This is a genomic window from Paenibacillus sp. JJ1683, from assembly GCF_053006485.1.
In genome coordinates, this window is the sequence record NZ_CM129820.1 from 3,402,057 (window position 1) to 3,459,727 (window position 57,671).

The 57,671-nt window shown below is 46.1% G+C and carries 64 protein-coding genes (2 of these 64 cut by a window edge); 5 read left to right on the top strand and 59 right to left on the bottom strand.

Annotated elements, in window-relative coordinates; all coding sequences use genetic code 11:
• The 12 genes from ACUC6J_RS14580 to ACUC6J_RS14635 form a co-directional block, all read right to left on the bottom strand.
• Positions 1-49, bottom strand: the start of a protein-coding gene (locus tag ACUC6J_RS14580) for a thiamine pyrophosphate-dependent enzyme (RefSeq protein ID WP_123797345.1). The gene continues 2,240 nt to the left of window position 1, outside the view; the window shows 49 of its 2,289 coding nt (coding positions 1-49); it begins with the start codon at positions 47-49; the stop codon falls past the left edge of the window.
• The gene (locus ACUC6J_RS14585) at positions 49-1,062 is read right to left on the bottom strand and encodes a 2-oxoacid:acceptor oxidoreductase family protein (protein ID WP_016822248.1); all 1,014 of its coding nucleotides are present in this window, start codon (positions 1,060-1,062) and stop codon (positions 49-51) included. Before ACUC6J_RS14585 ends, ACUC6J_RS14580 begins: the two co-directional genes overlap by 1 nt.
• A 256-nt stretch (positions 1,063-1,318) precedes the next feature.
• The gene (locus tag ACUC6J_RS14590; protein ID WP_013310775.1) at positions 1,319-1,753 is read right to left on the bottom strand and encodes a peptidylprolyl isomerase; all 435 of its coding nucleotides are present in this window, start codon (positions 1,751-1,753) and stop codon (positions 1,319-1,321) included.
• Positions 1,754-1,915: 162 nt separating this feature from the next.
• Positions 1,916-3,283 (bottom strand): diaminopimelate decarboxylase, encoded by a 1,368-nt coding sequence (gene lysA / locus ACUC6J_RS14595; RefSeq protein WP_016822250.1) that lies wholly within the window; start codon positions 3,281-3,283, stop codon positions 1,916-1,918.
• Positions 3,284-3,393: 110 nt separating this feature from the next.
• Positions 3,394-5,088, bottom strand: a complete 1,695-nt coding sequence (locus tag ACUC6J_RS14600; protein WP_016822251.1) for a spore germination protein — start codon at positions 5,086-5,088, stop codon at positions 3,394-3,396.
• Between the two features lie 26 nt (positions 5,089-5,114).
• A complete protein-coding gene (locus ACUC6J_RS14605) occupies positions 5,115-5,537 on the bottom strand; it encodes a stage V sporulation protein AB (protein WP_016822252.1) in 423 nt (140 codons plus the stop codon).
• Positions 5,534-6,175, bottom strand: a complete 642-nt coding sequence (locus ACUC6J_RS14610; RefSeq protein WP_016822253.1) for a stage V sporulation protein AA — start codon at positions 6,173-6,175, stop codon at positions 5,534-5,536. Before ACUC6J_RS14610 ends, ACUC6J_RS14605 begins: the two co-directional genes overlap by 4 nt.
• Before the next feature lie 178 nt (positions 6,176-6,353).
• Positions 6,354-7,109, bottom strand: coding sequence for an RNA polymerase sporulation sigma factor SigF (gene sigF / locus ACUC6J_RS14615; protein WP_107733408.1), 756 nt, complete (start codon positions 7,107-7,109; stop codon positions 6,354-6,356).
• A gap of 11 nt (positions 7,110-7,120) precedes the next feature.
• Positions 7,121-7,576 (bottom strand): anti-sigma F factor, encoded by a 456-nt coding sequence (gene spoIIAB / locus ACUC6J_RS14620; RefSeq protein ID WP_013310781.1) that lies wholly within the window; start codon positions 7,574-7,576, stop codon positions 7,121-7,123.
• Entirely contained in the window at positions 7,573-7,926 is a 354-nt protein-coding gene (gene spoIIAA, locus ACUC6J_RS14625; protein ID WP_016822255.1) for an anti-sigma F factor antagonist, read from the bottom strand. The genes spoIIAB and spoIIAA overlap by 4 nt, the downstream gene beginning before the upstream one ends.
• A gap of 96 nt (positions 7,927-8,022) precedes the next feature.
• Positions 8,023-9,216 carry a D-alanyl-D-alanine carboxypeptidase family protein gene (locus tag ACUC6J_RS14630; protein WP_016822256.1) on the bottom strand — a complete coding sequence of 398 codons (1,194 nt, stop codon included), beginning with the start codon at positions 9,214-9,216 and terminating at the stop codon, positions 8,023-8,025.
• Between the two features lie 223 nt (positions 9,217-9,439).
• Complete coding sequence (locus ACUC6J_RS14635; RefSeq protein WP_447249038.1) at positions 9,440-11,080, bottom strand: glycosyl hydrolase family 28-related protein; 1,641 nt, start codon at positions 11,078-11,080, stop codon at positions 9,440-9,442.
• Positions 11,081-11,281: 201 nt separating this feature from the next.
• Here ACUC6J_RS14635 and ACUC6J_RS14640 point away from each other — a divergent pair, with 201 nt between their 5' ends.
• Complete coding sequence (locus tag ACUC6J_RS14640; RefSeq protein WP_447249039.1) at positions 11,282-12,493, top strand: O-antigen ligase family protein; 1,212 nt, start codon at positions 11,282-11,284, stop codon at positions 12,491-12,493.
• Positions 12,494-12,616: 123 nt separating this feature from the next.
• Here ACUC6J_RS14640 and ACUC6J_RS14645 read toward each other — a convergent pair whose 3' ends face one another.
• From ACUC6J_RS14645 to ACUC6J_RS14675, 7 genes are all read right to left on the bottom strand, one after another.
• A complete protein-coding gene (locus ACUC6J_RS14645) occupies positions 12,617-13,441 on the bottom strand; it encodes a purine-nucleoside phosphorylase (RefSeq protein WP_016822259.1) in 825 nt (274 codons plus the stop codon).
• 78 nt (positions 13,442-13,519) lie between these two features.
• Positions 13,520-14,458, bottom strand: a complete 939-nt coding sequence (xerD, locus tag ACUC6J_RS14650; RefSeq protein WP_447249040.1) for a site-specific tyrosine recombinase XerD — start codon at positions 14,456-14,458, stop codon at positions 13,520-13,522.
• A gap of 104 nt (positions 14,459-14,562) precedes the next feature.
• Positions 14,563-14,805, bottom strand: a complete 243-nt coding sequence (locus ACUC6J_RS14655) for a YqzK family protein (protein WP_017427515.1) — start codon at positions 14,803-14,805, stop codon at positions 14,563-14,565.
• Positions 14,806-14,972: 167 nt separating this feature from the next.
• A complete protein-coding gene (fur, locus tag ACUC6J_RS14660; RefSeq protein WP_016822262.1) occupies positions 14,973-15,470 on the bottom strand; it encodes a ferric iron uptake transcriptional regulator in 498 nt (165 codons plus the stop codon).
• Between the two features lie 101 nt (positions 15,471-15,571).
• Complete coding sequence (spoIIM, locus tag ACUC6J_RS14665; protein ID WP_016822263.1) at positions 15,572-16,225, bottom strand: stage II sporulation protein M; 654 nt, start codon at positions 16,223-16,225, stop codon at positions 15,572-15,574.
• A 200-nt stretch (positions 16,226-16,425) separates the two neighbouring features.
• Complete coding sequence (locus ACUC6J_RS14670; protein ID WP_031461684.1) at positions 16,426-17,622, bottom strand: endonuclease Q family protein; 1,197 nt, start codon at positions 17,620-17,622, stop codon at positions 16,426-16,428.
• Between the two features lie 4 nt (positions 17,623-17,626).
• Positions 17,627-18,238, bottom strand: coding sequence for an NUDIX domain-containing protein (locus ACUC6J_RS14675; protein WP_016822265.1), 612 nt, complete (start codon positions 18,236-18,238; stop codon positions 17,627-17,629).
• Between the two features lie 126 nt (positions 18,239-18,364).
• Here ACUC6J_RS14675 and mciZ point away from each other — a divergent pair, with 126 nt between their 5' ends.
• The gene (gene mciZ, locus ACUC6J_RS14680) at positions 18,365-18,508 is read left to right on the top strand and encodes a Z-ring formation inhibitor MciZ (protein WP_016822266.1); all 144 of its coding nucleotides are present in this window, start codon (positions 18,365-18,367) and stop codon (positions 18,506-18,508) included.
• Positions 18,509-18,576: 68 nt separating this feature from the next.
• On the opposite strand, the gene ACUC6J_RS14685 is transcribed toward mciZ, so the two are convergent.
• On the bottom strand, positions 18,577-19,710 hold the full coding sequence (locus ACUC6J_RS14685) for a tripeptidase T (RefSeq protein WP_016822267.1): 1,134 nt from the start codon (positions 19,708-19,710) through the stop codon (positions 18,577-18,579).
• 85 nt (positions 19,711-19,795) lie between these two features.
• On the opposite strand from ACUC6J_RS14685, the gene prli42 reads away from it, so the two are divergent.
• Complete coding sequence (gene prli42, locus ACUC6J_RS14690; RefSeq protein ID WP_016822268.1) at positions 19,796-19,900, top strand: stressosome-associated protein Prli42; 105 nt, start codon at positions 19,796-19,798, stop codon at positions 19,898-19,900.
• Between the two features lie 119 nt (positions 19,901-20,019).
• Here prli42 and lipB read toward each other — a convergent pair whose 3' ends face one another.
• The 6 genes from lipB to ACUC6J_RS14720 form a co-directional block, all read right to left on the bottom strand.
• A complete protein-coding gene (gene lipB, locus ACUC6J_RS14695) occupies positions 20,020-20,718 on the bottom strand; it encodes a lipoyl(octanoyl) transferase LipB (protein ID WP_016822269.1) in 699 nt (232 codons plus the stop codon).
• A 45-nt stretch (positions 20,719-20,763) separates the two neighbouring features.
• Positions 20,764-22,158: a dihydrolipoamide acetyltransferase family protein gene (locus tag ACUC6J_RS14700; protein WP_025365153.1), complete on the bottom strand. Its 1,395-nt coding sequence runs from the start codon at positions 22,156-22,158 to the stop codon at positions 20,764-20,766.
• Positions 22,159-22,247: 89 nt separating this feature from the next.
• On the bottom strand, positions 22,248-23,234 hold the full coding sequence (locus ACUC6J_RS14705) for an alpha-ketoacid dehydrogenase subunit beta (protein ID WP_016822271.1): 987 nt from the start codon (positions 23,232-23,234) through the stop codon (positions 22,248-22,250).
• 2 nt (positions 23,235-23,236) lie between these two features.
• Positions 23,237-24,265 (bottom strand): thiamine pyrophosphate-dependent dehydrogenase E1 component subunit alpha, encoded by a 1,029-nt coding sequence (locus ACUC6J_RS14710; RefSeq protein WP_013371751.1) that lies wholly within the window; start codon positions 24,263-24,265, stop codon positions 23,237-23,239.
• A gap of 140 nt (positions 24,266-24,405) precedes the next feature.
• On the bottom strand, positions 24,406-25,827 hold the full coding sequence (gene lpdA, locus ACUC6J_RS14715) for a dihydrolipoyl dehydrogenase (RefSeq protein ID WP_447249041.1): 1,422 nt from the start codon (positions 25,825-25,827) through the stop codon (positions 24,406-24,408).
• Positions 25,828-25,948: 121 nt separating this feature from the next.
• Positions 25,949-26,182, bottom strand: coding sequence for a hypothetical protein (locus tag ACUC6J_RS14720; protein WP_306459335.1), 234 nt, complete (start codon positions 26,180-26,182; stop codon positions 25,949-25,951).
• 207 nt (positions 26,183-26,389) lie between these two features.
• Here ACUC6J_RS14720 and ACUC6J_RS14725 point away from each other — a divergent pair, with 207 nt between their 5' ends.
• A complete protein-coding gene (locus tag ACUC6J_RS14725) occupies positions 26,390-26,986 on the top strand; it encodes a thymidine kinase (RefSeq protein ID WP_026065459.1) in 597 nt (198 codons plus the stop codon).
• Between the two features lie 168 nt (positions 26,987-27,154).
• Entirely contained in the window at positions 27,155-27,931 is a 777-nt protein-coding gene (locus tag ACUC6J_RS14730) for a sporulation protein (protein ID WP_031461691.1), read from the top strand.
• A gap of 121 nt (positions 27,932-28,052) precedes the next feature.
• Here ACUC6J_RS14730 and ACUC6J_RS14735 read toward each other — a convergent pair whose 3' ends face one another.
• From ACUC6J_RS14735 to ACUC6J_RS14895, 33 genes are all read right to left on the bottom strand, one after another.
• Positions 28,053-28,457, bottom strand: a complete 405-nt coding sequence (locus tag ACUC6J_RS14735) for a hypothetical protein (RefSeq protein WP_447249042.1) — start codon at positions 28,455-28,457, stop codon at positions 28,053-28,055.
• A 359-nt stretch (positions 28,458-28,816) separates the two neighbouring features.
• Positions 28,817-29,320 carry a hypothetical protein gene (locus tag ACUC6J_RS14740; RefSeq protein ID WP_447249043.1) on the bottom strand — a complete coding sequence of 168 codons (504 nt, stop codon included), beginning with the start codon at positions 29,318-29,320 and terminating at the stop codon, positions 28,817-28,819.
• 169 nt (positions 29,321-29,489) lie between these two features.
• The gene (locus ACUC6J_RS14745) at positions 29,490-31,190 is read right to left on the bottom strand and encodes a methyl-accepting chemotaxis protein (protein ID WP_016822278.1); all 1,701 of its coding nucleotides are present in this window, start codon (positions 31,188-31,190) and stop codon (positions 29,490-29,492) included.
• Between the two features lie 246 nt (positions 31,191-31,436).
• On the bottom strand, positions 31,437-32,186 hold the full coding sequence (locus ACUC6J_RS14750) for a class I SAM-dependent methyltransferase (RefSeq protein ID WP_447249044.1): 750 nt from the start codon (positions 32,184-32,186) through the stop codon (positions 31,437-31,439).
• A 458-nt stretch (positions 32,187-32,644) separates the two neighbouring features.
• A complete protein-coding gene (gene spo0A, locus ACUC6J_RS14755) occupies positions 32,645-33,448 on the bottom strand; it encodes a sporulation transcription factor Spo0A (RefSeq protein ID WP_013371763.1) in 804 nt (267 codons plus the stop codon).
• A 216-nt stretch (positions 33,449-33,664) separates the two neighbouring features.
• Entirely contained in the window at positions 33,665-34,825 is a 1,161-nt protein-coding gene (gene spoIVB / locus ACUC6J_RS14760; protein ID WP_102999134.1) for a SpoIVB peptidase, read from the bottom strand.
• Positions 34,826-34,948: 123 nt separating this feature from the next.
• Positions 34,949-36,667 (bottom strand): DNA repair protein RecN, encoded by a 1,719-nt coding sequence (gene recN, locus ACUC6J_RS14765; RefSeq protein WP_447249045.1) that lies wholly within the window; start codon positions 36,665-36,667, stop codon positions 34,949-34,951.
• Positions 36,668-36,725: 58 nt separating this feature from the next.
• Positions 36,726-37,175, bottom strand: a complete 450-nt coding sequence (gene ahrC, locus ACUC6J_RS14770; protein ID WP_013371768.1) for a transcriptional regulator AhrC/ArgR — start codon at positions 37,173-37,175, stop codon at positions 36,726-36,728.
• Between the two features lie 16 nt (positions 37,176-37,191).
• Complete coding sequence (locus tag ACUC6J_RS14775; RefSeq protein WP_016822282.1) at positions 37,192-37,668, bottom strand: hypothetical protein; 477 nt, start codon at positions 37,666-37,668, stop codon at positions 37,192-37,194.
• Positions 37,669-37,822: 154 nt separating this feature from the next.
• A complete protein-coding gene (locus ACUC6J_RS14780; protein ID WP_016822283.1) occupies positions 37,823-38,674 on the bottom strand; it encodes a TlyA family RNA methyltransferase in 852 nt (283 codons plus the stop codon).
• A gap of 75 nt (positions 38,675-38,749) precedes the next feature.
• Positions 38,750-40,648 carry a 1-deoxy-D-xylulose-5-phosphate synthase gene (gene dxs, locus ACUC6J_RS14785; RefSeq protein ID WP_016822284.1) on the bottom strand — a complete coding sequence of 633 codons (1,899 nt, stop codon included), beginning with the start codon at positions 40,646-40,648 and terminating at the stop codon, positions 38,750-38,752.
• Positions 40,649-40,755: 107 nt separating this feature from the next.
• Positions 40,756-41,679: a polyprenyl synthetase family protein gene (locus tag ACUC6J_RS14790; RefSeq protein WP_447249046.1), complete on the bottom strand. Its 924-nt coding sequence runs from the start codon at positions 41,677-41,679 to the stop codon at positions 40,756-40,758.
• A complete protein-coding gene (xseB, locus tag ACUC6J_RS14795) occupies positions 41,651-41,911 on the bottom strand; it encodes an exodeoxyribonuclease VII small subunit (RefSeq protein ID WP_013371773.1) in 261 nt (86 codons plus the stop codon). Before xseB ends, ACUC6J_RS14790 begins: the two co-directional genes overlap by 29 nt.
• Positions 41,901-43,214, bottom strand: a complete 1,314-nt coding sequence (xseA, locus tag ACUC6J_RS14800; protein WP_044785404.1) for an exodeoxyribonuclease VII large subunit — start codon at positions 43,212-43,214, stop codon at positions 41,901-41,903. Before xseA ends, xseB begins: the two co-directional genes overlap by 11 nt.
• A gap of 66 nt (positions 43,215-43,280) precedes the next feature.
• Positions 43,281-44,138: a bifunctional methylenetetrahydrofolate dehydrogenase/methenyltetrahydrofolate cyclohydrolase FolD gene (gene folD, locus ACUC6J_RS14805; protein ID WP_044785230.1), complete on the bottom strand. Its 858-nt coding sequence runs from the start codon at positions 44,136-44,138 to the stop codon at positions 43,281-43,283.
• 37 nt (positions 44,139-44,175) lie between these two features.
• Positions 44,176-44,625 carry a transcription antitermination factor NusB gene (gene nusB / locus ACUC6J_RS14810; RefSeq protein WP_019687905.1) on the bottom strand — a complete coding sequence of 150 codons (450 nt, stop codon included), beginning with the start codon at positions 44,623-44,625 and terminating at the stop codon, positions 44,176-44,178.
• 136 nt (positions 44,626-44,761) lie between these two features.
• Positions 44,762-44,995, bottom strand: a complete 234-nt coding sequence (locus ACUC6J_RS14815) for a DUF2273 domain-containing protein (protein WP_016822290.1) — start codon at positions 44,993-44,995, stop codon at positions 44,762-44,764.
• A gap of 15 nt (positions 44,996-45,010) precedes the next feature.
• Positions 45,011-45,550 (bottom strand): alkaline shock response membrane anchor protein AmaP, encoded by a 540-nt coding sequence (gene amaP / locus ACUC6J_RS14820; RefSeq protein WP_013371778.1) that lies wholly within the window; start codon positions 45,548-45,550, stop codon positions 45,011-45,013.
• Positions 45,551-45,623: 73 nt separating this feature from the next.
• A complete protein-coding gene (locus tag ACUC6J_RS14825; RefSeq protein ID WP_013310820.1) occupies positions 45,624-46,037 on the bottom strand; it encodes an Asp23/Gls24 family envelope stress response protein in 414 nt (137 codons plus the stop codon).
• 125 nt (positions 46,038-46,162) lie between these two features.
• Complete coding sequence (accC, locus tag ACUC6J_RS14830; RefSeq protein ID WP_013371779.1) at positions 46,163-47,506, bottom strand: acetyl-CoA carboxylase biotin carboxylase subunit; 1,344 nt, start codon at positions 47,504-47,506, stop codon at positions 46,163-46,165.
• A gap of 60 nt (positions 47,507-47,566) precedes the next feature.
• Entirely contained in the window at positions 47,567-48,058 is a 492-nt protein-coding gene (accB, locus tag ACUC6J_RS14835; protein ID WP_016822291.1) for an acetyl-CoA carboxylase biotin carboxyl carrier protein, read from the bottom strand.
• Between the two features lie 138 nt (positions 48,059-48,196).
• Complete coding sequence (locus ACUC6J_RS14840) at positions 48,197-49,018, bottom strand: SpoIIIAH-like family protein (protein WP_031461696.1); 822 nt, start codon at positions 49,016-49,018, stop codon at positions 48,197-48,199.
• Positions 49,019-49,080: 62 nt separating this feature from the next.
• On the bottom strand, positions 49,081-49,722 hold the full coding sequence (gene spoIIIAG, locus ACUC6J_RS14845; RefSeq protein WP_016822293.1) for a stage III sporulation protein AG: 642 nt from the start codon (positions 49,720-49,722) through the stop codon (positions 49,081-49,083).
• Positions 49,723-49,738: 16 nt separating this feature from the next.
• Positions 49,739-50,506, bottom strand: coding sequence for a stage III sporulation protein AF (gene spoIIIAF, locus ACUC6J_RS14850; RefSeq protein ID WP_447249047.1), 768 nt, complete (start codon positions 50,504-50,506; stop codon positions 49,739-49,741).
• A gap of 38 nt (positions 50,507-50,544) precedes the next feature.
• The gene (spoIIIAE, locus tag ACUC6J_RS14855; RefSeq protein ID WP_447249048.1) at positions 50,545-51,735 is read right to left on the bottom strand and encodes a stage III sporulation protein AE; all 1,191 of its coding nucleotides are present in this window, start codon (positions 51,733-51,735) and stop codon (positions 50,545-50,547) included.
• Between the two features lie 12 nt (positions 51,736-51,747).
• Positions 51,748-52,137 carry a stage III sporulation protein AD gene (gene spoIIIAD, locus ACUC6J_RS14860; RefSeq protein WP_013371785.1) on the bottom strand — a complete coding sequence of 130 codons (390 nt, stop codon included), beginning with the start codon at positions 52,135-52,137 and terminating at the stop codon, positions 51,748-51,750.
• Between the two features lie 8 nt (positions 52,138-52,145).
• On the bottom strand, positions 52,146-52,349 hold the full coding sequence (spoIIIAC, locus tag ACUC6J_RS14865; protein WP_010345636.1) for a stage III sporulation protein AC: 204 nt from the start codon (positions 52,347-52,349) through the stop codon (positions 52,146-52,148).
• A 12-nt stretch (positions 52,350-52,361) separates the two neighbouring features.
• Positions 52,362-52,880 (bottom strand): stage III sporulation protein SpoIIIAB, encoded by a 519-nt coding sequence (gene spoIIIAB, locus ACUC6J_RS14870; protein ID WP_013371786.1) that lies wholly within the window; start codon positions 52,878-52,880, stop codon positions 52,362-52,364.
• Complete coding sequence (spoIIIAA, locus tag ACUC6J_RS14875; protein ID WP_016822297.1) at positions 52,873-53,868, bottom strand: stage III sporulation protein AA; 996 nt, start codon at positions 53,866-53,868, stop codon at positions 52,873-52,875. Before spoIIIAA ends, spoIIIAB begins: the two co-directional genes overlap by 8 nt.
• A 390-nt stretch (positions 53,869-54,258) precedes the next feature.
• Positions 54,259-55,512: an aspartate kinase gene (locus tag ACUC6J_RS14880; RefSeq protein ID WP_013371788.1), complete on the bottom strand. Its 1,254-nt coding sequence runs from the start codon at positions 55,510-55,512 to the stop codon at positions 54,259-54,261.
• Between the two features lie 196 nt (positions 55,513-55,708).
• The gene (efp, locus tag ACUC6J_RS14885) at positions 55,709-56,266 is read right to left on the bottom strand and encodes an elongation factor P (RefSeq protein WP_013371789.1); all 558 of its coding nucleotides are present in this window, start codon (positions 56,264-56,266) and stop codon (positions 55,709-55,711) included.
• A 33-nt stretch (positions 56,267-56,299) separates the two neighbouring features.
• Complete coding sequence (locus ACUC6J_RS14890) at positions 56,300-57,373, bottom strand: M24 family metallopeptidase (RefSeq protein ID WP_447250298.1); 1,074 nt, start codon at positions 57,371-57,373, stop codon at positions 56,300-56,302.
• Positions 57,374-57,447: 74 nt separating this feature from the next.
• Positions 57,448-57,671, bottom strand: partial view of a YqhR family membrane protein gene (locus ACUC6J_RS14895; protein ID WP_045244446.1) — the final stretch only. 367 nt of this gene lie beyond the right edge of the window; only the last 224 of its 591 coding nucleotides appear in the window; its start codon lies off the right edge, out of view; it ends in the stop codon at positions 57,448-57,450.

Sequence of the window (57,671 nt, forward strand, 5' to 3'; positions counted from 1 at the left end):
TCACTTGTGCGGCGCCCGTCTGTTTGAGTTCTTCCTCCAGCTTTGCCATTACGCACGCCCTCCTTCATATACTGGAAATTGGTGGGCAACGCGATGCTGCTCCGCCCAGCCCCATTGTTCGCGACGCGAGCTTAATGCCCCTGACGGGCAAATATCTACACACTTCAGACACCCTTTGCAATACTGGTAATCAATCCCTTGCAAAAACGGCATCATTCTTCCGCGTTTGTCTGCTTGCTCTTCCCATACAAAGCAGTAATCCGGGCAAATCGAATCACACTTGGCACAATGAGTACATTTATCAGCTTCATACTCAGGTACATAACCCTGACGTGAACCACTAACATCTTTCGTCATGCTGTTGCCCTGAGTTGCAATAACGCCCCCCAGCAATTGAGTTTCGTACCCTAGCAAAGGCTGCGGACGTTCAAAAACCCGATCCTGCGCATCAGCAGTAACCGGATATACATGTAGTTGCATTTCTTCAAAACCACGATTAAACGTACGCAAATTAGGTTCCACTAATTGTGGATTTTTCTTTTCAAAAGTACTGCGAATAACCGATCTCATTGCTTCCGGGTCCAGGAAATCACAGACACGGAACAAGGCACCTAGCATGGACGTATTTAGTTTGGTCCGCTCTTCCAGTGCGATGCCCATCGCATCCACCACTGCTAATGTACCGGATACCAGTCCCAAATCAGCCCGTATTTCTTCTGCCGGACGTGTGGAATTTACCACTACAATCCCATCTGCTGGCAGGCCGCTGATTACATTTACCGTTTTGTATAACGTTTCATGGAAAATGCCTACCACATGCGGTTGCTCGATCGGACTGTGATCGCGAATATCCACCTCCGGCTCACAGAAGCGAACAAAGCTTTTAACTGGGGATCCCTTCTTTTCCGAACCGTAGGATGAGAAATTTGAAGCATTCAGTCCCAGACCAAGTACCCCGGTTTCGGCCAACATTTTGCCAGCCAGATTTGCGCCGAGTCCACCAATGGATTCCAGCCGGATTTCAAAAAATCCGAGTCGATTTGTGCGCGTTAAAATAGACAATGTGATAAGCCCCCTTCTTTTCCAACTCTTACTGAGCTTGAATACTCATATAAAATAAATGGAAAATGCATTCTTATGAAAAGGCTATCACAACACTTACTTTTCGAATGTGATCTTACGCACTGTAATACCTACGTGATTGTAAAAATCAGCAAACCGTCAAACAAAAGACAACAAAAGCCGCCCTGTCCAAAGACAGAACGGCTTAGGTGCAACGCTATTTAAAGGAATTCAAATCATGCATGTAATGTGTAAATTACACGTCAAATACTTTAACCTCTTTCATTTTGTCGCCTTGTTTTACAGCATCAATGAATTCCATACCTTTGGTTACTTTACCAAATACAGTATGTACTCCATCTAAATGCGGCTGTGGAGCGTAGCAAATAAAGAATTGGCTGCCACCTGTGTTGCGACCCGCATGAGCCATGGACAGAACGCCTTTGGCATGCTTGGTTGTATTCGTAGCTGTTTCACAGTCAATGGTGTAGCCAGGACCGCCTGTACCATTACCGATCGGACAACCACCTTGAGCAACAAAGCCCGGGATGACGCGGTGGAAGCTCAAGCCATTGTAGTAACCGCTGTTTGCCAGCTTTTCAAAGTTAGCAACGGTGTTTGGAGCTTCTTCTGGGAAAAAGTCAATTTCGACGATACCGCCGTTTTCAAGATCTATTCTACCTTTTTTCATTGTTTGTATCTCCTTTTCAACCTATTTTGAGAACTAAATAACATCAAGTTCCAGTTTACTATGAATTGGCGCGCTTAGCAAAGCCTTGTCCAAAAAAAGGGGCCATTGTCCCCGGTCTATTATTACCGACGCAATGGCCTGCTTGAATTTTAAATCCCACAATCAGGACGAAACCGTAATCTTGGCATTGGGCTGAACCACTGAACTGGCTTGATCACGAACCAAGCGCTGTGGCAAAACATCATTGCGAACGATATCCTCGTAGGTTTCCCGACGCACTACCAGCTCGGCCTCACCGTTGTTGACAAATACAACTGCTGGTCGGCGTATCCGGTTATAATTGCTCGCCATGGAGTAATTATAAGCTCCGGTTGAGGCTACAGCGAGCAAGTCTCCGCTATTCGGGCGAGGCAGTTCTACATCCCAAATAAGCATATCGCCGCTCTCACAGCATTTGCCTGCAATAGACACTGTTTCTTCGTTCGCATCTTGTGCTCGATTAGCCAGCATCGCTTCATACTTGGCCTGATACAGTGCAGGACGTGGATTATCTGTCATTCCGCCGTCTACGGAAACATATTTACGAACCTGCGGAATATCCTTGATGCTTCCTACCGTATACAAGGTTGTACCTGAATCACCTACAATACTTCGTCCCGGCTCAATCCAAATTTCTGGAAGCTCATCGTAAAGTCCTGAAAAATGAGTTTTCACCGCTTCGCCGATAGCCTGTACATAGGTGGATAGTTTCAGCGGTGTGTCCTCCTCTGTATAACGGATGCCAAATCCACCACCAAGATTAATCACCTTGAAGGAAAACTGAAGCTGCTCCTTAATCTCTCTGCAAAAAGCTGCGACCCGCTCGGCAGCCATTTGGAAGCCATTGACTTCGAAGATTTGCGAACCGATATGAGAATGTACTCCCAGCAGATTAAGATGATCCAGCTTGATAGCCTGTTCCACCGCTTGACGGGCTGTACCATTCGCAATGTCAAAGCCAAATTTTGAATCTTCTTGACCTGTGGCCATATATTCATGCGTATGCGCTTCAACCCCCGGCGTAACCCGCAGTAAAATATTGACCTGTTGTCCTTTTTCAGAGGCGAGAGCCTGTAACAAATGCAATTCCATCTTGCTATCAACGACGAAGCAGCCAATGTGCGCCTCTAACGCCATTTCAATTTCTTCCGGCGTCTTGTTATTGCCATGAAAATGGATTCGTTCTGCCGGGAATCCTGCTTGCAGCGCTGTGAACAGCTCTCCGCTGGAAACAACGTCAAGCGACATTCCTTCTTCAGCAGCTAAAGCGCACATGGCCATAACACAAAATGCTTTGCTTGCATAAGCCACTTGAAACTTTAAACCGGTCTCACGAAATGCTTCTATAAATTCCCGGCAACGCCGGCGGACTAACTGTTCGTCTACAATATATAGCGGCGTGCCAAAACGCTCTTTCAAAAGCGTGGTATCACATCCACCAATCTCCAAATGTCCATTGCTGTTAATTTTACTGCTTCCATGCAAATACATGTTCTGGCGCCTCTCTTTCTGGAACAAGCTAGTCATATTCCATCGAATGTTTACACCAGTATAGCAAAAAAAACATCAAGAACAATGGATTTTTATGCAGATCATTTATATTAATGCTCCTGTCCATTGCCTGAGTTCGAATCTGTGTTGGCATCCGTATGGGGCATACGCGTATTGTCCCTCGTTTTATTAAATGACGGGCGGTTAGGCGCATCAAGCACAGGCATACGGAACAAGATGGAAGCTAACGCTTTAGCATTAAAAGGAATGAACGGCCACAAATACGAAGAATTATATGACCGATGCAGCGTCAGCATCAAAATGATCAGCGTCGTGCCGACGACAAAGCCTGGTACGTGAAAAATAGCAACAGCAACCAGCAGGAATAGTCGAATCAGTCTATTCGCCAGTCCCAACTCATAGCTCGGTGTTGCGAACATCCCTATGGCAGCAACAGCCATGTACAAGACGACCTCATTTACGAATAGTCCCGTTTGAACTGCTATATCGCCAACCAGAATGGCTGCGATCAAACCCATAGCGGAAGCCAGTGGTGTCGGGGTATGCACAGCTGCCATTCGCATAAGATCGACCCCTAGTTCCACAATGATAAATTGGGCAATCAGCGGAAGATGAGCTTCCTTCTGAGGACCAATAAAATCGAGAAACGCCGGTTTTAACTCGGGATTGATGACCATTAGCAGCCACATCGGAAGCAGAAACATTGAGGCGAATATGCCTAAAAAACGCACCCAGCGTAAATAGCTACCCATAAAAGCGGTTTGCCGATTCTCTTCTGCATGCTGGCACAGGTCAAAAAAAGTGGTAGGCAAAATCATTACGCTGGGTGAGGTATCAACGAAAATAACGAGCCTTCCTTCCATAATATGCGAAGCCACAACATCTGGTCGCTCTGAATATCGTACTAATGGATATGGATTCCAACCTTTATTGATAATTGTCTCCTCTAATTGCTTATCGGCCAGAGGAATACCATCCAGATTAACATTTTTAATTTTGTCTCGTACCGTATCCACCATGACCTTATCCACAATATCATCAATGTAGCCCAAGCATACATCTGTTCGGGTTCGGCGTCCGACCTGCATAGCCTCAAATTTAAGTCCGGGGTCTCGCAAACGCCGACGCACTAAACCTACATTCGTAAGCATCGTTTCCGTAAAACCATCGCGTGCACCGCGCACGACTCTCTCCAAGGAAGGTTCTTCTGGACTCCGTACCGGGTAATTACGAGTATCCAGAATAACAGAAAAACGCTCGCCTTCCATGAAGAGAGCACTCATTCCCGTCAGCACCTTGTTTATGACGACAGACATCTTATCCGTCTTCTCCACCTGTATATGTGGAATAAAATTTTCAAAATACGCTTGGAGTCCAGCTGAAGTCATGTCATCCGGCGTCAGATAGGTAAGCCGCTTTAGCACCTCAAGCATGATCTGATCCTTGGCAAAGGTATTCAGGAACAGATACCCGATATGGCGGCCACCTGTTGTCATTTCCCTGAACACAACATCAAAGGTCTCTCCCAAACCCAATACCATTTTAAGAGTTTCACGATTTTCCTTCATCTTTGGCGAAATATCATCCTCAACCTGCCAATAACGAATGGATTCCTCTACATTATCAGAACGCTCGCTTTCTTTTTTGTGCTTAAGACGAGCGGCTTCCTGCTCCTGCTTTTGCTTCCAGGAGCCCGAACTTTCCCCATCAGTCTTATTTTCCCTTCCTATTGCTCCGTCTCCATGATAATGCTCCTGCTGATCCTGATCCGTTCTGTGATCCATATCTCTTGCCCCCTTCTTCTTCGCTATTAACGGTTGTATACAAACCAATCAAATAAGGAACCCGTTACCTTGCCAAGCACCATTGCCATTAACAGACCGAACATGTATACAGTCATATGGAGTCGCTTGGCTAGTATGGGCAGGAGATTCAGCACCTCTGTCAGAGCCGCGGCGAGCAAGCCAATAAACACTCCGCAAAATAGCCCGGGTATCCATGTAAACATGCCCGGTAATGGCAAGCAAATGTTCCAAAAATCGGCCACGGTTCCCACCACTGAACCTAAAATCATCGCCTTTTCGTATGCACGTGATTTTTTATACGTCCGGGTGAGTTGTGCTAATCGCGGCATGATATCCAGCACAATAAAAAAAGCAATCACACCGCTACCTACCGCCAGCCCCCCAGCGATACCCAAAATAATCTGAAGTGCAGCCTGTACAAATATCATGGTTTCTTATCCTTTGTCTGCAAACGAGCCATCTTTTCATACTCCTCTGCCACAACATACTGATCCACATTTTCCTGATACAGATACATTTCCACCTCCAGGGGGGTCGGCTCCTCATTCCATTTTTTCTTGAACAAGTGATTAAAAAATACGATCATGCCAAAGCCGATGCCGATCGAGTAAGCAATTTGGAACAAGTACGGATGCTCATCCTTTTGTCCCGTAATCATCTCCACAATCCGAACCTGTACCTCCATCATGCTAACGTCAGCATGAAAGTTCATAATCGTCAGCGCAGAGCCAAAAAACAGCAGTAACCATACTAACACGAACAGTATTTTGGATGGCTTACGGGGTCTTTCCACGAGTTCCACAAGTACATGCGGTTTCCCGAGAGATTCAACTACGACTCCCGGAATATGATCTCTAATTTTTGATATGATTTGTAGCATGTCCACCAGTATCAGGTTACCGTCCTGCTTCTGCGGCCGCTTGAGAACAAGCTCAAGCAGATCCTTTTCCCATTCGGGCTCCGTCAGCAGGTGGGCTACATCGCCCAAATGTAAATCCTGCCCTTGGATCATACGCACACGGCTGCGGAGCCGCAAGTAGACAATAGGAGCCGGACTATGATTCATCCGATTCCCTCCTTATCCTCGTAATTACCGATTAGTATGGGGCGAAGCAAGCAAACCTATTCTGTGTATTGTCTTTTGTCACACGCAAAAAAGAGTACTCCTGGCCATTAAAATGGCTTTGGAATACTCTTTAGAATGCGTTAGTATAAGGATTTCACTCACTAAAATCCTGTCTTCATTATTGGGCAATCTGATCGCGGATCAGTTGTAAAATCTTTTTTTCCAATCGTGATACCTGCACCTGAGAAATGCCAAGACGACTTGCAACCTCTGACTGAGTCTGATCCCGGTAATAACGCAGGTACACAATCAATCGCTCCCGTTCAGATAATCCGTCAATGGCCTCATTCAGCGCCAGCTTGTCGAACCATCTTTCCTGCGATTCGTCGGCAATCTGATCCATAAGTGTAATCGGGTCTCCGTCATTTTCAAACACTGTTTCGTGAATGGAGGTAGGTGGCTTATTGGCCTCCTGCGCAAAAACAACATCCTCCGGTGTCACTCCCAGCTCATCAGCAACCTCCTTGACTGTAGGCAGGCGATTGAGCCGTTTGGACAGCTCGTCCTTCATTTTGCGGACCTTATTGGCTGTTTCCTTCAAGGAACGGCTAACCTTGAGTGTACCATCGTCTCGAAGGAAGCGTTGAATCTCACCAATAATCATTGGTACTGCATATGTTGAAAATTTGACTTCGTAGCTGAGATCGAATTTATCCACCGATTTTAACAATCCGATGCAACCAATTTGAAAAAGATCGTCAGGTTCATACCCCCGGTTCATAAAGCGCTGCACGACAGACCAGACGAGCCGGATATTACTATTGACCAGTGTCTCACGAGCCTCATTATCACCAGATTGACTCAGTGCGATAAGCCGCTTGACTTCTGTATCCTCCAAATAGCTGTGCGAAGTTTTTTTTCCTCCTGCTTCCATAGGATCAACTCCTAATTATATAAAGCTTTCTTGGATTCAATCCTTTTCTTCATCCGGACCGACGTGCCTCCGCCCGGCTCACTGACTGCTTCGAACTCATCCATGAAATTTTCCATAATCGTAAAGCCCATGCCGGAACGTTCCAATTCAGGCTTGGACGTATAGAGAGGCTGCTTGGCCAGCTCCAGATCCTCAATTCCCCGTCCTGCGTCCTCAACGACCAACGTGATCACGTCCGCTTCAATTCCGACTTTAATCGTTACGACACCTGACGGATCACTGTCATAGCCGTGAATAATACTGTTTGTCACCGCTTCAGACACAACGGTCTTCAAATCGCTAAGCTCATCCATTGTGGGATCAAGCCTGGAAATGAAGGCTGCCACAGCCACGCGGGCAAATGCTTCATTTTCCGATTTTGCGGCAAACTGCAAGCTCATGAAATTGTTCCCCGTGCCTTCTCTCATGACACAACCTCCAGTTCCGTGAGCGCATTTACCTCGTTGTCATAAATGGGCATGATTTTAAACAAGCCTGACATATCCAGCAGTCGATGTACCGGCGGATTGACATCACAGACTGCCATTTTCCCGCCCTTTTGCTTGATCAGTTTGTATCGTCCCAAGATAACGCCAAGGCCGGAACTATCCATAAACTGAAGATTCTTCAGACTGAGCACGATATGCTCGCATTGCCGGCGCTGAATCGCCTCATCCATTTGCATACGGACCATATCCGACGTATGGTGATCAAGTTCACCAGACAGCCTTACAATAAGTACTCCCCGGTGATGCTCCATTTCAATTTGCAGGTTCATGCTTACTCACTCTCCTCCCGGTCTTGGACAAGGATTTCTACGTAGTCGCAGACGATTCCTGCCCTCCGACAAAACTAGAAGAAAACCCCGTTAAATCTACAAAGAAAATAGGTTCGACATGGTACGTTTAAACAATTTCCACCAGCCGGCCTTCTCGATAGCCACAGGCGAAGTGATATTAAACTCCTTAAGACGTTGTCCATTCTGATAGACGACCAGCTTACCAACGGGGTCACCCACCCGGACAGGAGCTTTAAGGCTTGGGGTCAACTGTAGCTCGTGACGCAGCGTTTGTTTGTTGCCGCCTTTTTTCACCAGCACACTGTAAGAACGGTCAGCCTGAATTTCCAGCTCTGGCAATACACCTTTTTCAACTTTTACACTGCCCAGCTTTTCGCCTGGCTTATATATGGATTTCATTGTATATTGAGAAAATGCATAGTCGAACATGGAAGAAACCTCATTATTGCGTATCTTCGTGTTCGGCTCACCGAGTACGACAGCTACGACACGTAAGCCATCACGCTTCGCCGTAGCGGAAAGACAGAACTTTGCTTCTGACGTATAGCCCGTTTTCAGACCATCTGCTCCGGTATAGAAGCGAACAAGCTTATTCGTATTCACCAGCCAAAAGGGCTTGACCGAGGATTTGCGCAAATAGTCCTGATAGGCTCCCGTATATTTCGTAATGTGCGGATATTTCAACAGTTCCCGGCTCATAACCGCAATATCATGCGCAGAGGAATAGTGATTTTCTACGGGTAAACCGTTACAATTGGCAAAATGCGTATCTTTGAGTCCAAGCTGCTGCACCTTGGCGTTCATCATCTCGACAAAAGCCTGTTCAGAACCTGCAATTTTCTCAGCCATCGCTACAGAGGCGTCGTTGCCCGAAGCCATCGCAATTCCCTTCAGCATCTCATCAACCGTCATTTCTTCTCCCGGCTCTAAGAAAATTTGCGAGCCTCCCATTGAAGACGCATACTCACTGGCCCGCACTTTATCGGTCAGCTTGAGCTTGCCATCATGAATGGCCTCCATTGTTAGCAGCATCGTCATGATCTTAGTGATGCTTGCTGGAGGAAGCTTTTCACGACTGTTTTTTTCATAGATGACTGTGCCTGTATCTGCATCCATCAAGATCGCTGAAAGGGCCTCGGGAGCCAGCTCAGCTGCTGAACCTACTTTGGTTTTGCTTTCAGGTCTGCTTTCTTCGGCCCAACCGCCGACAGGGACGGCAGTCAAGGCTACCAGACAAGCCAGGATGAACGCCACCACTTTTTTCTTCACAATCGGTCCCCTCCTCAACATATTGGCGTAAAGAGCCGGAGCCCATTTACTGATCTCTCCGGTCTATTCGCGTGCTGCTAACCATTGTCGTCAGAATGAAAGAAAAATATTCCATATGAATAAAAACATCAAATAGCACCAAGCTGAGCCAGCATGGTGCGTATTTCCCGATATATATACGACATAACATCTATCGTCTGTAAAAATGACCTATAAAAATCGTCTAAATCCGGCTAACGGTAAGATATGTAATACCCCCACCCGGTAAAATATCCACTGCATTTTGACTAAACACCCGTATATCAATAAAAGAATTCGCTTCGAGTCTAAGTTCCATTGCTCCACTCAATGCACCATAGTTCAGTCCGCCAATCACCCTGTCATCGAGATAAGCATAGGCAGAACTTCCGGTAAGCTGCTCATCATTCAAGTGAAGTGCCAGCCGTGTCCGGTTACCATCTACTTGGGGATCGGTCGAAATGTAGACTTGTATTCTGTATTTCCCAGCTCGCTTGGCTCGCCATCGGCTATTCGAACCATCGAATTCGGTCAACTCATCATGATTGATTTGATTAAACCTTACTTTCTGCCAGCTACCTGCAGGGATATTTTGCCTTGAACCAAGATAGGCTTTGACAAAGGTTTCATTCAAATGTTCTATACCGTTATTCGAATATTTTTCTACGAGCAACAAAGCTTGCCCTGTCCCATGATTCTCGTCATAACGATGATTGCTATAGCTAAAATCCAAATGTGAGCGAAGTGTCACCTGTTGTGTGGAGGAGCTGCCAGAGAAACAAATAAGCTGTTTGAGATTACGGGGATATCCGCCCACCTCGTCCACCAAAACTTTTTTGCCAATGACCACATCCACAAAATAATTGCACACCGATTGGGTGTCATCGTATTTGTCTGCTATCGCCAAAATAGAGTCGCGCAGGGCAACATTTTTGGTTTCTTTCGTAGCACCAATTTGAATAAAAGAAGGTACTGTCATCTTGTGTTCTCTGCTTAGTCCTTCGAACCAGCAGCCTAAAAATTCTGCATTCATAAAATCATTTATTAAAATGGGAATATCACTGGAGCTCCCATCCTTAATGTGCTGACTAGCCATGAATCTCGCCCCGTTAGAACTATTCAGATCCAGCGCCGTATCGTTCCCGAGCGTAAAAAGCGCAATGCTTGTAAACTGTGAACTTCTGTTCTGCAAGTGAATCCCTATTTTATTGTAATTTATCTCCGTGCATTTAAATAAGTTCACATCACTTTCATAGCCCCAAAAAGCCGTTTCAAAATGCTCAATCAACACGTTATCCAGGACAACGCCGCCGCCCTTCCAGTCCTGAATGCCCATAGTCCCTTTGCCATAATACCCGCGCTTCACTGACTGCGAAAACGGATTATTTAAGGTGGCTCTGCCGGTCCCTTCGTACCGGATCGATAAGTCATGGAACTGCACATTTTGAAAGCCACTAAACGATGGCAGACTTTCGTCTCCAATTTGGAAACAAGGACCCGTACCATAATATTCAATCGAAGTAACTCCCTTACCCTGTCGGTATCTGCCCTTATGAATCCCAAAAATGCGCACACCCTGCTTGCGAATCTGAAGGGTAGATGTTATTTTGTATCGACCACTGGGGATGTGAAGAATGGAGTAATCGGGAGTCTTGTTAATCAATTCTTGCAAAGCTGCCGTGTCGTCCTGAATACCATCACCAGCAGCTCCAAACCAGCTTACGTTTACACTGCGTTCCATGAATTCTTTTTCAATGGCTTTAAAATTGTCATTTAATTGCTGAGGCGTTAACTCTTTGCCCGTTCCACTCAAATTCAACTTCAAACGGTCTGTAAAATCCGCCACCCAAACACCCCCATTGTTAAAAACGTGAAAATACTTTCAGACTATACCGAAGAATTCTTCATTTTCTTAGCATGGACTGAGTATATGCACAATAAGGCTTGCTCTAGGTCGCGAAAAATGAAAATAAATATTTTATTATGATTGTACAAGAAGATACATTTTGTATATTATAGATACATAACGTATCTAGGCGGTGAAACCGTGAAACACATACTCACAGTAGCCGGTTTACTGGCTTTCTCGATTCCCTTTGCCTGTCAGGGTTTGTCTCCCAGAGTGATCACGATTTCCCTGCTTATCTTGTTGTTCAGCTACACCATGCTTCTGCCTTCACTCAAGTCATTAATCGCAATCCTAGTTGATAATCCGTTGCTGACCTTACTTATGATGTACATCGCCGCTTCCTGTTTATGGGCTGAACAAGAGCAAACTTCTTCTGTACTAATGGTTGTTAAATTTCTTGCCTTCTCTACCTTTGGATTCTATCTGGTCACCCATTATACAGCACAGGGCTGCATACGCCTCTTAGTCGTTACATTAAGTATCCTGAGCGTACTCAATCTACTTGCCGTCGTACTCATTCCTTCCTTTGCCATTCATGGCGGTGTAGAGCATACTGGACTGTGGAAGGGAATCTCCGGTCATAAAAATACACTTGGAACCCTCTCGCTGTTAAGTTTTGTTTCACATGTCATATATTTTTTCAGGGGCACACGCAAAGCCTTACATATTGGCTTCATCTTACTCAATGCCTTATTGCTCATCGAATGCCAGTCTACCACCTCATTGGTGCTGACATCTTCACTCTTCGTATTTATTTTATTTATATTGTTATTCAAAAGAATTCGAAGCATCGCGTTGCGGGGGTTCTTTGTTAGCTGTTCCTGCTTACTTGTTCTGTTGGGTTTGGCACTTACCTTTACCTATGGAGATGCGATTGCCTCGGAATTCGGAAAAACAACAACCTTAACCGGAAGAACGGAAATCTGGCAGGGAATTGATGGTGCTATTCAGAGCCACTACTGGTTCGGACATGGTTACGGCTCCTTCTGGGCAGCCCGGCCCAGCATTTATGCGAACGGCATCCGCTTTGATCTGACAAGCAGCCATAGCGGCTTTCGAGATCTATGGATCGACGTGGGTCTTATAGGACTACTTGCAACGGTTATACTCGTCGTAACTACCTTATTTAAAATCAGAATCGGCAAAACAGATATGTATACATGGCTGACGGCAGCCGTTTTTTTCCTGTTCATCATATTGAACAATATAACAGATAGCCGTTTTCTAAACTCATTAGCCATTTACTGGATTATTTTCATGGTCATTGTGATCAAGGTGCAAGAGCGACATAGACTAACTGTAGCAGAAAAAGCGAATACAGCCACTTGGAGCACACGCCCTCTTCACTAGGCGATCATACTCAGTTCAACCGCAGAATGTAAAAAGAACCCCGTATCCCACGCCATTAAAAGGCGCTCGGATATGGGGTTCTTTGGAGATGCCCACCGTTTCGGATGGAAAATTATACTCCATCTACATTTGTGGAATAATCGCCAGTACCAATTTCAAAAATTGTTCACGTACCTTCTCTGCCGTCTCCATCACTTCACCATGAGACAAAGGCTGGTCGAGAATGCCTGCAGCCATATTGGTGATACAGGAGAAGCCCAGTACCTCAATCCCCGCATGACGAGCTACAATAACTTCAGACACGGTCGACATCCCTACTGCGTCTGCTCCCAGTGTACGCAGCATAACGATTTCAGCAGGCGTCTCATAGTTGGGTCCCAGCAATCCGGCATATACACCTTCCTGCAGGCTGAAGCCTTGTTGGGTAGCCGTTTGTTTGGCAATTTCACGTAAGCGGCGGCTGTACGCCTCCGACATATCTGGGAAACGAACACCCAGAGCAGCATCGTTCGGGCCAATCAACGGGTTTTGTCCGGTCAAATTCAGATGATCCGAGATGACCATCAGATCGCCTGCTTTGTAGGAAGTATTTACACCACCTGCGGCATTCGTCACCAGCAGGCTTTGAATCCCCAGTTGCTTCATTACCCGAACAGGGAAAGCTGTCAGCTGTGGACCGTAGCCCTCATACATATGAAAGCGCCCCTTCATCATGACAACAGCGCGACCTTCAATTGTGCCTAACAGTAACTCCCCCTCGTGGCCTTCTACCGTTGATACGGGAAAATGGGGAATATCCTGATAAGGAATACTAACTCCATCTTGAATCAAATCGGCCAATATACCGAGGCCCGATCCCAGAATAAGACCAATCTCTGGGCTTATTCCGCTCTTAGCACGGATATAGTCTGCTGCTTCCTGAATTGTAGCTTGGTTGGCTGTTGACATAAATATCTCTCCTGACTTGTACAATCGTAAAGTTATAGTCATTATCACATTTTCTATGACAGCAAAGCGACGTTACGTTTAATCATTGCTTTCATGAGAAGTGCGGTTACCACCGTGCGGGTGATGCATTTCATATACTTCCTTCATGTTCCGTCTAGCTGTCTGCGCATATACCTGCGTCGTTGACAGATCAGCATGACCCAGCATTTCCTGTACAGAGCGTAAGTCCGCTCCGCCCTCCAGCATATGTACCGCAAAGGAGTGTCGCAGCGTATGGGGCGTGATATCCTTGCTTATGCCTGCTTCCTGAGCGTACTTCTTAATTATTTTCCAAAAGCCCTGTCTACTGAGCCGCTGACCTGATACATTCAAGAACAAGGCTTCCTGCTCTGCTTGAGCCTCTTCACCCTGCCCGGGTCGTAGCAACGCTGGACGCTGCTCGTCCAAGTAGGTTTGTGCCCACTGTGATGCCTCACGACTGATCGGTACAACACGCTCCTTGCCCGCCTCGCCGCCACAGTGCACAAAGCGCAAATCGATGCGCACATCACAGACGTTCAGGGCAATCAGCTCTGATACGCGGATGCCCGTCGCGTACAGCAACTCTAGCATCGCCTTATCTCGTCCCCCTTGCGGGGCACTCACATCCGGTGCTGCCAGTAAACGATCTATTTCATCCTGCGATAACACCGAGGGCTTCTTTTTAGCGGCTTTGGGCAGTTCCACCAGAACGGAAGGATCATGGATCGCGATTCCCTCCCGAATGAGAAAATGAAAAAAGGAGCGTATAGAGGCGACGCTACGTGAAATTGTCGCCGCAGCTTTTCCCTGTTCCTTCAGACGCCCCAAATACAGCACTAGATGTGACCGCTGTACATTATCCGGCTGCTCAAGACCACAGCTTTCTGCAAACTCAGTAAACTGCTGTACGTCCCGTTGATACGCTTCCAATGTGCTGCGCGACAAACCCTTTTCCTCTTCCATATATTGAACGAAAGGTTGAATATACATTTTCATGAGTTCCAAAACTCTCCTTGTCCTGCATACAGCGATTCCGTTGTTGCGCCTGCTTCTTCGTGTGCGACCTTCATATCATCATCTCATTAAGATGATTACATAAACTACTCACCATACCAATAAAAGAAACGTAAACGTTCCAACACCGCTACTCGTTGCTCGGACCCATCATTCACTGTTTGTCCGCCAAATACCTTAACTGCATGTCCTTCCGGTATTCGGTAATGATCTACAGGTGATATCCAATCTGTAAACAGCCTGAGGCTATAAAAGAACATACATGCCAACACCCCAAACAAGATCAGCAAGCGCAGCCATTGTAGTCCTCTCCGCAATGATAGTACCATGTGGATCAGCCGCCTTTTCCCAAAATGTAGTCCCTATTTAGGGCTCTCTATGGAAGGGTATGACAAGCTATTCTGTTTTATACCACATGATCCCATACAGCAAATTCCGAACCAAAAAAGCTCTCCCGAACGCGTCTTCGTCGGTGAGAGCTTGGGTAGTCAGCTTATTAATCCTGTGATTTGTTTTTCTTGGTTTTACCCAAGGATTTTTGGGCGGTCGTATCGTTCTTCGCCTTACAACGATAACAAATACCGTGGAAGTCCAAACGATGGTCCACTACAGTAAAATTATATTCCCGTTCCAAACGCTCCTCTAACGGTCCAAGCCAATCTTCCAGTATTTCATCTACACTGCCGCACTGCACACATATCAAATGGTGGTGGTGATGTTTGGTTGTATCGCCGCGCAAATCATACCGCGCAACGCCATCGCCAAAATTAATTTTCTCCACGACATGCAGTTCACTTAGCAGTTCTAGGGTACGGTATACGGTTGCCAGACCGATTTCGGGAGCTTTCTCTTTGACGAGCATAAATACATCTTCCGCACTCAGATGATCATCTTCGTTCTCAAGTAAAACTCTGACGGTGGCTTCCCGCTGAGGCGTTAGTTTGTAGCCCTGGGATTGCAGCTGCTGCTTAATTTTTTCGATCCGTGCTTCCATGTGTCTCCCTCCCCCTGCAAAGCTACTGCCTACTGCACTTTTTTTCACTCCTATTATTATAGGGGGTCTATACAAATAAAGTCAAACATTTTGAAATGAGATCAAGATGTCACGGAAGCCGTCAGCATAGGAGTGACCCATTGCATCATAACCGGGGTGACCCAAGTTTCAAAGGACGCGCTGCCGATAAGCAGCACCATCATCACAGCAGTCAATCCTGCGTAAGAAAGCAACGGACGCAACATCCCGTCTGATGGACGAGTAGCAAGTATTTTGGTTTTGATCATATGGATGGAAAAAGTCATCGCAGCCACACTACAGACGAGCAGTATCGGAATCACGAGCAGGTTATGTGGGGCAACGGAAACCAATGAAAATAATAGTCCTTTCCACGAATATTGCCCTACCATATAACCTACAGAAAATCCGATCAGCACACCCTTGAGAAAATTCAGCACAAGAATACCTGGGAGTCCAATGACCGAAAGCCCGCATACCCAAATGAGGCCCACCCATTTAAGATGTAGAGATACGCTGTCCCAAAAGGTTGAGGCCGCCTGCGAATCAGCAAAGCCCTGCTTGTTTTGGTTGACCGTCACAAAAAAATCCTTCAGGTAACGGGACAAATCCTGTAACTGTTCTAGGGAGAGTGCATTTACCATGAGTGCGCCAAAAACAACTCCTACAAGAAACAGCACAGCCAAGAAAACGTAATATGACGTCTGGTCCTTTAACGTATGACGAAACCATTGCATCGAGTCCTGCCCCTTTCATCTGCTTGTTTGTCCAAAAAACAACCGTAATCCGACGGCTGATGGCTAGAATGGGGCAGCTTCCGCTGCAAATCTAACATCACGAATGATGCGCCAAGCCAACGGCAGAGATATTTTATGGTTATGAACAAGCAGACGCTGATATGCCTTTTACGGAGACAAGACTTGACTAGGACACTTTACTAGGATTTTGCTATTTTTCCGTATGTTCCACCACCACCGGATACAAGCGCCAGGCGTCCTTCGCGTGAAAGCACAATCTGCTCTGCCAACACTTTACCGACGACCCCTGACAGTTCCTCCTGCGTAACCTCATGTAAAATATTCATTTCTGTTCCGAAGGCTGCTAACAGCTGGTTCAGCTTGGCTTTACCCAAGCCTGGAATAAATTCCAGAGGAATCTGGTAAATGTACGGAGGACGGTGGGAGGGAATTACGGGCTGTTCACGGTCGGCGATGCTCCAGATTCGATCAAGCACACCCCGCACCAGCTTGGTATGGCCACAGTTAGGGCAGCGTTCGTCCGCCATCTGTTGCTCATCAATAATCGTACCGCAGCTCTGACAGTAAGAGCGATGGTATTTTCCAAGTTTTGGATTCAAACCGTAGTTGGCACACACCCGTCGTCCTTCACGTCGCTCCAAAGCCATCCTGAATTCATCAAAACTCGGCTTCGCCAGTGATAATTTGTTGTATTCTCGTCCAATTTTCCCAAGTGAATGGGCATCTGAATTCGTGAGGAAGCTGAAGCGATCCAGTTCCGAAATCAAGCCTGCCATAGATGAATCTGCGCTCAGCCCCAGTTCCACCCCACTAATGAACTCCATATCCAGCAGTTCCTCCATACGGGCTGCAGAACTGCCATAAATGCCCTTATGCGGAGTGAACACGTGCGCAGGCACCATAATGCCTCCACGTCCGTAAATTTGCTGCTGCAACTCACGTGGCGGTGCGTAGATCCGTTGTGAGCTGAGATTGACATTTTTCATATGCTTCGTCAGCCATTGGGTAAAATCCTCCATCGCCGCCAGATCAGGAAAATAGGCCAGTACGTGTGCTTCGGGACGACCTTCAGCCCGTATTTCCAGCTCCGTGCCAAGTAGAATCACTGTATCCCTGTATGCGATACCACCACCGCTGATTTCTTCCATTTCACCTGTATGCAAATATCGACGAATATCCTCCTGTACATTAGGCGCGTGGCAGTCAATAATCCCAATGAGCCCAATCCCTTTGCGACCGGAGGCTTCCTTGGCTATATTGGCAAACGTTAGATCACGGCTACCACTAATTTTGACTGGAGCTCCTTTCTCCGTTCTGCCAATATGAATATGCAGGTCTGCAAAGTAGTTGTTAAGTTCTATTATATTGGTGTCCATCCGCTTAGAAGCTCCCTGTTTGTTGGCGAAGTTGCCACGCATAGACGGCCAGAATCGTTTTGGCATCACTAATGCGCCCTTCACGAATAAGTGTGTGTGCTTCTTCCAGCGTCACCTCAAATAGCTCCAGAAATTCATCCTCATCTGGTTCCATCTCACCTCGCTCCAGTTCTTCGGCCACATACAAATGTATGATTTCATCCGCAAAGCCAGGAGAAGTATAAAAAGAGTGAAGCAGCTTCAACGATTTGGCTGTATAGCCTGTTTCTTCTCTCAATTCACGTCCCGCTGCTTCCATCGGGTCTTCACCTCGCTCCAGCTTGCCTGCGGGGATTTCAACCTCACAGCGCCCCATAGCTTGTCTGTACTGGTCCACCACCAGCATTTTCCCCTCGTGCAGAGCCAAAATTGCCACTGCACCTGGATGCTTGACGATTTCACGCTTTCCAGTTGAGCCGTCGGGAAGCTCTACCGTGTCTACCTGTACCGTAATGACCTTTCCTTCAAAGATAGGCTGTGTGGATACGGTCTTTTCCTCCAGCGCAGGATTGGAATAAGGCTTGCGAAGTGCATGGCTTGTTGGATTGTTCACTTGTTCGTTCGTTTGGTCGTTCATCAGGCATGTTTCCTCCTTCGTCTTTCTTTCATTATTAATTATCTCCAACATTAGTCTAACTTGTCCACTTGGAACATATGCTGGGGGTAGTATATCAAAACTTCTGTTATAAGGAGATTTCAGAACATGAAAAGCTACCGGACTGAAACCACTCTCCATATCGTCGGCAAAGCCTGGCAGATTCAAGCCCTCCTGCGTCAATGGCAAAAGGAATATGGACCTACAGCTACTATTGCTTCGCTAATTGTTCCAAAAAAGGTTCAGATCTAAAGGAGGAACACCGTTCCTTTCTTTAGCCTGAACCCTTTTTCGTATATTGTAGATGTAAAAAGTAAGTCTTACTTTGTAGTTTCTTGGATCAGAGCTACGACTACTTCAGCAACCTTCACTAGATCATCGGCCTTGATCTTTTCCTCTGTTGTGTGGATGTTCTGGTAGCCCACCGCCAAATTCACCGTTGGAATTCCAAGCCCGTTGAATACATTAGCATCTGAGCCGCCACCCGAATGGAAGGTTGATGTTGCCAGTCCCAGCCCTTGAATAGCACGCTGAGCAACCTGTACAACTTCATCATGCTCTGTAAAGCTGAATGCTGGATAGATGACTTCACTACGGAACTCTCCCTGGGCACCAAATTCACGCGTAGTGGTTTCGAGCGCTTCACGCATATGCTGAATTTGATGATTAACCTTTTCCTGTACAATACTGCGAGCCTCCGCACGGATCAATACAAAATCGCAGACCACATTCGTCGCGCCGCCGCCTTCGAAACTGCCGATGTTAGCGGTCGTCTCCTTGTCAATGCGTCCCAATTTCATTTTAGAAATTGCTTTAGAAGCGACTTGAATGGCACTGATGCCGTCTTCAGGATTGACTCCCGCATGTGCAGACTTCCCAGTAATTCTCATCTCAATACGTGCCTGTGTGGGAGCAGCTATACAAATAGAACCCACCTCACCGTTCGAATCCAAAGCGTATCCGAAGTCAGAATCCAGCACTTCCGGCTTCATCGCCCGTGCACCCATCAAACCAGATTCCTCTCCAGCCGTAATCACGAACTGAATTTGACCATGGGGAATGTTCTGCTCGCGCACGACACGAATCGCCTCGAACAAAGCAGCAATCCCAGCCTTGTCGTCCGAACCCAAAATTGTTGAACCATCACTGCGAATCCAGCCATCCTCACCCAACTGCGGCTTGATACCCTTACCTGGAGTTACGGTATCCATGTGACAGGTAAAAAATATTTTGGGTGCTTGCTCCACACCTTCCGCTTTCCAGGTAACAATCAAATTACCCGAACCATGTCCCGTTCTTTCGCGGGAATCGTCTTCTACGACTTCCAGTCCAAGTGCATTAAACTTTTCTTTCAGAACACGTGATATTTCCTGTTCATGCTTTGTTTCACTGTCCACCTGTACGAGTTCCATAAATTCCTGTACGATTCGATCTTTTACTATCTCTACTGTCATTAAACTTTCCTCTCTTTCCCGATTACGTTACAATACGGATAGATGTTCTTATCTATGACTTAAACCTATCCTAAAGGAGTTACACATGTCTAACAAAAAATGGGTTCGTTTTTTCGTCTACGTTATGCTCGCAGCTATGATTGGTTCTACGCTGTTCATGGTGATTGAGCCGTTTATTATGCCACTATAACAACTACACCGCTCAAGTTTGGGCTACCCAAGATCCGTTACAAGCTATGTGCGGACGAGCTGCTGCACAAACAAACAGGCGGGCTCCCGTGTCAATCACACAATTGCCCGCCTGACCTTTTATTGGAAGGAATGCGTCTGCCATTGCGCAGCAAATGAAAATTGCTGTTCAAAGTACGGCACAATTTCCCTCGCAATCTGCTCTACCGAAAAAGACTGCTGTGTACAGTCCTCTAATGATGTCACACCGTATTCCTGAATTCCGCATGGAACAATGCCTTCAAAACCTTCATGCTGTATTCCTGACTTGATGTTAAAGGCAAAGCCATGGCTGGTTACGAAGCCCCGACGGTGCTTACACTTGTTAAATTTGACACCAATGGCCGCAATTTTAAGATTCCCGATCCATACCCCCGTATATTCAGGCTTACGACTCCCTTCAATCCCATAAGATGCCAGCAACTGAATGATCACTTCTTCCAAACTTCGAAGGTATCCGTGCAGATTTAACGCCTCTCGGTTGCCAAGCACAAGTAAGGGATATCCGACAAGTTGCCCTGGTCCATGATATGTAATGTCTCCCCCACGATCAATCTGAAAGACGCTGATGCCCTGCTCTTTCAGCTGCTCTGGTGTGAGGAGCAGATGCTCAGGATGCCTCTGGGAACCAATGGTGTAGGTTGGCGGATGCTGGAGAAGCATAAGCGTTTCTCTCGCCTCCCCCGCATCCAGCTTTCCCACAATCTCCTTCTGGACATCCCAAGCATGGGCATATTCCATCCTATTCGTATAGGTTACATCAAGCGGTCGTCTGTTCACGGCCTGTCACTTCCTCTCCGTCCATTTACCTAACTGTTCGGATGATTAGTACAGCTTCGTATCTAAGGTGTAGCCTTCTAGATTTTCTTTAACCCGTTGCAGGAATCGTCCGCAAATCACTCCGTCTAAAATACGATGATCCAGCGACAGACACAGATTAGCCATCGAGCGCACCGCAATCATATCATCAATAACCACTGGTCTTTTGACAATGGATTCAAAGGTAAGAATTGCAGCCTGCGGATAGTTAATCACCGGATAAGATAAAATGGAACCAAAGGAACCGGTGTTGTTGACGGTGAACGTTCCACCCTGCATGTCGTCCAGTTTGAGTGTACCTTCGCGAGTTTTACGTGCCAAATCGTCAATTTCACGAGCTAAACCAGCAATATTTTTTTGGTCGGCTTTTTTAATAACAGGAGTAAGAACGGAGTCTTCCGTGCCTACGGCCAACGAAATATTGATGTCTCTTTTGATGATAATTTTATCGACTGCCCACACCGAATTCATGATCGGATATTCTTTGATTGCATTCACGACTGCTTTCATGAGAAAAGCCAGATACGTAATATTGATGCCTTCTTTTTGCTTGAACTCGTTTTTGATCTTGTTGCGGAGCATCACCAGATTGGTCACATCCACTTCAATCGTCGTCCAGGCATGAGGAATCTCCGAAACACTTTGCCGCATATTACGGGCAATTGCACTACGAATAGGTGTAACATCAATAAAATACTCGGATCTGTTATTGTTCCCACCCTCAACTTCAATCATAGGAACTTTCGGTGCTTCCGTTAAATGAATGCCGCTGTTGCGCACCGGAATTGTAGGGTCCATATTTTGAACTGGTGCACTATGCTGAGCGGCGGACTGCTGTATTCCTGCAAAAGGAGATCCTTGACCTTGGGTCGTCCCAGTCGTTTGGTCAGTCACTCCAGTTGGAGCTGAGCCGCCCTGCTGAACAAAATTCAGCACGTCTTTGCGAGTAATTCTTCCCCCCATGCCTGTGCCTGGCACCCTGCTTAGGTCCACATTGTGCTCAGCAGCCAGAGTTTGAACTGCTGGAGAAAAACGTCCGCGCATGGACTGATCCGATCCAGCACTCTGCTGGGATTGTGCTTGTACGTTGCCTTGAGATGCTGATGCCGCTGGTGCCGCTCCTCCTGTTGATGCTGTAGGTGCAGCCGACTTCGTCTGGATACGGCAAATCAACTCGCCTACCGCTACCGTCTGACCTTCCTCCGCCAACAGGTCACCCATAATGCCATCCAATGTGGATGGGATTTCAGCGTTCACTTTATCTGTAATGACCTCGCAAATTGGCTCAAATTGCTCTACTGTGTCACCAGGTTGTTTCAGCCATTTGGCAATTGTTGCCGATACGAGTGATTCAGCCAATTGCGGCATGGTCACGTCGTTCCATTGTGTTTGGTCTGACATTTTTTTCAACTCCTTAACATCATAGAAGGGCGCGTTTTATCGCTGCCCCACTACTCTTTTGGAATACTTTCGCCCGAATCTGCTCTATATTAATACATGGCGAGACGGCGCATGGCTTCCTTCACTTTATCCTTGTTTAACATATAAAACTTCTCCATTGGTGGACTGATCGGCATGGCTGGCACATCAGGAGCGCACAGACGCTCAATCGGTGCATCCAGTTCGAACAGACACTCTTCATTAATAATAGCTGATACCTCGGCACCGATACCGCCCGTTTTGTTGTCCTCATGAACGATTAAGACCTTACCTGTATGTCGTGCAGCCTCGATAATGGCTTCGCGATCCAATGGCTGGAGTGTGCGCAAATCCACAACATGTGCGGTAATGCCCTCTTCCTTCTCCAATTCCTCAGCTGCCTGCATAACAAAATGCAATGGCTGGCTATAACCGATGACCGTAATATCGTCACCCTCACGCAGTAGATTAGCCTTGCCGATTGGAACGATATAATCATCCTCAGGCACTTCACCCTTAATCAGCTTGTAGGATTTTTTATTTTCAAAAAACAGCACTGGGTCAGGGTCACGAATGGCTGCTTTCAGCAATCCTTTGGCGTCATAAGGTGTAAATGGAGCAACAATTTTTAGACCCGGTGTACCAAAAAAGATAGATTCCGGACACTGAGAGTGATACAAACCACCAAAAATACCGCCACCGATAGGTGCGCGGATCACCACAGGGCAATTCCAATCGTTGTTGGAGCGGTAGCGGATTTTAGCCGCTTCACTAATAATCTGATTCGTCGCTGGCAGCATGAAGTCCGAATATTGCATTTCGGCAATCGGCTTCATTCCGTACATTGCCGCACCAATTGCAACCCCTGCAATCGCCGACTCTGCCAATGGTGTATCCATGACACGTTGCTCACCGAATTGGTCCATGAGCCCCTTAGTCGTTGTAAAAACACCGCCTTTTACGCCGACGTCCTCACCTAATACAAAAACCGTTTCATCCTGCTCCATTTCTTCCTTCATAGCAAGACGTATCGCATCAATATATTCCATCATCGCCATAATTACCGACCCTCCCCATCGCTATCAGCATACACATGCAGTAGCGTATCTTCGGGCTTAGGAAAAGGCGCATTATCTGCATATTCAATGGCTTCCTTGACTTCGAGCAGCAGTTCGGCCGACAGATCTGCATCTTTGGCCTCATCCCAAATGCCGCATTCAATCAAGTAACTCTTCATGCGGGCTACGCCGTCCTTGGCCCAGTTCTCATCCACTTCCTCCTTGGTCCGGTAAGCCAGATCATTATCCGAAGTGGAGTGAGGGGACAGACGGTACATCATCGCTTCAATTAGCGTAGGACCTTCACCGCGGACAGCACGTTCACGTGCTTCCTTCACCGCGGCATATACGGCTAGCGCATCATTACCATCGACACGAATACCAGGGAATCCGTAACCCAATGCTCGGTCACTTACCTTGCCTGCCAACTGCTTATGAATCGGAACCGATATCGCATATTGATTGTTCTCGCACATAATGATGACTGGCAGCTTCTGTACACCCGCAAAGTTACAGCCTTCGTGAAAATCCCCCTGATTGCTGGAGCCTTCCCCAAACGTAACAAACGATACAAAATCCTTTTTCTGCATCTTGGCGGCCAGCGCTACACCGACTGCATGTGGAACCTGTGTCGTCACTGGGCTGGAGCCTGTCACAATACGCAGTCGTTTACTACCAAAATGCCCCGGCATCTGGCGACCGCCGCTATTAGGGTCATCTGCCTTGGCAAATGCCGACAACATCAATTCGCGCGGTGTCATGCCGACTGCAAGCACGAATCCGTAATCCCGGTAATAGGGAAGGAAATAGTCCTTTTCCCGATCTAAAGCAAAAGCTGCACCTACTTGTGCCGCCTCCTGCCCAATACCGGAAACGTGGAAGTTAATTTTTCCTGCCCGTTGCAGGAGCATGTTGCGCTCGTCAAATCTTCTTGCGAGCAACATATATCTGTACATATCAATTACTTGTCCGTGAGTAAGTCCTAGCTGTTCATGTCTGAAGCCAGCGTCTACAGCGCCTTTAGAACTCATTGAGGCACCTCCTTAAATGTCAAACATCCTACTTTCAGCACCTAGTACCATCTTGTCTTAAAACCTGGTACTAAACTCTGACTAACCCCATTATAATCCTTTTCGCCCCAAAAAGAAAAGTACCGATTTATTTGAAACGTTTATATGCCTATCGCTTGTCCATCAACGGCCAGCATCGCTTCTCCCAAAATCTCCGACAACGTTGGATGCGGATGAATAAGCTGTCCGACTTCCCACGGCGTAGCATCCAGCAATTGCGCAAGAGCGGCCTCACTGATCAGATCCGTTACATGCGTACCGATCATATGTACACCGAGAATATCATTAGTTGTCTGGTCCGCCACCACTTTAACGAAGCCGTCCCGACTACCGTATACTAGCGATTTCCCGATCGCTTGGAAAGGGAACTTCCCTGTTTTCACCTGGTGTCCACGTTCACGGGCTTCTTGCTCCGTCAAGCCGACGCTTGCGGCTTCAGGACGTGTGTAAATACACCGCGGAATCATATAGTTGGGTACGCTGTGAAACTCTTCGCCCGCCAAATGATGAACTGCCTGCAAACCTTCATGACTTGCTGCATGGGCCAGTTGTAAGCCGCCGATGCAATCCCCGATGGCGTAGATATGTGGCTCATTTGTCTGCAAATGCTCATTAACCGAGATAAAGCCACGCTCCACGCGGATATCTGTATTTTCCAGCCCGATATTTTCCACATTCGCCTGACGACCTACAGAAATGAGCAGTGTTGAAGCACTGAGAGTTTCGGTTTCTTCTCCTTTTTGCACGTCAATCTGTACGCCTTCCTCATCCTTGCCGTAGGTTTCGGCCAACACTTGTGCCCCCGTCAGCACCTTGACACCACGCTTGGTTAACAAGCGCTGCATTTCACGCGAAACGTCCTCGTCCTCCGTAGGAATAAGTCGATTTGCGGCCTCAACCACTGTAACCTCCACGCCAAAATCATTCAGCATGGAAGCCCATTCCACGCCAATGACACCACCACCTACGATAATCAGAGATGCTGGCAGCTTCTCCATAGTCAATGCTTCGTCACTGCTCAGAATAAATTCGCCATCTGGCTCCAATCCAGGCAGCACACGCGGACGTGATCCTGTTGCAATAATGAGATGTGTAGGAACAATCGTCTCCATCTCACCATCTTCTAGCTCCACAGCCACTGCTCCGCTTTTAGGAGAAAATATAGACGGTCCAATCACGCGTCCCTTACCGCTCAGCACCGTAATTTTATTTTTACGCATCAAAAATTGAACGCCCTGGTGTAGCTGCTCCACAACGGCTTCCTTACGTTCCTGAACCTTGGGAAATACAAGCTGTGCTCCCGATGTCTCGATACCATATTGCGCACTTTCTTTAATCGTTGCATATACTTCCGCACTGCGCAGCAAAGCCTTGCTTGGTATACAACCTCGGTGCAGACAGGTTCCGCCAAGCTTGTCCTTTTCGATGATAACCACTTCCTTGCCGAGCTGAGCTGCGCGAATTGCTGCTACATACCCTCCGGTTCCTCCACCCAAAATAGCGACATCACAATGTATAGTCATGTTTCTCCTCCATTAACATTGATTATATATAGCTTATTGTACTCTCTTTATTTCACTGTACAAAATATAGCGTTTAGGCATAGGCTGCAAATCATCTACCTAATCTAGATATCTCTCCATATCATTCATACAGCGCATCTCGTAATTTGGTAGACATTCTTGGACTTTGTGCTGATTTGGCTCGTAACGCCTTGCGGAACGATTCATTTTGCTTGTTCAGAAGATCTAGCTCTGTCTCCAGCTCAATGATTAGCTCCAGAGCTTGCGGGCTAATCAGTCCTTGTTCCAGTAATGCTCTTCTTTTGGCACTATAATCCATGTTTTTTTCGTCCATGCCTTCCACTCTTCCCTTCATTCCACTACGCTTCACCATATCATGCCCGCGGCGGCAGAGCAATGACGACCACATTTACGTTTTAAGAATAGACATACAAAAACATGTCGAAAAACAATATATTTTCTCTAGTCTGTATGTGGCTCGTTATGGTAATCTATAATGGCGTTTTCTTTCGGAGATGAAGATTTACAGCATAATGTACATGTTAAGAGAGGGGAATTCGCTTTGCCTACAGGACGAATTACGATAATTACAGGCCCCATGTTCAGTGAAAAATCCGGCGAATTAATTCGCCGTTGTCAGAAACTAATCCAATACGGGCATCGCAAGGTGGTCGCTTACAAACCAGCTGAAGATAACCGTTATGCCGAGGACGAAATTGTAAGCCGGATCGGATATCGGCTGCCCGCTATCTCGATTCCAAGAAAACTTACGGATGAGCTCGTTCAGCATATTTTGCAAGAAACGAAAGATGCCGATGTGGTTGCCTTTGACGAAGTCCAGTTTTTCAGTCGACATATTATGTCGCTCATACAAGAGTTAGCTTATTGCGGAAAGCATGTCATTGCCGATGGGCTGAATCTGGATTACCGAGGCAAGGAGTTTGGCTATGTCGGTGGTCTGCTCGCTATGGCGGATGACATCGAAAAGCTGACTTCCTTCTGCGCTGTATGCGGCAGTTCGGAAGCAGTATTTACACAGCGTATGGTCAATGGGAAACCTTCCACTGTAGGACCTATCGTGATGATCGGTGACTCTGAGGCTTATGAGCCTCGTTGTCGTAAATGTTTTATACCTCCCCATAAAGTGAACTGCGATTAGTAAGCTACATGGGTCGCAAATTCCATGCGCCTACTTGTTTTCCATTACTTTTTTCTTGCATTTTTTTGGAACGGTTTAAGCTATTTCCCCGTATATCCGGTTAAGCTGTACAGGTTTTTAGTTTTCGTGTGTTTACCATAACCATAAGATTATCGGGGGGACGGAATGATGAGTTTCTTTAACAAGATCTTAGCAAGTGCAGGAATCGGTTCAGCCAAAGTCGATACGTTAGTGGATCAAACTGTATATGTGCCTGGAGAAGAACTTAGCGGCATCATACGTATCAAGGGCGGTAAAATTGATCAGGAAATCGGCAAAATTGATATTGAGCTCAAGACTGAATATATCGTAGAGCACGATGATAAAAAAACCGTCACCACCTGCTGCATTGCGCGGATCAAGGTATCTGATGGCTTTCATCTAAAGCAAGGACAGGAGCTTGAAATCCCCTTTTCCTTCAGATTGCCTTTGGAAACCCCTGTTACTCATGCCAAACAGCCTGTCTGGCTGGAAACAGCATTGGATATTGGCATGGCTTTGGACCCGACCGATCGTGATTCACTTAAAATCGAGCCGCATCCTTATATGAGTACGGTGTTTGAGGCGGTTCACCTGTTAGGCTTCCGATTCCGTTCCTCCACCTGCGAACGTCACCCCAAGCTTGGACGCGGTGTTCCATTTGTGCAGGAGTTTGAGTTTACGCCTGGCTCGGAGTATGCACGGGATATCGAGGAGCTAGAGCTGATTATGCAGTTGGAACCCGAGGGAGTACATGTGCTTGTAGAAGTAGACCGTAGAGGCAGGGGCTTGTCCGGTTGGCTTGAGACTGCCTTTGATATGGATGAGCGTCATGCCTGGTTGAGCTTAAGCAGGGAAGAACTATCCTATGGACCAGATCATATAGCTGATGCGCTAGAGGAATTGATTGACAGGCAACTTCGCTAACAATGTAGTAAATATAGCAAAATACTAACAAAAAACTCCCAACCAATTTATTTACATATGGTTGGGAGTTTTTATGAATTATAAGAATTCTTTAATGATGGTCCTCAATAGTTTGTATAGACTAAAGTGGCAGCATATCCTGTCTTTCCGCCTTATGCTTACACTCTTTACATACTCCATATAGCGAACCATTATCATCAGCATAAAAGGTTAATTTTTCTTCTTTTTTACAAAAGGAGCATTTTTGTTTGCCTGTGCTCTGGATTGAGTCAGACAGTCCAAACCCAGCTTGAGTCTTAATATCTGCCACTTTTGTATTTGTGCGTGTCCCAGAAGACATTTTAGACTTCATTTCATTTGTGGTGCGGGATTGTCGGGCAGGCTTACGAAGACGAAATTCAATGACATTATTGCCCCGATGTTCATTCGCTTGTTTATTGCTGCTACGTCCACGCCATGCCATAACAATCCAACCCAACGCCACTAACAACACGCCGACGATCACCCAAGTCAGACTATTCCACATGCTCTCATCCCCGCCTTTGCTTTAGAATCTTTTGCATCCATACCACTAGCCCGTTCAATACGATGACTTAGCCTATAACATATGATTGTATATATCCGTGTATACAGCCTCTATGTTGGTCATTCGATTGCTACCCATGTAAAAATCTACCCTCCAGTGAAACATCCGACTCGCCTCTTAACGAGACATTGATCATGTTAGGTAAAACATGTTATGCCGAGGAGTATATTGAGCCTTTTTACAAATTGTACATCATCCTTTTGAAAAACGATAATATCCACTCTATGGACATCGTGCTCCTTATCATAATGCTTATCTACTTCCCGATGATGAGCACAAAAATGTCTCAGATGGCTAAATTACTCCCCTTGATAATAAAAATCAATGAATCTTTTCGTCAACGGATTAAATTTATCAAAACGTTTGCGATGTGGTAAAAAGCCTGACTTATGTACTTGTTCTGCTAGTGTTTCTACATGTTCAAATCGCTTGAAAAAGGGCAGCGCAAAAGTGAAGATATCTTCAGTAATCTCTTGGATCACTCGTTCTCTTTCTGCTTCTGTGGACACAAGATAATCCCTGTTGCCTGTATATTTCTTGGTTAAAGCGATCAACTCACTGTGAAAACAAGCCCCTGTACTATACTTCTTTTTTATACTTTTAGATTCCACGTTAATGTAAACTTTTAATGCACTATATCTGGTCGCGCCAAAACAAATTTCAAATATAAATTCCTTGTTTTCTTTTTTCAAAACTTTTCTGCTTTTCAGATATTTAAAATCATTCAAAAATGGTACAGCTATGATTTTGTCTATCGCTAACTGACGCAGGTCACTTGCTTTAAGTTCAGTCTTATTGTCCATGATATCACTCCAACTCAAAGAATTTCCCACCATTATATCATATCTTTCCAATTACAGACCCCGCATATCTCCACGGTAAAATCGCAATATATTAATTAAAAATGAATAGAAAAAAAGCCCCTCACAATAGAGCGGCTTTTTCCCCTGAAATATAGAAACGGTATACGATTTATACCTTGAATTTACCAATTTGTCCTTGTAGGTCTTCTGCCATTTTGGACAGATTTCTTGCAGAGGAAGCAATTTCCTCCATCGATGCCAGTTGTTCTTGAGTCGCGGCAGATACGTGCTGTGTCCCGGCTGCAGCCTCTTCAGCAATCGCTGAAATTTGTTTAACAAAGCCAACAATCTCATCGGTACTTGCAGACATTTGCTCCGATCCAGCAGAGACCTCTTCAATTTCACTGGCCACTTTATTAACAGTTTCCTGAATAAGCTCAAAGGATGCACCTGCATTTTGCACGACTTCCCGACCTGTCATGACATCTCGCCCATTGGATGCTACCGCCTCAATAGCATGCGAGGTGTCCTTCTGTATCAATCCCACCAGCTCCGTAATTTGTTGAGCAGAATGAGCCGATTGTTCAGCCAGCTTACGCACTTCACCTGCAACTACAGCAAAGCCGCTACCGTGGTCTCCTGCGCGGGCTGCTTCAATGGCAGCGTTCAGGGCAAGAAGATTGGTCTGACTTGAAATATTTGTGATGACATCAATAATCTTCCCAATTTCATCTGAACGCTCTCCCAATCCAGCCATAAGATCAGCCAAGCTATTCATAGAGTCATTCACACTATTCATCTGGACAACAGCCTGCTGGATCAACTGATTGCCTTCAGCTGATTTGTGAGCTGCATCCTGAGCTGATGCAAAAACATTTTGCGCACGGATTGCAATTTGTTCCACACCAATGGACATTTCCTCAATAGCCTGGGATGACTTGGTCACCATATCTACTTGATCGCCCGTCCCTGTAGCTACTTCTTGCACTGTTTCGGTGATTTGTGCAGTTGCTTGGCTATTTTGCTCTGCGCTGGCCGTCAATTCTTCCGAGGAAGTGGTAACCAACTCAGTGGTATTACTTACAGACTGAATCAGTTGACGAAGGTTTTCAACCATAGTATTAAAGGAATGCGTCAGCGTGCTAATCTCATCCTTGCCCTTCACGACAATAGCTTCCCCAGTAAGGTCACCGGACGCAATGCTTTCAGCAGCACGACTGATGCGCAAAATAGGCTTAGAAATAATTTGGGCTATAATGATCGCCATGATCAATGCTAGGATAACGGCTGCAATGCTCAAAACAATTACTAATTGTCTACCTAAAATAAAGTTATCAACAGCTTCTTTTGTAGTCAGTTTTGATCCATCTGCATTCAACTTAATAAGCTGAGCGATCATATCGTTTGAACTATACCATAACTTATAGGATTCCTGGTGAAGGATGCTTGACTGAGTGTAATCATTAGCTCTCCCGGCTGCAATCACTTCTGGCAACTTATCCAAATACTCTGTATACGCTTTGGAGAATTTTTCATACATTTCACGTTCCTTAGGGGTAGCAATTAATTTTTCGTAAGTTTTTCGGCCTTCTTCAACTTTTTTTAAAACCTTATCATATTCGGCCTGAACCTTCTCCATTTCCTCCGGGTCACGTTCTACAATAATATTTAATGAAAGCCGCTCTACATCAGATACATCACCATTTAGTGTTCCGAGGATGGTCACACTTGGCATCCAATGGCTATCAATTTCCATTGAAGTATCGCCTAATTTTTTCATTCTCGAAATCGATACTGTACTAATCACAACCAACAGGATTATTACCGCAAGGAAACCCAATAACAATTTTGTTCGAATGTTAAATTTCATATATTCGCTCCTTAGTTCTCTATATAATAGATATTATATCGACAAGAATCGACACATTGTTTATATCAAAATTAAAGAGAATTTCAGAACTGTTTACAAAAGGAAAATTTTTCTTCGTGATTGTTATATAACTGATTGAGGCATATTATAAGCCGCGTGAGAGTATTATTTTTCAACCATCTAATTCATCTGTTGAAGCATTGCAAGCAAAAAAGAGACACCCCAAAGCGGGTATCCCTTTATGTTTTACTTCCTAGCCACAATCATAAATCGCTCTGCATTTGTCCTAATTCCTTTTGGAGTTTGGTTGTCCAGAATGAATTGTTGGAGTATTTCAAAATCATTTTGTTTTTGTCCAAAGTCAGGAATAATGGGAGTGTATTTTAAAAGGAAAACTAAGTCTGCAGGAGTCTGATAATATTCGGTTGCATTAAATTCGAATGACTGAATGTCGTTAAAGCCCGCTTCATTTAGTTCTGTAATACATTGAGTTTTCAACGAATCTTTCTTATTACCCAATGCCTGCCCTCTTCCAAACGCTTCTTTAATGTTTAATTTGTCATTTTCGCTTACTTGCTGTGTTAAAAATATACCACCCTTAACTAACACCTTAACTATTTCTTTTGCACAGAAGCACGAATGTCGAGAAGAGACTACATTAAAGAATTCCCTGGGAAAATTCAGATTTTCAGCATCCATCTGTAGAAAACGAACATTCGCTATATCAGATTTGATAGAATTCTTTGTTGCCGTTTCAATCATTCCAGTAGATTGGTCAATCCCGACTAAAAGTAATGCAGAATTCGCCATTGCTAAAATAGCTTCCCCACCACCAGTGCCGATATCAAGCAATATGTCCGACTTCTCACACGTCTTTGATACTTCATTGTAGAAGTCCCATTTTACTCCTTCAGAGATACATTTCACATTACTGAAATCCCATCCGTTGGTTTTTCCAACCTTATCATAAAACTCTTTATATTCAATTGATTTCATTTTTATCCACCTTCAAATAAGATAATAAACTACAGAATGGCAAACCGAATTTATTCAAAATTTTAGTTTTGTTAGTCAACAGGGTAGACTTCCCCCTTAACAGCTGGCACGCGTTTTTTTCCAGCCCGGAAACTAAATACTTCGAACAATACGGAAAGACATCCGATTCACCTCATTTGAAAGTTTGCTTTAATTATATTTCTAATCAAGCATGCCAATCAAGAATGATTCGTCGCTAAACTTCTTTGCCCCCTTCTCCTATACGGAGTAGCGTATATCCACTAGAATTAAAGCCCTCCTTAGTGTTAGAGATTTAGTTTAAGGGTAGCAGACAGCAGCACATGTAGAGGCAAAAGATTGTTAGGTTAAAATTCAAAATTGTTCGTAAAAAATACCGCTTATTTATCGGTCTGGATGAACCAATAAATAAGCGGTATCCATTAATCATCCTGATCCTTTCAGGACACCTTATTCTCAATCCGCAATTTGTCTGCGACCATCGCTATAAATTCTGAGTTCGTTGGTTTGGACTTGCTGATATTAATAGTGTAGCCGAACAGGTGAGAGATGCTGTCGATATTTCCACGGGTCCATGCTACCTCAATAGCATGACGAATGGCGCGTTCTACGCGGGATGCCGTCGTTTTGAACTTTTCGGCAATTGCCGGATATAGGGTTTTGGTGATGGCTCCCAAAATTTCGATATTATTGTACACCATCGTAATGGCTTCGCGTAGATATTGATAACCCTTGATGTGAGCTGGTACACCAATCTCATGGATGATAGCCGTGATGCTGGCATCCAGGTTTTTCGTCTTACCCATAGGCACAACGTTGGACCGCATAGATGAAACGGTTACCGGGCTGTTGCTGACTAATTGCGGTCCTACCAATTGGCGTATACGGTTAGCAAGCACTTCCATATCAAACGGCTTCAAAATATAATAAGATGCCCCGAGTTGAACGGCCCTTTGTGTAATATTTTCTTGACCGAATGCAGTCAGCATAATGATTTTCGGTTGTGGAGTCAGGTTCATTTCTCTCAAACGCTCCAATACACCGAGACCATCCAGATGAGGCATAATAATATCTAAAATAAGTACATCAGGTATGTTGCGGGATTCTGCGATGCGTTGGAGTACTTCTTCACCATTGAAGGCGATTCCTGTAACTTCCATATCCTCCTGATCGGAAATATATTCAGCAAGCAAATTCGTAAATTCCCGGTTGTCATCAGCCAACAATACCTCAATTTTTTGCAATGTACTTCCTCCTTAGTGAGTGTTATTCCATTGGGACTTCTGTTTGCATTAAATAAATATTTCTTGTCGGAGTATATGATTTCGACATCGAATTATGAATTCCTTCTGTCGAAAATTATTTTTATTTATTTTTTTTATAAATTCAATTATAATTTAATTTTTATCTTGCAAATCTGAGTTAATCCTCTCCTTTTCGACAAAAAAATCTTAAGGCCACTAGCTCGCCTTAAGATTAGAGGATGACTTCAAGCTCAGTTTATTATGCATGATTCCTGCGTCACGCAACATCCATTCGATAAAACATCCGTAACCTGATTTAGGATCATTAACAAATACATGCGTTACAGCTCCGATCAGCTTACCATTTTGGATAATCGGACTCCCACTCATTCCTTGCACGATTCCGCCGGTCTTATCTAATAGCTTTGGATCTACAACCCGAATCACAAGCCCTTTGGTTGCTGGTTTATCCTGCTGAGAAATGTGTACAATTTCTGCCTGAAAACGCTGAATTTGTTGACCTTCCAGTACAGTCAAAATTTCTGCTGGTCCTTCTTTTACTTCATTCGCAAGTCCCACCGGAATGGGCGTCGAATACAATCCATTTTGCGGCTCATCTGACATTTTCCCAAATATTCCAAAGCTCGTATTTCGTTCAATATTTCCTAAGATCCGATGATCCTTGAGAAAATGAGCACGTTTCTCTCCGGGTTCCCCACTCTGGCTTTTCGCAATTGACGTCACATTGGATTGCACAATCTCTCCGCTGCCCACGACAATGGGAGTTTGAGTATTCATATCAGTAATTACATGACCCAAGGCCCCGTAAACCCCCTGATCCGGTGCATAAAACGTTAATGTACCTACGCCTGCAGCCGAGTCTCTAATATATAACCCGAGCCGCCACGCTTTATCCTCTTGATCATATGCTGGGGTTAACTTGGTGGAGATCGTCTGTTCGCCTCGACAAAGCGTGATGTCAAGCGGCTTTTTGTTTTTACCTGCCTCGTCCACGGCTTCCGCTACCCTGGCGAGACTATTGAGGGGTTTGCCGTTCATGTGTGTAATACGGTCCCCTAGGCGAATACCAGCTGTCTCACCAGGTGACACCTTACGATCATTGCTTTCCTGAATGATATGGTGACCAACGACAAGCACTCCTGAAGATTTTACTTTGACCCCGATCGTCTGGCCCCCTGGGTATACTTTCAAATCGGGAACCACGCTTTCCTGGGTTGTTTTCATGCTTTTAGAGCCGAACAAATCCAAAGAAGCTTGTAGAGGCAGCGCTGCTTGCACATGCTGAGCGTTACCGAGAGAACACATAAAAAAAACAAGCAAAAGACCGAGCAATTTGATCCTGGAGAAAAAATTCAATGGCTGTCACGCTCCCTTTGCTTCTTTCGCTTGACGAGTAAAGGTGGTCGCCAATTGCGTACCTATAAGGTAACCTTGCCCCCAGGCTTTTATAACTGTTAATCATTACGCCAGCCGCTCTTTTCAGGCTTTCTTTCCTTCCGCCAAATTCAGCATTTCCTGTGCGTGATGCAATGTTTTTTCGGTAATTTCTACGCCGCCCAGCATCCGTGCCAATTCCTTGACCCGACCTTCCTCCGTTAGTCCCTCAATTTGAGTCATGGTTCGTCCATCATGAACGTTTTTTTCAATCAGGTACTGATGATCTGCCATACATGCCACCTGCGGCAAATGAGTAATGGAAAACACCTGACAAACGGAAGACAAACGATACAGCTTCTCGGCTATAGACTGAGCTGCACGACCACTTACCCCGGTATCCACCTCGTCAAAAATGAGCACCGGTATTTGATCATGACGCGCAAAAATACTTTTCATTGCCAACATAATACGTGATAACTCACCACCAGAAGCGATTTTACCGAGTGGGCGAAGTGGCTCACCTGGATTGGGCGAAATCAGAAATTCCGCATTATCTATCCCTTGCTTGGTAGGTCGTACCTTTAGACCCTTATATTCATATCCCCGTGGATCTTCAATTGGATCAATGCGTACCTTGAGTGACGTTCTTTCCATTTGAAGATCTTTTAATTCCTGCTCTACTTGCTCTGCAAGCTCTTCGGCACAAATTTCACGCGCTTCTGTAAGCTCTTCAGCAATCTCCAGCAAATCCGAAAGCAACTCATCCCGCTTTGCAATGAGCTGCTCCAGCCGCTCATCTTTATTTTCCAACAGATCGGTTTCCTGCTCAATACGGCTATAGTATTCCAAAATCTGTTCTATACTATCACCATATTTTCGCTGTAGTCCGGTAATTTGATTCAAACGTTGCTCCACCTCATGCAGCTTGCCCGGATTAAATTCAATATCCTCACGATAAGAACGTAATTGAAACGCTGCATCCTCCAACTGATAGAAAGCAGACTGAATCTGCTCCACAATGGGCTGAAGACTTTTACTATCATAGCTCTGAACATCATTTAATCTGGACAACACGTTATTGACCGTATCCAACCCGCCTCTGCCACTTAACAGCTCATATGCTCCTGATATTCCATCCATCATTTTCTCACTATGGGATAGCTTGACCCGTTCCTCTGCCAATAATTCATCTTCACCCAATTTTAATTCTGCCGCAGCGATCTCTTCCAATTGGAAACGATACATGTCCAACAGCTGATAAGCCTTTTGACTGGAGCTTTGCAATTCCCTTACTTCTTTTTCCGCTTTGACAAAAGCATTGTAGCGCTCCCTGTAAAGCGCTTTGACTGGACCGATGACTGAATCACCGAACGTATCCAGCAGCGCCAGATGGCGATCTGCACGCAGCAAGCTTTGATGCTCATGCTGCCCATGAATATTAACGAGTTGCTCACCTACCTCACGCAACATCGTTAAATTAACCATCTGACCGTTAATTCGAGATGAACTTTTCCCTTGAACCGTAAGTTCTCGACGAATCAGTAAATGCTCTTCTGGGTTAGCCTTAATCCCTTGTTCCTCCAACGTACTCCAAACGGGATGTTTGACCGGCAGTTCAAACAAGGCCTCCATTTCTGCTTTATCACAACCGTAACGCACAAGATCAGCAGAGCCCCTGCCGCCCGCAATCAGCCCAAGTGCGTCAATAATAATGGATTTACCAGCACCAGTTTCCCCGCTCAATACATGAAATCCTTTATAAAAATGAACATCGACAGCCTCTACGACTGCCAAATTCCGTATAGACAAAGTGACCAGCATCGTTCTTTCACCTCTATGATGTACAAATTAAAACGCCTAATATGCGTAGCCTTTATAATTAGGAAATGTAGCCCATAAGACGATTCACGATAGTTTCACTGTTTTCTTCCGATCGGCAAATAATCAAAATGGTGTCATCCCCGCTAATCGTACCCATGACCTCAGACCATTCAATATTATCTAATAAAGCAGCAATCGAGTTAGCTGTTCCTGGCAGGCACTTCATCACAATCAGATTGGTTGTGTAGTCAATATGCAAAAAGTTGTCAACCAATGTACGTTTCAGTTTCTGCGTCGGATTGTAACGCTGATCTGAAGGCATCGAATATTTATATCTGCCGTCGTCCATTGGGACCTTTATGAGCAGCAGTTCTTTGATATCCCGGGATACAGTGGCCTGGGTGACCTGAAAACCAGCCTCACGCAATGCTTCAACTAGATCATCCTGCGTTTCAATCTCATGTTGTGAAATAATTTCCCTGATTTTAATATGTCGTTGACCCTTCATATAATCCTCCTATGGATTAACCTTCATATTCCTCTTCTTCGAGGTCTTCCACTAATGTAATAAGGCGAATACTTTTCTCGTCCGTATCAACGTACAATACCCCCGCACAGCCCGGATAAAGCAGCAAATAAGGCATAAGCCTGTCCCGTAAATCAGGACCGTTCCACTCCATAGGTTTCTTGCGGCGTGACGTTTTGACCATATATGTCGAACCGTTACGTACAGCTACGTAGTCAATAAACAAACGGCTATACACGGTATGTCCATTCACTTTAAAAGCAAGCGGTATTTTCATTTTCCCGCCCACCACCTCATATCCTGCTTCCTCCAGTTGGTCCACAGCAGGTCCTTCGTTCAAATCCTCATTAATCGGTATCGTTTTTAGCACAAGCGGTCCCGGCTCCTTTAACCAGGCACGCAGGCTATAAAAAGCCCATATCCCTAATATCACCCCGATCACAGTGATGATAACCGTATCGTATCGCGTGTCCATGAACCGATCACCTCATGGACATATTCTAGGACATGACGCAAAATCCCTTTTCATCTGTACATCCATTATAGGCGAACGTGAGTTCCACAAGCAATCTCTCACACCAAAAAGAGGTTCTCTTAAGTTCACAGAACTCATGGAGAACCCCTGAATGTCACTTACGCGATGGGCCATTATTAAAAGTCTGACCTGCTTCCTGAACAGTTCGTTCAATCAGTGGACTGTAATCCATCTTCTCCAGCTGCGATTCTGCGGCCGGGAGCCCATCCAAACGCCAATGCGCTAAAAATTCAATATTTCCTTCGCCGCCTGTAATCGGGGAAAAGGCCAAGCCTTGCAACGTAAGTCCAAGCTCATGTGCAAACATCAAGATAGTCTGCAACACTTCTTTATGCGTAGCAGGTTCTCGAACCACGCCAGATTTCCCAACCTTTTCGCGACCAGCTTCGAATTGAGGCTTGATTAGAGCTACAATATCAGCAGGTTGATGCAGCAATGCAAGCAATGGCGGCAAAATAATTCGTAACGAAATAAAAGAAACATCAATACTTGCGAAATTAGGCACAGGACCGCTCAAATCCGCAGGTGTCATATATCTGAAATTCGTTTTCTCCATAACGCATACACGCTCATCATTACGAAGTGACCAATCCAGCTGATTATACCCCACGTCAATGGCATACACGTACTGAGCTCCATGTTGAAGCGCACAATCCGTAAAGCCTCCGGTTGATGAACCGATATCTAGCATCGTCCTGCCCTTCATGTCCAGCTCGAATTGACGGATGGCCTTTTCGAGCTTCAACCCTCCACGGCTTACATACGGATGCACCGAACCTTTAACTTTAAGCTCACTGGAACGGGGTACCTTCATTCCCGCTTTCTCGATCCGTTCACTGTCCGCCAACACTAAACCTGCCATGATCGCGGCTTTAGCTTTTTCGCGGCTTTCAAAAAAACCTTGTTCTACAAGCAATACATCAATGCGTTCCTTCGGAACAGACATGTTAATCTCCCTTTAGGCAGCCAGGCTGCTCTTGTCATACTTTTTATAAAATCATGTTGTTTACTTTAAGTTATCCTATACAGATTGCCCCATGCCATATGCTGGCTCAGCGGACCACTTACGCAGCTTTAAGCACACAGCTTCAACGGTAAGTCCCACTTCAGCGCGTTGCTCTTTGATGGAGCCGTGCTCCACAAACAGATCGGGAATCCCCATTAACCGCACCTGTGCATCTTGTATTTCTTCTTTGGCATAAAATTCCAGTACAGCACTACCCAAACTTCCTGCTTCAGAAGCTTCTTCCAATACGATCAGCTTCGTATGCTGGCGGGCCAACTCACGCAACATCTCCTCATCCAAAGGCTTGAGGAAGCGAGCATTCACAACGCCCACTTGCATACCCTCACGTTTCATCGCCTCCGCAGCCTCTGTCGCCACTTGGAGCATCGGTCCTGAAGCGATTACAGCGAAGCCCTCACCTTTACGCAGAAGCTCCCAACTGCCGATAGGAATAACCCGCAATTCTTTATCCAACGGCACGCCAACCACATTAACACGTGGGTAACGATAAGCAATTGGACCGTCTTCGTAGTCAAGTGCTGTTTTCATCATATGACGCAGCTCATTTTCATCCTTTGGCATCATAAGCACAAGATTCGGGATATGACGCAAAAATGCTACATCAAACACGCCATGATGAGTTTCACCGTCTGCACCAACAAAACCAGCACGATCAATCGCGAACATCACATTGGCATTATGACGACAAATATCGTGCACAATTTGGTCATATGCACGCTGCATAAAAGTGGAATACACCGCAAATACCGGCTTCATCCCTTCCATTGCTAACGCTGCACACATGGTTGCAGCATGCTGCTCAGCAATGCCGACGTCGATCATACGTGTAGGAAACTCTTTACTAAAAGGTACTAGTCCTGATCCACCAGGCATTGCAGGGGTGACCGCAATGATGCGCTCATCCTGTTCAGCCAGCTCAATCAGCGTTCTACCGAAAATTTCCGTATACATCGGATTGCCTACAGCTTTGAGTACCTGACCTGATTCAATTTTGTATGGACTGATGCCGTGCCACTTGTGTGAATCGGCCTCCGCAGGCTTATAGCCTTTACCCTTGGTGGTTACGACATGCACTAATACAGGGCCAGTCACGTTATCAGCCTGCTGAAAAGTCTCAATTAGCTTGGACAAATCATGTCCGTCCACCGGACCAAGATACGTAAATCCCAGCTCTTCAAACAGCACACCTGGAACCATCATATATTTAAGACTGTCCTTGACGCGGCCAGCCGATTTGGCAAGTTTACCGCCTATAGCGGGTATTTTTTTCAGCAAAACTTCCAGCTCATCCTTTGCCCGCAAATAGTGACGGTCCGAGCGAATTTTGCTCAAATAATTATGCATGGCCCCTACATTCGGGGCGATGGACATTTCATTATCATTCAGAATGACCATTAAATTTTTACGTTCATGACCAATATGGTTTAATGCTTCGAAGGCCATGCCCCCAGTCAACGCGCCGTCCCCGATCATTGCAATAACTTTATTGTCCTCGCCCTTCAAATCACGTGCCAAGGCCATCCCCATTGCAGCCGAAAGGGAAGTGCTGCTATGTCCAGCTTCCCAAACATCATGCTCGCTTTCACTTCTTTTTACAAAACCACAAAGTCCATCACGCTGACGAAGTGTATCGAAACGATCCATTCGCCCTGTCAATATTTTGTGCACGTAGGCTTGGTGCCCAACGTCATAAATCATCTTGTCCTTTGGACTGTTATAGCAATAATGCAGGGCGATCGTGAGCTCAACCACTCCCAGATTCGATGCCAGATGCCCCCCAGTCACGGACAGCTTCTCAATCAAAAAGCTCCTGATTTCCTCGGCTAGAGAAGCCAACTCCTCAACCGACAGTGATTTCAGATCGCCTGGTTGCTTTATGTGTGGAAGCAGCACGCATATCTCCCCGCTTTCCTTCAAGTTTGTGTGTAAAGTTAACAAATATTATATCACACTTTTGGGCTGTGCTTAAACGCAGACAAGTTAAACCAGCTCTAATGCTATTAATGATCACGCTTCATCAGGTAATCCGCTATCTCCAGCAAACGCGAAGAATCGGGAATACCACTTTCGGCAATCACTTTTTTAGCAGACGCAGTGAGATCCTCCACTTGTCGCAGAGATGCGTCCATACCGATGAAATAAGGATAGGTAACCTTCTCCTGTTCAACATCGCTCTGCGTTTTTTTACCTATTTTGCTTTCATCGCCTACAAGATCCAATATATCGTCCTGAATTTGAAAAGCCAGGCCCAAATCTCGTCCAAAACGACGAAGTGCTTCTAGTTGATCCTTGTCCGCTCCACCAATCCGTCCACCTGCTAAGAGTGAGAAAATGATCAAATCAGCCGTTTTATGAAGGTGGATATATTCCAATTCCTCGATCCCCGTCATTCCCTGCTCGCCCGACATATCTGCGACCTGTCCACCTACCATGCCTCTGGCACCGCTCATTTCGGATAAATCCTCAACTATGGACAATAGCGCATCGGAAGAAACCCCGTGACGACGACCCGCCTGCACGATGCTATAAAATGCATGGGTCAGCAAAGCATCGCCCGCAAGAACAGCAACCGCCTCGCCGTATACCTTATGATTCGTCAGCTTTCCTCGCCGATAATCATCATCATCCATCGCCGGCAAGTCGTCGTGAATGAGGGAATACGTATGTACCATTTCTACCGCACATGCTACTGGCAACGCCGCTTCCCTGCTTCCACCAAATGCTTCCGCAGCGGCGATCACAAGCAGAGGCCGCAGCCGTTTACCGCCTGCGGTCAGTGAATAGTTCATAGATTCTCGAAGAACATCTGGAATGTCCCAATGCGCCGGAAACTGCTCGGTCAATGCAGACGAAACTGCATCCGCCGTCACAGTCAAATATTCCTTGAACGACAGTCTATTCAAGCCCTTCACCGCCGTTTTCATCCAATCCGCCGCCGAAAGGCTTCTTGCGCAAATCTCCATCCTCTTCCACGATCATTTCAATTTTACGTTCGACCTGTTCCAGCTTCTGACTGCAAAGCTGAGACAGCTTCATCCCCCGCTGGAACAAATCAATGGCTTGCTCCAGAGGAACGTCTCCATGCTCCAGTTGTCCGACAATTTCTTCAAGAGCGGCCATGGCCGCTTCAAAATTCAATTCCGCTTCATTCGCCACCGTGCTTCGCGTCCTCCTTCATTCCCCATACTTGACAGTCTAACTGTCCGTCACTCACTTTTATCTTGATAGAATCTCCCGGTTGTACATCTTTGAGCGACTTGATTAGCCGTTTCTCCTGTTCATCGTATACCAAGCTGTAGCCTCGGGCCATGACTTTGAGCGGACTCAGCGCGTCCAGCTGACGAATTCCGGTATGCAGCTGCTGCCGCCCCGTTTTTGTAATCGCACGCATCGCAGACTCCAGCTGACGTTGTGCCATATCCGTCTGCTTGCGCGCCGAACGAATTTGTTCACGCGGATTAAACCGCTCTAGTACCTGACGCATACGCGCGTTTTTCTCTGCGTTTAAGCGTGAACGGTTAGCCGCTGCGCGGATCAGACGCTGATGCAGCATGTCCATCCGCTCTGCATGCTGGAGCATGTAGCGGCGCGGATGCAGCAGCACTGGCGAACGCCGAAGCCTAATCAAGCGTTCACGACTGGCTTCCAACCGCTGCCTAAGGGCATTACGCAACCGCTGCTCCCGCTGAAGCAGCTGATCCCGAAGTTCTCCCTGATGAGGCACAGCCAGCTCAGCTGCTGCGGTCGGCGTCGCTGCGCGTAAGTCAGCCACAAAATCGGCAATGGTAAAATCCGTTTCGTGTCCAACGGCCGAAATCACAGGAATGACCGATGCGTAAATGGCACGCGCAACCGCTTCCTCATTAAACGCCCACAGTTCTTCTAAGGAGCCACCACCCCGTCCGACGATCATCACCTGAACCTCCTGCATACGATTCATGGCTTCAATTGCCTTAACGATCGAGGGGGCAGCACCTTTTCCTTGCACAAGAACTGGATACAACACGATTCCAGCCTGCGGGTATCGCCGTTGAAGTGTAGTGATAATATCACGCACAGCCGCTCCGGTCGGTGACGTAATTACGCCAATGGTCGCAGGGTGAGCAGGGAGATTCCGTTTGCGAGTGGTATCAAACAGCCCTTCTGCATCAAGCTTTTGTTTGAGTTGTTCATAAGCCAAATAAAGGCTGCCTATACCGTCAGGCTGCATTTGAGTCGCATAAAATTGATATTGACCATCCCGTTCATACACGGATACGTTTCCCCGGGCGATAACACGCGTACCTTCTTTCGGTACGAAAGGGAGCCGTCTATTATGAGTTGCAAACATAATCGAACGTATGCGGCTCCCCTCATCCTTGAGCGTAAAATACATGTGACCACTCGAATGATGCGTAAAGTTAGAAATTTCCCCGCGTATCCATACATCAGACAGCACCTGATCGGATTCCAGTTTCATCCGGATATAGCGATTCAGGTCCTGTATAGAATAAATACGTTGTTGTTCAGCCACAGGCAGCTGCCTTTATGCCAAACCGTGCGACCGCTTGGCCGCTACGAGCGTATTTTGCATCAGCATTGTAATCGTCATTGGGCCTACTCCGCCGGGAACAGGCGTAATCGGACCGGACACTTGCTTTACGCTCTCAAAATCAACGTCACCCGCCAGCTTTCCGTTCTCCAGACGATTCATTCCCACATCGATAACTACTGCACCCGGCTTTACATACGAAGCATCGATGAAATTGGCTTTGCCGATGGCAACGACCAAAATATCCGCTTGTTTACTGAGCTCGGCAATATTCGCTGTACGAGAGTGACACATCGTAACCGTAGCATTTTCACGCTGCAGCAATAATGATACCGGCTTGCCAACGATATTACTGCGACCAATAACAACTGCATGTTTACCAGCTATTTCTACTCCAGCGCGTTTGATTAACTCAATGACTCCAGCGGGAGTGCAAGGCAATAGGCTATCATCGCCGATGACCAGATTCCCTACGTTTACCGGATGAAATCCGTCAACATCTTTCTCCACTGCAATCGCGTCAATGACAGCTTTTTCCTGAATATGCTTTGGCAATGGCAGTTGCACCAAAATCCCATGGATATTACTTTGATGATTCAGCTTATCCACCAGTTTCAGTAATGCTTCTTGCGAAGTATCTGCCGCCAATCGATGAACCTCAGAGTAATAGCCGAGATCATGACACGCCTTTTCCTTATTTTTAACATACACCTGAGAAGCAGGATCTTCGCCTACCAGTACAACAGCCAGTCCGGGTTGAAAGCTGTGTTCTTTCAAACCAATAACCTCTTGCTGAATGCTTGCCCGAATATCCTGAGAGATTTGTTTACCATCAATGATCGGTGCTGACATGTTTAACCACTCCCCAACCTGATTCAGTAGTCTCTAATTAAAAACGTGCTTTCAATTGCTCCAGCTCTTGTATCACTCGTCCCAGCACACCATTAACAAATTTACCCGATTCCTCGGTACCAAAGTGCTTCGACAACTCAATGGCTTCATTGACTGCTACCTTGGCTGGAACATCCTCGCGGAAAATCATTTCATATACCGCAAGCCTCAAAATTTGACGATCTACACGTGAAAGTCGGCTGATCTGCCAGCCTTTCAGGTAATCCGCCAACAGCCCGTCAATCGCTTCCTTGTGCTCCCATGTGCCACGCACATGCTCCAAAACATACGCTCTTAACACTGCCGCGTTTTTAATTACGACTTCGGCTTCGTTTTCCTCAGCCGCTTCCTGAAGCAGCATGTCCACAGCTGCCGCCGCTTCCACTTCATTCATTTCCATATGGTACATACTCTGTACCGCTAATTCCCTCGCCAGACGTCTTTTCATGCCCTGCCTCCTACGCTTGCCTATATCTATTTTTCATTCTAACCAATTTCCACAAAAAAACCTGTGAACGCATCCTCCAAAACCGTTGGGCGCAAATAAGCTACAGCTGTATTTTGGAGAACACGTATCACAGGGTTCATTTAAAAGGACGCCAACGCTGCGACAACCATTCGCTCCATTCTTTCCAAGGGAAGAATGGACCAAGCGCTGAATCGCTACGTCTTCCTAGCGTATATCCGATGAACACCATCAATGCAAAGAACAACATATTCCAAAAGCCTGCCCACAAGTAAATAAAACCGAAAAAAATACCGGCCGTGATCCCCATGATCCGGCCCTTGTAACTTCCCCATATTTCTTTCCAGGGCATCAGGGAAAATCACCTCTATTCCACACGACTCTTAAAGCTTGGTGACTGAGAAACATTAGCGATGTACACCGACACATTGGATACTGGAATTCCTGTAATCTCTTCCACATGGTCGTGTACCCCCTTTTGTACCTCGGAGGTTAACACCGGAATGGAGCTTTCCCCGTCAACAATCGCCCGAATCGTAATATCAAGTCCCGATTCCAACACACGAACGCGTGCTTTCAGATCCTGCATCCCGCGAAATCGGGAAGCCGCTTTGAGGCACAGGTTTTCGATGGTATCCACCGAAATCTGAATATCACCGTATTCGGTTCGCTGATCAATAGAATGCTGTACGGTTTGGTTCCGTCGAATAGAGATATAAAAAACCCGAAGACTCAATAACAACAGAACTCCTGCAATAATCAAGCTGGTAAACCACACCACTCGCTCATCCTCAATACTTAAAACATACGGAATGGCCCCGCTCAGGAGGAGGATGGCGAGAATGGAGATAATTCCGATACTTAAGCTGTACAAAAACAGCAGAAGTCTGTCCATAACTTTAGCCACGAAACGCACAGCCTCCTTAAATTAGAGTAAACCCTCGACCCATAAGGGTCGGGGGTTTGTACAAAGTATCGCTCTATTTAACCCGTCCGGCGCCCAGCACTTCCGGCTCTTCTACTTTTTCAGCATTTTTGAATTGAACATCGTGAATTTGCACGTTCACTTCTACCACGTTAAGACCTGTCATGTTTTCAATGGAACGCTTAACATTATGCTGAATAGCAGCAGCCACCTCAGGCAGACGGTTACCATACTCAATAATGACGGAGACGTCTACAGCAGCTTCACGCTGTCCGACTTCCACTTTTACACCTTTAGATAAATTTTTGCGGCCTAGCAGTTCGGCAAATCCGCCAGCAAATCCGCCACTCATTCCCGCAACGCCCGGCACCTCAACGGTAGCCAGTCCGGCAATGACTTCAATAACTTCCGGGGCAATTTGAATCTCCCCAATTTCTGTACGTTCGAATTCGGTTGGCACTGTGCTCATACCTTCAACACCTTTCGGTCAAAATAAGTTTCATTCCAGCTTTGGATATCAAAGCAGACATGCTCACTTATTATCCATACTATATCATTTGGCGTTCATTATGACAAACTGAGGAAATATACCGATTAAACTTCGTTTTCCTCCAAAAATTTAATATCAAAATCGCCTTCAATAAAGGTCGGATGCTCTAGTAAGCGCTGGTGAAAAGAAATCGTTGTGGGTATGCCCTCAATAGCAAACTCAGCTAAAGCCCGCTTCATTTTGGCAATCGCCTCCTGCCGTGTAGGCGCCCATACAATCAGCTTGGCAATCATAGAGTCATAATAAGGAGGAATGCTATAACCTGGATAAGCAGCGCTGTCTACCCGCACTCCAGGACCGCCCGGAGGCAGATAAAATCCGATTTTACCCGGTGCAGGCATAAAATTACGATCCGGGTCCTCAGCGTTAATACGGCATTCGATTGCCCACCCATTAATCGTGACTTCTTCCTGCGTAAAGGAAAGCGGATGCCCTTCAGCAACCGAAATCATTTCTTTAATCAGGTCTACACCGGTAATCATTTCTGTTACTGGGTGCTCCACCTGAATACGTGTGTTCATTTCCATGAAATAGAATTTATTGTCCGGACCAAGCAAAAATTCAAGCGTACCTGCGCCAGAGTATTGAACGGCCAAAGCTGCACGAACAGCTGCCTGTCCCATTTCTTCACGAACATCCTGCGAAAGTACTGGACATGGTGCTTCCTCCAACAACTTCTGACGACGACGCTGAACAGAGCAGTCCCGTTCACCCAAGTAGGCAACATTACCATGCTTGTCCGCTATGATCTGTATTTCCACGTGTTTCATACCTGTCAGATATTTTTCCAGATACACGCCCGCATTGCCAAAGGCCTTCTGCGCTTCCTGCTGAGCAGTCGTGATTTGCTGGATAAGATTATCCTCATCTTCAGCGATACGAATACCTTTACCACCACCACCTGCTGTGGCCTTGATAATGACCGGATATCCGATATCACGTGCGATACTGATTGCATCCTGTACATCCTCAACCAGTCCGTCTGAACCTGGAATAACCGGAACCCCGGCATCCTTCATGGTCTGCTTGGCTACAGCCTTATCTCCCATTTTGTTAATTGCTTCAGGAGAAGGTCCAATAAACGTAATATTGCATGATTCGCAAATTTCAGCGAAGTCTGCATTTTCCGCCAAAAATCCGTAACCTGGATGAATGGCATCACATTCAGTCAATGTAGCAACACTCATCAGGTTCGTAAAATTAAGATAGCTGTCCTTAGACAACGTCGGTCCGATACAGTAAGCCTCATCTGCGAGACGCACATGTAACGAATCCTTGTCAGCTTCCGAATAGACGGCAACTGTCGAAATATTCATTTCGCGGCAAGCGCGAATGATACGAACTGCAATTTCTCCACGGTTCGCGATTAATACTTTTTGAAATGTCATGACTTTATCCTCCCTGGGAGCAGTCTTGCCGAACCCTCAAAAAGGGGTCAAACAAGCTTTTTACTCCGGTTTCACAAGGAACAATGGCTGGCCATACTCAACCAACTGTCCGTTTTCGGCCAAAATTTCCACAATTTCGCCCTTCACTTCAGCTTCCAACTCGTTCATCAACTTCATCGCTTCAATGATACATACCGTTGTTTTATCGCCTACTTTACTGCCGATACTCACATACGGAGCCGTATCCGGGGATGAAGAACTATAGAAAGTGCCTACCATCGGAGATACGATTTTATGTAGATTGCTTGCATATTCCTTTGGTTCCCCAGCAGTTGCATGTCCAACATCGGACTGTACTTGTGGATTCGGAATTGCAGCTTGTGGCGCCACTGTATAAGCAGGTGCTGTTACAGGAGCCTGTACCGTAACGATCTCGCTTTTACCCGGTTTACGGATCATGAGGCGAGTTCCTTCATTTTCAATTTCAAGCTCATGCACAGACGTTTCATCCACCAGCTTGATCAATTCCTTAATCTCGCTTAATTTAAACATCTCTATTAATCACTCCTTCAGCATTTTGCCGGTTGCTGATAACATTTTTGAAACAGCTTTATGTATTATATCACAATCATTAAAAATAGAAAGAGCCCGGGATTGTGCAGAAATCCGGGCTTTTTCGCGTTTTTTGTCTTATTGTGTAACATACTGGACACTGATCTTGTCCTGCGTTACGTTTAATTCCTTCATGACTTTATCGACAATCGTTACCGCTTGCTTAGCATCCAATTTTTCACTCAGAACCACTACTTTGTATTTATCAGCATCTTCCTCGCGGACAACTGCATTGGCGAATTGCTGCTGCAGTTCTTCTTCGATGCCGGTAATTTTGGCCTGTTTATCTTCAAGTACATGCAATTCCTTTTGTGCCTCTGCAGCTTTCTGCGGTGTACTATCATTCATTGCCGTAGTCAGCTCGTCATTTTTCTTTTGATTTTCCACATCCCGCTCCAGTAAATAGTTGTCAATCACAGCTGCCGCTGTTGGTTGGGCTGCTTGTTCGTTTGCTACTTGATCAAGTACCTGCTTGTCGGTTTTGGCGCTAGAAGCTGCTTTGTCATCACTTTTAGCTGTCGTGCCTGTCTTAGCTGTAGTTGTGTTTTGATTGGATGCAGTCGATTCAGTAGCAGGGGCGGCGGCTGTATCTTTATCACCTTTTGATGGTTCTGTTGCTGGATCAGTTGTAGAAGCTGTGTCCTTTGTGGAAGTCTCTGCCGTTCCGTCAGTTACTTCTCCATTGGTTACTACTTCATTTACTTTCAGTTCGTTCATTTGTTCTTCTGCCTTTGTCGTTGCTTCCTGTGCAGCATCCTGTTTAACCTTGCTCACCTGCTCGCTGTCCGCTACTGGCGGATTCGCCGGACTTGAGTCCTCCGTAAACAAATAATATGCAGACAGTACCACCATTAAACTCAGCATGGACACCAGCCAAACGGTTTGTCTTTTATTATTCATGTTCTGTCCTCCATATTCATAAGTGGTTTGCAATATTAACTTCTTTGTTCCCCAATTCCATATTATCCCTGCTTACGCGGAACGACTGATATTTTGTATGAAGGTACGTTTAGTCCCTTCTGCACAGCATCCACAATGAGCTGCTTCACCGTAGGGTTTTCTGCCCCCATAGCCACAACAAGCACTCCCCTTACCTGTGGTTTTACTTTTTTGGTAACAATCGGGGTGTGCTGACCGCCCGATGATTCATAGGTGACAATCTCACCATCGCGTGTATATTGAGTAGTGTGCCTTTGTCCACCATTGGCGTCCGACTCGTTATTTTCTTCCTGCATGTCTTTCACATTCCGTTGAACGATCACTTCTTCGGTAGAATCTACCGTAACCATGACATCGACGGTTCCTACGCCAACAATCTGCTCCAGCATCTGTTTCATATTGTCCTCAAAAGCCTTCTCGATTCCGGCAAAGGAACTGTCCTCACCTACCGTTGTTTCTAACGCAGGCTCATTTTTCATTACGCCAGGCGGTTCTCTCCCTACGTTTTCCGGGTCGACTTTTTTCACATTAACGAATGAATTAAAGAGCATAATCGCTACACCGATAAGGCCAAGAATAAGTAGCCAACGAAATGAATTGAACCTTTTCGCTCCGTCCCCCCCTCCACCCATCCATTGCTCCAGCTTTTTCCTCCATTTGCCCATTTCGGTTCACCTCCTGTTACCATTCATGTGTTCCATCCTGCGAATTAATCACCTGAACATGTGTGCTGTCGATCCCCCATTTTTCACGTAGAATTCCTGTGATTAAACCAAAAGCTTTCTGATCCGCAGATTTGCCATTCTCTGTGGTTTCGTCAGGACTACGATCATCTTCTCGCGTTCCTTCATTATGATTAGAGGGTTTTGACTGTGTCGGCTCCACACGAATATTCACTGTCTTTTCAGCTACAGGCTCCACCACAACCGGCTTGATATCTGTATCCGGCGGGACGTTTGTGTTTTTTTCTTTTTCTGCCTTCTGCTCCGCCAATTTGACCACTACTGACTGAACGCCCGTTCCTGCCTCTAGCCCCGATTCTTTCTGCTGAATCTGCGCAAGGGTCACCTGGACCGACTGAATTGCTAACCCAGTGTACTGCTCCAATTGCCCTTTCATTTCCTTAGCTACCTCTTTGCCTGCCCATTGCATGGAGCTTTGTTCCTGCTGTTGCTTTAGCTGTTTGCCTTTGGCTAAGATCTCTTCCAATGTCGGTTCCCTATTACCTGTCTCTGCCTGGCGTTGCAGATCCAATGCTCGCCCCAGAACCTCTGAGGGACTACTGCTCAGCAAGCGCACAATCGGAGACAGCAATGTCAGCAAAACAAGCAGGCTGAGTACGAGTTTGACATACCTTTCCATAGATCGGCTCGGTAAGATCATATCGACAAAAGAAGCCAGCAGCACGATTAGCACTAGTTCCTTGAGCCAGCCTCCCAGCCAGGTCACGTCACTCGCCTCCCTCTCGTTGGATTATGTGCATGTATTCACCTCATCATGATCGTCATGTTACCTGCTGCGAGCATGACGGTAATCGCAAGGAAGGACATTAATCCCACTGCCGCCAGTGCCGCAAAAACATAAATCATACTCTTGCCGATGGCATCCAGACATTCCACAATAGGCGTATCTCCCAAAGGCTGCATGATTGCTGCGGTCACTTTATAAATGAGAGCTAGTGTCAGAATTTTGAGAGCAGGAAAAGCACACAGGAACAAAATAATGATGACTCCCACAAGGCCGATGGCATTTTTAACGAGCAGTGATGCCGAAATGACCGTATCCGTCGCATCTGCCAGCGCCTTGCCTACCACCGGAACAAAGCTACCTGTAATATATTTAGCTGTACGGATTGTTAATCCGTCAGTAACCGAAGAGGTTAATCCCTGTACCGAAATGACTCCTAGAAAAATAGTCAGAAGCACTCCCAGCACGGCAACACCCGCGTTCCGCAGTAGATCAGCTAACTGGGTCAGCTTGTATTTGCCCGTGAGCGAGTTGACCAAGTACAGCACAGCCGAGAAGAACAGCAACGGGAAAACAAGCGTATGAATGACTGTTCCGACCGTGTTGATCATAAATACAATCAGCGGGTGGGTCACCGAAACGGTGACAACGTTACCCATCGAGGCCAACATGGTAAACAGCAAGGGCAACATCGCCATCATGAAATGAATCATGCTGTCAATTGCTTCTTTGGCATAACCAATCGCTACACTAAAGCTATTAATCGCCAAAATGATAATGACCATGTACACGATAGCGTAGGCAACTTTGCTGACCTGCTTGCTTTCAAAAGCGCTTTGCAGCGTTTCCAGCACCATACTCATAATGCTGAGCATGACGATGGTGACGAGCAGCTTGGCATTCACCCGGATTTCATGGATGAAAAAATCAGCTATGGCCATCAACACACCTTTTATACTGAATCCTTCACCACCCGGAAGCAGCATGTCCATGAAAGAAGGCGTTTTCTGGTCAGGGAAAAATCCGCCGTATTGCTTCATGAGTCCGTCCCAATAATGTTCAACATCATCTTTGGGCATTTGCTCCGCCTGTTGTCTGATCCATTCGTTTGTAGGTGTATCTGCGAAGAGGACCGCAGCCGAGGCGCACCAGAGACATAGCAGCAAAATCACAATAACTTTGAGATTCGGCATGCCCCCCAGCCTTTTCATGGCATCACCCCCTCAGGCGGGCATCAGCTTCAGAATGGTATCAATAATAATGCTGATAATCGGGATTGCGAGTACCATGATGAGTACCTTTCCAGTAAGCTCTATTTTGGAAGCTATACCGTCTTGCCCCGCATCCCGTACGATTTGTGCTCCAAATTCAGCAATATAAGCGATACCGATTATTTTTAATACGGTTTTAAAATAAATCATGTCCATCCCTGAAGACCTGGCCAGTCGCTCCAGCACGGCAACCACAGATCCGATCTTGCCAATCAGCAGCAAAAAAATGACGATTCCCGCAGCTGTTGCAATCAAAAAGGCAAACATCGGCTTCTGTTCCTTGATAACTAAGATGAGGACTGTGGCAACGAGGGCGAAGCCCACCACTTGAATGATTTCCATGTGTTCACCTACTGAAAAAGAAAAATAGATTTGATCTCTTGCAGAAGGTTATCCAGCATTCGCACCACCATGAACAGTACGACAACGAAACCGATGACCGTCACCCAGTGTGCCATGTCTTCCTTGCCCATTTGCTTTAGTACGGTATGAATCATAGCGATAATAATGCCAATTCCGGCAATCTGGAAAATTGCGTTCACTTCTAAATTCATTCGAGCACCCCGCTAATAGATCAAAATGACGATCAATGCTCCGATCAGCAGTCCCAGGCTTCTGCTCATACGCTCGTATCTCACCTGATCTGCCTGCGCCTGCGCTTCTTCATGGGATAACTGCTGGATGGTCAGCGCAATGTGCTTGATCTGGTCTTCACGGTCGCTGGTTCCAAGGCTGTAAGCAAGCTGACGCATCGCTTCCTTCTCGGCCTGCTTCATAGAGGAACGGCTCCACGAGACTTCAATCGCTTTATGCAAGCTTTCTCTGGCGGTCAGGCCAAAAGAGGGGTGCATCCAGCGTGAGGCTTGCTGAAACAGAGAGCGCAGCGGCTCTCGCAAGGGCTCTCCAGTCTTGGCGAAAGCATCTGGTAACGGAGACACCCCGTAAGAAACCTCGGTGGTCAGTCTTTGCAGTGCGAGAATTAACTCTCTGATTTGCCGCGGCCTCATGGCAAATTGTCTTGCCCGCTGCCAGCCTGCCAGTGTGGTGGCTAGTATAACCAAGACAGCTCCTAGCAGCTTAAGCATAGGAGATGCCCCCGTTCTGCCCTTCCCCAGGCAGTGTCAGCCTGCGCTGCTTGGCATCTGCCAGCCGAAAAGAGACGCCCCGGCTCGTCCGCTCCAGCATGACATAGAGCTGGAACAGCTCCTGTCCTGTAGCTAATCCGGCAAAGGCAGATCGGCTCGCCATTTCAGCCACATCACGACCATGTGCGGAAGCAATGACTGCGATGCCTGCATGAAGCGCTTCACGTACCGCTTCCGCATCTTCTGGCCGCCCGATTTCATCCACAATCAGGACATCTGGTGACATCGAGCGAATCATCATCATCATACCCTCCGCTTTCGGACATCCGTCCAATACATCGGTGCGAGGTCCGACATCAAAGCCGGGGATGCCCTTATGACTACCGGCGATCTCAGAACGTTCATCTATAATGCCCACCTTAAGTCCATTTCGTCGCCCTCCGTTGCTTTGCATCCCTCCGTAACTCAGTTGTCGAGCCAAGTCCCTAAGCAACGTCGTCTTGCCATGCTGAGGCGGTGACAAGATGAGCGTATGCCGTATCGTCCCGGATTTTCGATCCGCTACATAAGGTAATATCCGATCAGCTATGCCAGGAATGGCCCGAGCAATTCGTACATTAAAGCTGCTTATATCCCTCAAATGCTCTACTCGCCCTCGGTTAAGCACAGTTCTCCCTGCCAAGCCAACACGATGACCGCCAGGGATGGTAATAAACCCTTTGCGAAGCTCCTCTTCCATGGTGTACAGGGAATGATTACTGATAAAATCCAGCAATCGGTGGGCATCCTCGCGGTTAGGCTTATAGGCTTCAACAGGATTCAAAGTCAGCCGACCAGCAGTCGTTACAAAATGATGATCACCATTCGCATTAACTTCCAGCGGCCTTCCTTCCCGGACCCGAATTTCTTCCAGTTGCTTAAATACCGTTTCTGGAAGCCTTCCGAGTATACCGTGCAACGGTTCCGGAAATAACTCCAGCCATTCCATACCAGTGCCGCCTCCTCACAGTTGTCCTTTTTCTTTAAGACAAGTCTATGGCTGACTCTCGCTTTTTATGCCGAAAATATATTGAAAATCCAGTCGAACCTTTGATCACTCCTATCCATGCTCAGCGGACCTTTCCCCGCTCATTCAAGCACCTTTCCCTGCTTTGTATAATAAAAAAAGGCTCCCTCGAAGCCTTGGTGGCTAAGGGATACCCTTAAATAAAAAAGCTAGATTTACAGCAAAAAGAGGCTGTTCCACAGTCTGTCTCTCACTGATGAAACAACCTCTTAACCTACTGCTGTATTCTATGATTTATCAATCTATAAATAGGGAACGTATAATTTATCGACCTTTCCCCGTCATAGCATTTCTCTATATCAATTGATGTTATTAACGACGGTCTTTAGGGCCGCCTACAAACGCTTGCTCCTCGGTATCCAGATTATAAGCTGTATGCAACGCTTGGATAACCTCATGAAGCTTTCCAGCTTCAATTACACACGATACCTTGATTTCGGATGTGCTTACCATTTTAATGCTAACGCCTTGCTCGGCCAGCACGGCAAACATTTGTGCTGCAACACCCGGGTGGCTAACCATTCCTGCACCTACAATGGAGACCTTCACCAAATTTTCCTCAGACGTTACTTCACGGTATGGAAGCTCCCCGCGAATACCTTCCAGCGTCTTAAGTGCAGCTTCACGATCCGTTAGAGCTACCGTAAAGGAGAAATCTGCTTTTCCTGCCTCAACCCCGCTCTGTACAATAATGTCTACATCAATTTTGGCTGCTGCCAGTGTTCCGAAAACTTTTGCCAGTACACCAGGGATATCTGCAACGCCCAAAATACTGATTCTTGCTACATTTTTATCATATGCAATTCCACTGACTACAACGCCTTGCTCCATTACTGCATCCTCCTTTACGACTGTTCCTTCATTATGGTTAAAACTGGACCGCACAATCAACGGTACCCGGTTATGTTTGGCATACTCTACCGCACGGGGATGTAAAACAGCTGCACCTAAATTGGCTAATTCCAGCATCTCATCATAAGAAATTTCTTTTAGCTTACGTGCCACCTTCACAATCCGTGGATCTGTTGAATATATGCCGTCCACATCCGTGTAAATTTCACAGGCATCCGCTTGAATTGCCGCCGCCAGCGCAACGGCCGTCGTATCAGAACCACCACGTCCCAGCGTCGTAATATCTCCATCTGCAGACATCCCCTGGAAACCAGCTACAACAACAATCTTGTTGCTGCTCAGTGCATCCAGCACACGCTGAGGTTGAATATCCGTAATCCGTGCCCGACCAAAGTCAGATTCAGTACGGAAGCCTGCCTGCCATCCCGTAAACGATACCGCTTCATGACCCAGTTGCTGAATAGCCATCGACAACAATGCGATTGAAATTTGCTCGCCTGTCGTCATCAACATATCCAGCTCACGTGCAGGCAACTGCTCATTTAATAATTTGGCCTGGTCAATCAATTCGTCTGTTGTGTCTCCCATTGCGGAAACGACCACTACACATTGATGCCCTTCACTCTGCTTCTCAACGACGCGTTTTGCCACGCGTTTCATGCGCTCCGTGTCACCGACGGAACTGCCTCCGAATTTCATGACATACAAAGACAACGATATTCACTCCCTCAGACTCAACAGTATGTAACCTTGAGATGGCACCAAACGATTTGAACGTGACATCCTGCGGCATAACTTTAGTACAGTATAATACGAAAGTGCTGTGTGGAGCCAATGTTTTTTAATATTCGTACATATAAAAATATCCTCTGCCCTTAATAAGGACAGAGGATACCGGAAAATGTAAATTCTATGCGCGAGACATGTATTTGCCGTCACGAGTATCAATTAACAATACGTCATCTTGGTTAATAAACAGAGGAACTTGAACATTCAAGCCTGTTTCCAGTTTGGCATTTTTGGTTGCACCTGTAGCTGTATTCCCTTTAATACCTGGTTCTGTTTCAATTACTTTGAGTTCCACGCTGGTAGGCAGGTTGATACCCAGGATTTCTCCGTTGTAGCTTATGATATTTACATTCATGTTTTCTTTCAGGAAGTTAAGCTCCCATTTCAGCTGATCGCTGGACAATGTAAATTGATCATATGTTTCGTTGTCCATGAATGTATGATCGTCTGCACTAGCATACAGATAAGATACACCACGATTTTCGATTTGCGCCCGGCCGATTGTTTCACCCGCACGGAATGTACGTTCAACCGTATTACCATTACGCAGGTTTTTCAACTTGGAGCGTACGAATGCTGCACCTTTACCTGGTTTTACGTGTTGAAAATCCAGAACTGTAAAAATATCTCCGTCTACCTCGACGGTCAAACCTGTTTTAAAATCATTAACGTTAATCACTAAAATACCCCTCCTACAGGACTGTTATCGTTATTAAACGACTGTAAATTCTTTGCTCGAATGCGTTAATACTTTGATGCCGTTATCTGTAATAACGATATCATCCTCGATCCGTACACCGCCCAATCCAGGCACATAGATACCTGGTTCGACCGTTACAACCATGCCCGGCTCCAGAATATCATCACTTGCCTTCGACAGACGTGTAGATTCATGCACTTCAAGACCCAGACCATGACCTGTACTGTGTCCGAAATTGTCTCCATACCCATGGCTAGCAATAATATCCCTGGTCAGCGCATCCGCTTCACGGCCTGTCATGCCCGGCTTAATATGTTCGAGTGCGTGAAGCTGCGCCTTAAGTACAATATCGTAGATCTCGCGCAACTGAGGCGCCAAATCCCCTTGTGTAGCCACTGTACGGGTCAAATCGGAGCAGTAGCCATCCAGCAACGCACCAAAATCAAACGTAATCAGCTCACCTGCTTGTACTAACTTTGCACTAGCTACTCCATGAGGCAATGCCGAACGAACTCCGGATGCCACAATCGTGTCAAATGAAGAAGAAGTAGCTCCCTGCTTGCGCATGAAGAATTCCATTTCCAGATCCAGCTCACGCTCGCTGACTCCTGGTTTGATGTAAGGTAAAATGTGTGCAAATGTAGCATCTGCCAAATCCGCTGCCCGTTGCATCACTTCGAGCTCTTCCGCATCCTTGTACACCCGCAGCTTTTCCACAATGCCCGATACCGGAACCAGCTTAATAGGTGACAGATCTTCTCTATAAGCTTTATGTGTCGCAACAGTTACATCATCCTGCTCAAAGCCTGTTTCGCTAATCTGATGGGAAGACAGCAATTCTCTTACTGTTTCCATGACCTGCGCAGCGTGCTGCACTACCGTAAAGCCTTGGGCTTGTTCGGTCGCTTGTGTCATATAACGAAAGTCAGTCAGCAAATAACTATGGGATTCTGTAATCAGCACATAGCCCGCTGAACCTGTGAAGCCTGTCAAATATCGACGATTGACAGGGCTAGTAATCAGCATAGCCCGCAGGTTATGCTCGCCCAGCGCCTGCCGCAACTTTAGCACCCGGTCATTCTTCATCTTCATTCCGCTCCCCTCTGTCAAATAACCAAATGCTATTTTAACACAGGGGATAGGCGCTTGAGAAGTTTTTGTTACGTTCTGTCCCCAGCCTTCTCAGGCTCGCGCATTCTTTCATCCGTATACTCGACAGCAACGGTATATCCGATAAATAGTCCCCACAGTATAAACACACAAACTTCCGTATATATGGAATTCCATGTTAATCGATAAGGAGGGTTCATCATCCCTAACTTAGGGCCTGTTAACACAAATAAAATAACCCACCAAATCAGACCGTATATAATACCGGGGATTG

What these genes read in the sequence shown, in the direction of transcription:
- spoIIIAG (WP_016822293.1), bottom strand. Translation starts at nt 49,722, where the DNA reads ATGGGCAAATGGAGGAAAAAGCTGGAGCAATGGATGGGTGGAGGGGGG.
- lysA (WP_016822250.1), bottom strand. Translation starts at nt 3,283, where the DNA reads ATGTATTTGCATGGAAGCAGTAAAATTAACAGCAATGGACATTTGGAG.
- ACUC6J_RS14590 (WP_013310775.1), bottom strand. Translation starts at nt 1,753, where the DNA reads ATGAAAAAAGGTAGAATAGATCTTGAAAACGGCGGTATCGTCGAAATT.
- ACUC6J_RS14710 (WP_013371751.1), bottom strand. Translation starts at nt 24,265, where the DNA reads ATGAGTTCTAAAGGCGCTGTAGACGCTGGCTTCAGACATGAACAGCTA.
- spoIIIAB (WP_013371786.1), bottom strand. Translation starts at nt 52,880, where the DNA reads ATGCTTAAGCTGCTAGGAGCTGTCTTGGTTATACTAGCCACCACACTG.
- spoIIIAA (WP_016822297.1), bottom strand. Translation starts at nt 53,868, where the DNA reads ATGGAATGGCTGGAGTTATTTCCGGAACCGTTGCACGGTATACTCGGA.
- ACUC6J_RS14675 (WP_016822265.1), bottom strand. Translation starts at nt 18,238, where the DNA reads ATGAACGACCAAACGAACGAACAAGTGAACAATCCAACAAGCCATGCA.
- spoIIAB (WP_013310781.1), bottom strand. Translation starts at nt 7,576, where the DNA reads ATGAGAGAAGGCACGGGGAACAATTTCATGAGCTTGCAGTTTGCCGCA.
- folD (WP_044785230.1), bottom strand. Translation starts at nt 44,138, where the DNA reads ATGTCAGCACCGATCATTGATGGTAAACAAATCTCTCAGGATATTCGG.
- ACUC6J_RS14645 (WP_016822259.1), bottom strand. Translation starts at nt 13,441, where the DNA reads ATGTCAACAGCCAACCAAGCTACAATTCAGGAAGCAGCAGACTATATC.
- ACUC6J_RS14605 (WP_016822252.1), bottom strand. Translation starts at nt 5,537, where the DNA reads ATGATATTTGTACAGGCTGCACTTCAGATTATTTTGGGTATCGCTGGG.
- prli42 (WP_016822268.1), top strand. Translation starts at nt 19,796, where the DNA reads ATGTCTAACAAAAAATGGGTTCGTTTTTTCGTCTACGTTATGCTCGCA.
- ACUC6J_RS14825 (WP_013310820.1), bottom strand. Translation starts at nt 46,037, where the DNA reads ATGAGCACAGTGCCAACCGAATTCGAACGTACAGAAATTGGGGAGATT.
- ACUC6J_RS14790 (WP_447249046.1), bottom strand. Translation starts at nt 41,679, where the DNA reads ATGAAAACGGCGGTGAAGGGCTTGAATAGACTGTCGTTCAAGGAATAT.
- ACUC6J_RS14610 (WP_016822253.1), bottom strand. Translation starts at nt 6,175, where the DNA reads ATGAATCATAGTCCGGCTCCTATTGTCTACTTGCGGCTCCGCAGCCGT.
- ACUC6J_RS14720 (WP_306459335.1), bottom strand. Translation starts at nt 26,182, where the DNA reads ATGAAGGGAAGAGTGGAAGGCATGGACGAAAAAAACATGGATTATAGT.
- ACUC6J_RS14670 (WP_031461684.1), bottom strand. Translation starts at nt 17,622, where the DNA reads ATGGACACCAATATAATAGAACTTAACAACTACTTTGCAGACCTGCAT.
- accB (WP_016822291.1), bottom strand. Translation starts at nt 48,058, where the DNA reads ATGTTTAAATTAAGCGAGATTAAGGAATTGATCAAGCTGGTGGATGAA.
- nusB (WP_019687905.1), bottom strand. Translation starts at nt 44,625, where the DNA reads ATGAAAAGACGTCTGGCGAGGGAATTAGCGGTACAGAGTATGTACCAT.
- ACUC6J_RS14705 (WP_016822271.1), bottom strand. Translation starts at nt 23,234, where the DNA reads ATGGCGATGATGGAATATATTGATGCGATACGTCTTGCTATGAAGGAA.
- ACUC6J_RS14700 (WP_025365153.1), bottom strand. Translation starts at nt 22,158, where the DNA reads ATGTCAGACCAAACACAATGGAACGACGTGACCATGCCGCAATTGGCT.
- ACUC6J_RS14655 (WP_017427515.1), bottom strand. Translation starts at nt 14,805, where the DNA reads ATGGTACTATCATTGCGGAGAGGACTACAATGGCTGCGCTTGCTGATC.
- lpdA (WP_447249041.1), bottom strand. Translation starts at nt 25,827, where the DNA reads ATGACTATACATTGTGATGTCGCTATTTTGGGTGGAGGAACCGGAGGG.
- recN (WP_447249045.1), bottom strand. Translation starts at nt 36,667, where the DNA reads ATGCTGGTCACTTTGTCTATACGGAATTTGGCAGTCGTAGAGGCTGTC.
- spoIIIAE (WP_447249048.1), bottom strand. Translation starts at nt 51,735, where the DNA reads ATGAAAAGGCTGGGGGGCATGCCGAATCTCAAAGTTATTGTGATTTTG.
- ahrC (WP_013371768.1), bottom strand. Translation starts at nt 37,175, where the DNA reads ATGAAGGGTCAACGACATATTAAAATCAGGGAAATTATTTCACAACAT.
- ACUC6J_RS14740 (WP_447249043.1), bottom strand. Translation starts at nt 29,320, where the DNA reads ATGGACAATAAGACTGAACTTAAAGCAAGTGACCTGCGTCAGTTAGCG.
- sigF (WP_107733408.1), bottom strand. Translation starts at nt 7,109, where the DNA reads ATGGAAGCAGGAGGAAAAAAAACTTCGCACAGCTATTTGGAGGATACA.
- spoIIIAC (WP_010345636.1), bottom strand. Translation starts at nt 52,349, where the DNA reads ATGAATTTAGAAGTGAACGCAATTTTCCAGATTGCCGGAATTGGCATT.
- spoIIM (WP_016822263.1), bottom strand. Translation starts at nt 16,225, where the DNA reads ATGCAATGGTTTCGTCATACGTTAAAGGACCAGACGTCATATTACGTT.
- xseA (WP_044785404.1), bottom strand. Translation starts at nt 43,214, where the DNA reads ATGAAACTGGAATCCGATCAGGTGCTGTCTGATGTATGGATACGCGGG.
- ACUC6J_RS14730 (WP_031461691.1), top strand. Translation starts at nt 27,155, where the DNA reads ATGAGTTTCTTTAACAAGATCTTAGCAAGTGCAGGAATCGGTTCAGCC.
- ACUC6J_RS14735 (WP_447249042.1), bottom strand. Translation starts at nt 28,457, where the DNA reads ATGTGGAATAGTCTGACTTGGGTGATCGTCGGCGTGTTGTTAGTGGCG.
- accC (WP_013371779.1), bottom strand. Translation starts at nt 47,506, where the DNA reads ATGACATTTCAAAAAGTATTAATCGCGAACCGTGGAGAAATTGCAGTT.
- ACUC6J_RS14600 (WP_016822251.1), bottom strand. Translation starts at nt 5,088, where the DNA reads ATGGATCACAGAACGGATCAGGATCAGCAGGAGCATTATCATGGAGAC.
- ACUC6J_RS14685 (WP_016822267.1), bottom strand. Translation starts at nt 19,710, where the DNA reads ATGACAGTAGAGATAGTAAAAGATCGAATCGTACAGGAATTTATGGAA.
- ACUC6J_RS14840 (WP_031461696.1), bottom strand. Translation starts at nt 49,018, where the DNA reads ATGAATAATAAAAGACAAACCGTTTGGCTGGTGTCCATGCTGAGTTTA.
- spoIIIAD (WP_013371785.1), bottom strand. Translation starts at nt 52,137, where the DNA reads ATGGAAATCATTCAAGTGGTGGGCTTCGCCCTCGTTGCCACAGTCCTC.
- ACUC6J_RS14890 (WP_447250298.1), bottom strand. Translation starts at nt 57,373, where the DNA reads ATGAAGAATGACCGGGTGCTAAAGTTGCGGCAGGCGCTGGGCGAGCAT.
- spoIIAA (WP_016822255.1), bottom strand. Translation starts at nt 7,926, where the DNA reads ATGAACCTGCAAATTGAAATGGAGCATCACCGGGGAGTACTTATTGTA.
- ACUC6J_RS14775 (WP_016822282.1), bottom strand. Translation starts at nt 37,668, where the DNA reads ATGGACACGCGATACGATACGGTTATCATCACTGTGATCGGGGTGATA.
- ACUC6J_RS14750 (WP_447249044.1), bottom strand. Translation starts at nt 32,186, where the DNA reads ATGAAATCAATTGAATATAAAGAGTTTTATGATAAGGTTGGAAAAACC.
- mciZ (WP_016822266.1), top strand. Translation starts at nt 18,365, where the DNA reads ATGAAAAGCTACCGGACTGAAACCACTCTCCATATCGTCGGCAAAGCC.
- ACUC6J_RS14815 (WP_016822290.1), bottom strand. Translation starts at nt 44,995, where the DNA reads ATGCCCTGGAAAGAAATATGGGGAAGTTACAAGGGCCGGATCATGGGG.
- ACUC6J_RS14780 (WP_016822283.1), bottom strand. Translation starts at nt 38,674, where the DNA reads ATGTCTGTTCCGAAGGAACGCATTGATGTATTGCTTGTAGAACAAGGT.
- fur (WP_016822262.1), bottom strand. Translation starts at nt 15,470, where the DNA reads ATGGAAGCACGGATCGAAAAAATTAAGCAGCAGCTGCAATCCCAGGGC.
- xerD (WP_447249040.1), bottom strand. Translation starts at nt 14,458, where the DNA reads ATGAAAATGTATATTCAACCTTTCGTTCAATATATGGAAGAGGAAAAG.
- ACUC6J_RS14745 (WP_016822278.1), bottom strand. Translation starts at nt 31,190, where the DNA reads ATGAAATTTAACATTCGAACAAAATTGTTATTGGGTTTCCTTGCGGTA.